This window comes from Janthinobacterium sp. SUN073 (assembly GCF_030397665.1).
GTDB lineage: Bacteria > Pseudomonadota > Gammaproteobacteria > Burkholderiales > Burkholderiaceae_D > Janthinobacterium.
Map to the genome: position 1 here is coordinate 1 of NZ_JAPUBT010000016.1, position 57,196 is coordinate 57,196.

Sequence of the window (57,196 nt, forward strand, 5' to 3'; positions counted from 1 at the left end):
GCACTTACATCAAATGCCCACACTTATCGACTGTTAATTGTTAAAGAACGGTATTCGGTACTGCTTTCGCGCTATCGACAAAGCGTTGTGTTTGTCAGCTGCGAAGAAGGAAGAGTATGAAGCTTTTTCAGAATTTCGTCAACCTTCTTTTTTACTACCCTCACCGTTTCCAGCGATCCCGTTGTTTCGCAAACTGCTGCGTCTCATTGGGGAGGCGAACTATAGCAAAGCCCCGCACGCCCTGCAAGGGCTATTTTGCAGTTGGGCAAATATTGCTGTGTGATATCGTAGCGCCAACAATCCCCTACCTCACCCACCTTGACTCCCATGCCTATCCCACACATCACCCCCACCGCCAATCCCGCACTGGCCAGCACACTCGAACATGCCATCAATAGCAAGACCAAGCCGCTGGGCAGCCTGGGACTACTGGAAACCCTGGCCCATCAGATCGGCCTGATCCAGCAAAGCACGCAACTGGCATTGCAGCAGCCTGCCATCATCGTTTTTGCGGCCGACCATGGCGTCGCCGCCGAAGGCATTTCCGCCTATCCACAAAGCGTGACCTGGCAAATGGTGGAAAATTTCCTGGCCAACGGCGCTGCCATCAATGTCTTTGCCCGTCAGAACGATTGCGCCCTCTATATAGTAGATGCAGGCGTCAACCACGACTTCGGCCCGCGCGACGGCTTGCTCGACCGCAAGCAAGGCCCCGGCACCCGCAACTTCGCCAAAGAGCCCGCCATGAGCAAAGAGCAATGCCTGGCCGCCATGCAGGCGGGCATGGACTTGGTCGCCACGCTCGATGGCAATGTGCTGGGCTTTGGCGAAATGGGCATCGGCAACACCACCGCTGCCGCCGCGCTGATGCACAAGCTGACGCAAACACCGGTCGCCGACTGTGTGGGCGCCGGCACCGGCCTGTCCAAGGAAGGCATATTGCACAAACAGCATGTGATCGAAGCGGCCGTCGCCCATCATGCGGCAGTCAATGATACGCTCGACGTACTGGCTACCTTCGGCGGTTTCGAGATCGCCATGATGGCAGGTGCCATGCTCAAAGCGGCCGAACGACGCATGATTTTGCTGATCGATGGCTTCATCGTCAGCAGCGCCCTGCTGGTGGCGGCCCGATTGCAGCCGGCCATCCTCGATTACTGCGTGTTTTCGCACTGCTCCGATGAAAACGGCCACCGCCAGCTGCTGGCCAGCCTGGACGCGCGTCCCCTGCTGCACCTCGACTTGCGCCTCGGCGAAGGCACGGGTTCGGCGCTGGCTTTGCCGCTGCTGCACGCGGCCGTCAACTTCATGCGCGAGATGGCGACCTTCGCCTCGGCCCAGGTCAGCGAAAAGTCCACGCCAGACTAAGACCATGACCAATCCCGTTTCCGCCGCAGTCCATCAGTGCCGCCTCTTCTTCATTGCGCTGCAGTTCTTCACGCGCCTGCCGATCCCGCGCTGGGTGGGCTTCGAGCCGGCATGGCTGCAACACGCCTCGCGCTACTTTCCGCTGGTCGGCGTGGTGGTGGCGGCCATTTCCGGCGCAGTGTATCTGCTGGCCAGCTGGCTCCTGCCTTCGGCGGTGGCCGTGCTGCTGGCCGTCGCCGCCGGCATTTATCTGACGGGCGCCTTCCATGAAGACGGCTTCGCCGACATGTGCGATGGCTTTGGCGGTGGGCTGACGCGCGAGCGGGTACTGGAAATCATGAAGGATTCGCGCATCGGCGCGTATGGCGCCATCGGCATCATCTGCCTGCTCGCCATCAAATGCGCGGCGCTCGCTTCGCTGCCGCCCGCCACGCTGGTGGCGACATTATTCATCGCCCATCCTTTGTCTCGCCTGGCCGCCGTCTCGCTGATATGGGTCATGGACTATGCGCGCGACGAAGGCAAGGCCAAGCCCATGGCACAAGAAATGACTACCGGAGAGTTCATCATCGCCGCCACCTGCGCCCTGCTGCCCGCCATCGCCTGCGGCGTGCTGGGGATATTTAACTGGGCTGCGCTGGTCTTTGCCATCGTGGTGGCAGCAGCTGTCGCATTCTGGCTGGGCCGCAAATGCCAGCACCGCCTGCAAGGTTACACAGGCGACTGCCTGGGCGCAGTACAGCAACTGGCGGAAGTGGCGATTTACCTGGCCATCCTGTCCAGCTTCCAGCCTCCCATACGCTTGTATTAACATGCGACTGATTTTAGTGCGCCACCCCGCCCCGCAGGTGACCAGCGGCACCTGCTATGGCCGCAGCGACGTGGCGGTGGCGCAGCACGAAATGGCCACGGTGCGCGCCAGCCTGCAAGCAACGCTGCCGGCCGGCGTGCCGCTGTATGCCAGCCCGTTGCGCCGCTGCGCCGGCCTGGCGACAGCCTTGGCGCAAGACTTGCCTTCCAGCTGCTTGCACTTCGACGCGAGGCTGGCCGAGATGGATTTCGGCGCGTGGGAAATGCAGCCCTGGCACGCGATTGCACGCGCGGACATCGATGCCTGGGCCGCCGATCTGGCCTGGTACCGCCCCGGCGGGGGTGAGAATGTGCTGGCGATGGCCGCCCGCGTCGATGCGTTTTTAGGCGATCTGTTGCGCGAACAACACGAAACGGCAGTCATCATCTGCCACGCGGGCACCATCCGCCTGCTGTCGGCACTGCAAGCCCGGCTGCCATTGGAAGAAACCGCCCTGCTGGCGGCCCGTTCCGCCCATAAAATCGCCTACGGCGCGACGGTCGTCGTCGATTTCTGATATCGAATCGTCCAGCCAGGCATTTCAGTCCACGCCTGCTGCACGTATAATGGCGGGGTTTTGGTGCCCGCGCTCATGTCCATGAGCGCAGTTAAACGGGAAACACGATGCCGCTCCCGCGGCGAGCGTGTGCTGCCCCCGCAACGGTAAGCAAGTGTCGCCCCTCCCGACAGGAAGCGGGCGACAAGCTATCTCTGACAACCACTGTGCTTGCAATCATCGAGCATGGGAAGGTGGGATAGCCGTACTTGCCAGCCCGGATACCGGCCAGGACAGGTGGAAGTGTGCGAACGGGGATGTTCGCGATCCGAATGGCCCATGGCCATCTTCGATCGTCATCGTCAGTTCCCACTTCTGTTCAATCTGGCCTACGGGGACGTCGGCTGGTTGCATATTACTTACTGAAAATTATCATGACCCATGCTGTTTCCCGCCACGCGGCCCTCACGTCGCTCGCGCTAGCCATTGCCGCGCCTGCCGCTTTCGCCCAAGCCACGCCAGATACCTTCGACCCGGTGATCGTTACCGCGACCCGCACTCCACAAAAAGCCAGCGAATTGCTGGCCAATACGGCCATCATTACCAGCGAAGACATCGCACGTTCGGGCGCTGGTTCCGTGACCGAGTTGCTGCAAAAGCAGCGCGGCATCGAAGTGACGCGCAATGGCGGCGCAGGCACGGCGGCGTCGGTGTTCATTCGTGGCGCGAACAGTACCCAGAATATCGTTCTGGTGGACGGCGTCCGCATCGGTTCCTCGACCCTGGGTACCGCCAACTGGAGCCCGGTTCCACTGGCCAATATCGACCGTATCGAGATCGTCTACGGCCCATTGAGCACCCTGTACGGTGCCGACGCCATCGGCGGCGTCATCCAGATTTTCACCAAAAAAGGCAGCGGCACGCCAGTGGTTGGCGCATCGGTCGGCTTTGGCAGCGATGCCACGCGTCAATATGACGCCAGCGTTTCGGGTGCAACCGGTGGCTACAATAGCCTCAGCTACTCGCTGAACGTCAGCAAGGAAAAAAGCGACGGCTTTTCGGCCACCAAACCAGGTAATTTCTCTTACAACGCCGACAAAGACGGCTACGACAAGAAAAGCGTCACGGGCCAGCTTGGCTTCCAGTTGGCCAAGGGGCACGACCTGGGCCTGGTGTTCATGAACAGCAAACTTGAAGCCCAGTACGACAGCGGCCCTGGCTACGATACGCGCAGCAATCAGAAACTGGAAAACATCGGCGTATTCATGAACAATGAATTCGTTCCAGGCTGGCACAGCAAGGTCCAAGTTGCCGAAGCACGCGACAAGGCCAACGAGGACACCTCTGCGGGCGCGGCCGGCAAGAGCTCTCTGGAAACCAAGCAATCGACTTTCGACTGGCAAAATGACATCGCCATCGGTATCGACACGCTGCAATTGCTGGCCAGCTACCGCAAGGAAGAAGTCGTCTCCAGCGCCAAGCCAATCTTGAATCGTGCCCGCGACACCAAGTCGCTGGCAGCGTCCTACACCATGAAGCGCGAGCAGCACCTGCTCAGCGCCAGCCTGCGTCGCGACAAGATGTCGGAAACCGGTTCGACCACCACTGGCAGCCTTGGTTACGGCTACCAGATCAACAATGCCTTGCGCGCTACCGCCAGCTATGGCACCAGCTTCCGCCAGCCCACCTACAATGAACTGTATTACCCAGGTTACGGCATTGCCAGCAACCGTCCTGAAAAAGGCCGCAATGCGGAAGTTGGCCTGCGCTACGATGATGGCAAGACGCAACTGAGCGCCGTGTACTATCACAATCGTGTAACCGATTTGCTGATTTATGCGGATACCTGTCCGGTTGAAGTGGCCACGCATCCGTTCGGCTGCGCCTACAACGTCAACAAGGCATTACTGGAAGGCATCACCCTGACCGGCCGCCGCAAGTTTGGCGACTTTGGCCTCAGCGGCAATATCGACCTGCAAGATCCACGCGATCAAACCCTGGACAAATCGCTGGTGCGCCGCGCCAAGCGTCACGCCAACTTTGCAGCCGACTACAGCATCGGTCAACTGAACACAGGCGCCGAATGGCAATTGTCGGGCAAACGCTTTGAAAATCCTGCCAACACGACCAGCCTGGGCGGTTATGGCCTGGTCAACCTGTTCGCGACCTATCAAGTGGCACGTGACTGGTCAGTACTGGCACGCTGGAACAATATCACTGACAAGAAGTATGAACTGGCACGTAACTACAATACCGCCGGCTCCAACTTCTTCGTCGGCCTGCGTTACGGCTCGAAATAACCATGTTGTAATGATGTAAGCTGCGGGCGATGGCATGCCGCCGTCGCCCGCGGATGCAGTTCTGCAGTCCCCGTTTTTAAGGCAGTACATGCACCCATTTTTCCGCAACATGCGCCACCGCGCCACCGTGATCCTCACGGTACTGATCGTGTGCGCAATTGCCAGCCTGATTTTCTCCGGCATGATCGGTTCGATCGCGATTCCGCTCGCCGACCTGCCGTCCGCCCTGTTCCATGTGGTGCAGGGCAAGACCGATACCCTCGCCGCCACCCTGCTCGACCTGCGCCTGGGCCGCGCGCTGACCGCGTTTGTCACGGGCGCAGCGCTGTCGCTGGCCGGCGTCATGATGCAGGCGCTGCTGCGCAATCCCCTGGCCGACCCGTACGTGCTGGGCATTTCCGCCGGCGCCTCCGTTGGCGCGCTGGCCGCGCTGCTGTTCATGTGCGCGCTGTGGGTGGTCGACGCTGCCGCCTTTGCCGGCGCCATCGGCGTGTCCATGCTGCTGTATTTCTTTGCCCGCCGCGACCTGCGCGGCGGCACGGCGGCCGAAGGCGGCGCCTCGCTCTTGCTGCTGACAGGCGTGATCCTGGCCTCGGCCTGCATGGCCATCGTCACGCTGATGCTGTCGATTGCCCCGGAAAGCCGCTTGCGCAGCATGGTGTTCTGGATGATCGGCGACCTGGCCGGCACTCCCGCGCGGCTGATGCCCTGGCTGGTCCTGGCCGGCGCCCTGGTCTTCGCCTTGCGCTGCGCGCGTTCGCTGAACATCATGGCGCTGCACGCGGAAGCGGCCAGCACCCTGGGCGTACGCGTGGGCGCCCTGCGCAAGGGCCTGTTCTTCTGTTCCGGCCTGCTCACGGCCAGCGCCGTCACCAGCGCCGGCAGCGTGGGTTTTGTCGGCCTGATCGTGCCGCATGCACTGCGCTTTGCCTGCGGCCCCGATCATCGCCTCTTGATTCCCGCCGCCGCGCTGGCCGGCGGCACCTTCCTCGTGCTGGCGGACACGTTGGCGCGTACCGTGCTGGCCCCCTTGCAGCTGCCCGTCGGCGTCGTCACGGCCATGATAGGCGCGCCCGTCTTCCTGTACCAGCTCCATCGATTGCGCCGCACATGATACGCACCTACCAACTCGGCCTGAAGGCGGGCACGCGCTGCCTGGTGGAAAACCTCGCCTGGCACATCAGGGATGGCGAATGCTGGAGCGTGATCGGCCGCAATGGCGCGGGCAAGAGCACCTTGCTGCGAGCGCTGGCCGGCTTGCGCGAACCCGATGCGGGCCACGTGACGATACAGGGCCGCGCCCTGGTCGACTGGCCGCTGGAGGCGCTGGCGCGTGAACGGGCCTTCCTGGCGCAAGCGCGCCACGATGCATTCTCGTACCGCGTCATCGAAACCGTGCTGTCGGCGCGCCACCCGTATCACGACAACCATTACTGGGAAGGCAGCGACGACCAGCGTGTCGCCCTGGCGGCGCTGGCATCGATGGAAGTGGAACACCTGGCCGAGCGCGACGTGCGCAGCCTGTCCGGCGGCGAACGCCAGCGCGTGGCGATCGCCGCCATGCTGGCGCAGGATACGCCCTTGCTGCTGCTGGACGAACCGGCCAATGCGCTGGACCTGGCGCACCAGGTCAGCGTCATGGGCCTGCTGTCGAAACTGTGCCGCGAACAAAATAAAACCGTGGTGATGGTAGGCCATGACCTGAATCTGGCGCACAGCGTCTCGACGCATGCGCTGCTGCTGATGGGCGACGGCGGCTGGCTGGCCGGCTCCGTGGCCGAGGTGATGCAGGCATCCATTCTGGGCGACTACCTGGGCCACCCTATCGAGATCATAGCCCACGGCAAACGCAAGATATTCATACCGAAAGAGGATCAGACATGAGCAACAACATCGACGCGGACACCGCCGCTAATACCGCAGCTATAAATCAACGCCACCGCGTGCGCATGGAGCGCAAGAAGGCCATCATCGACGCGGCCATCGCCAAGGCCGACAAGGAAATCGGCATCATCATCGTCAATACGGGCAATGGCAAGGGCAAGAGTTCGAGCGGCTTCGGCATGGCCATCCGCGCCATGGGCCACGGCATGAAGGTGGGCGTGGTGCAGTTCATCAAGGGTGCCATGTCGACGGGCGAAGAAAAATTCCTGCGCCGCTTCCCCGACGAAATCAGCTTTCATGCGATGGGCGAAGGCTATACCTGGGAAACGCAGAACCGCGAACGCGACATCGAAAAAGCCGAACTGGCATGGGAGCAGGCAAAGACCTTCCTGGCCGACCCCAGCTATGGCCTGGTGCTGTTCGACGAACTCAATATCGCCCTCAAATACAACTACCTCGATGTGCATAAAGTCATCGCCGACCTGCTGGAACGCCCGGCCATGCAGCACGTGGTCATCACGGGCCGCGGCGCGCCGGACGAATTGATCGCCATCGCCGACACCGTCACCGAAATGGCCGTCGTCAAACATGCGTATGCGGCCGGCATCGGCGCGCAACTCGGCACCGAGTGGTAACAGCGCCATGACACGCACCCTGGTCTTCGGCGGCGCCCGTTCGGGCAAGAGCGCCTATGCGGAAAAGCTGGCCTGCGAGTCGGGCAAGGAAATCGTCTATATCGCCACAGCACAGGCGGGCGATGAGGAGATGGCCACGCGCGTCAGGCACCACCGTGCGCAACGTCCGGCCGAGTGGGCGACACTGGAAGAGCCGCTGCGCCTGGGCGACGCCATCCTGCGGGAAGCATTGCCCGGGCGCCTGCTGCTGGTCGACTGCCTGACCTTGTGGCTGACGAACCTGATGTTTTCCAGCGGCGAAACGTATCCGGACGTGGGCGACATCGCCCTGCCCGAACTGTTCCACAGCGAGCGCGCGCACCTGCTGTACGCGCTGGCCGAAATCGAAGACACCGGCTGCGACCTTGTGCTGGTGTCGAACGAAGTGGGCATGGGCATCGTGCCGTATGGCGCCATCTCGCGCTGCTTCACCGATGAAGCGGGCCGTCTGAACCAGGCCGTGGCGGCCATCTGCGACAGGGCCGTGTTTGTCGCCGCCGGCCTGCCCCTGCACCTGAAAGGCGCCCCATGCTGAGCGGCTTGTCGCTGCCCATGCTGGCAGGCCTGATGACGGCCAGCGTGCTGCTCGATCTGATCCTGGGCGAGACGCGCCGCTGGCATCCGCTGGTGGGCTTTGGCCGCCTCGCCAGCGCGCTCGAACGCCTGCTGAACCGGGGCCGTGGGCTTTTTCTGCGCGGCGCGCTGGCGTGGTCGCTGGCCGTGCTGCCGATCAGCTATGCCGCCTGGTGGCTGTGCGGCCTGGCGGGTGCCGCCCTGCATGTCTTCCTGCTATATCTATGTCTGGGCCTGCGTAGCTTGCGCGACCACAATCAGCCGATCGCCGAAGCCCTGGCCATGGATGACCTGGACAACGCACGCCTGCTGACAGCGCGCATCGTCAGCCGCGACACGGCCAACGCCGATGCGGCCAGCCTGGCCAAGGCCAGCACGGAATCCTTGCTGGAAAACGGCAACGATGCCGTCTTCGGCACCCTGTTCTGGTTTGCCGTGGCGGGCGGCCCTGGCGCCGTGCTGTTCCGCCTGGCGAATACCCTCGACGCCATGTGGGGCTACCGCAACGAACGTTATGACTGGTTCGGCTGCTGCGCCGCGCGCATCGACGACCTATTGAATTACCTGCCGGCGCGCCTGACGGCCCTGTCGTATGTCGTCATGGGCAAGACCATGGCGGATAAAAAACGCGCCTGGCACTGCTGGCGCAGCCAGGCCCCCAGCTGGGGCAGCCCGAACGCGGGGCCCGTGATGGCCAGCGGCGCAGGTGCCCTCGGCCTGGCCCTGGGTGGAGACGCCATCTACGACGGCGAGCTGGAACGCCGCCCGCCGCTGGGCGCCGGCCGTCCGGCCGAAGCGCGCGACATCGACCGCGCCTGGCGCCTGGTGGCCGAAACGGCCGTGCTGTGGCTGATCTGGGTGGCGCTGCTGGCCGGGCTGTATTACCTGCGGGGGAAATACCTTGCTTGAACATGGCGGCAACCTGCGCGACGCCGCGCGCGAATATGGACGACCACTGGCCGAATGGATCGACCTGTCGACCGGTATCAATCCGCACGGCTATCCCGTGCCCGCCAGCAGCGCCAGCGCCTGGCACCGTCTGCCGGAAAGCAACCCGGCGCTGGCCGCCGCCGCTTGTGCCTACTATCACGCGCCAGCCATGCTGCCGGTGGCCGGCACGCAGGCGGCCATCCAGGCCTTGCCCCGGCTGCGCGCGCCGTCCTGCGTGGTGGTCGCCGCGCCCTCGTACGCGGAGCACGCGCACCACTGGGGCCAGCACGGCCACAGCTTGCGGCATGTACCGTATGCGCAGCTGGCCAATGCGGTGGACAGCTGCGACGTGATGGTTGTCTGCAACCCGAACAACCCCACCGGCGCGCACATCGCGCCCGAGGTGCTGCTGGACTGGGCAAACAGGCTGGCCCAGCGCGGCGGCTGGCTGGTGGTCGATGAAGCGTTTGGCGACACGCAGGCGCAAGCGGGCCTGGGACCGCATGCGGGCCTGGGACCGCATGCGGGCCAGCCGGGACTCATCGTGCTGCGCTCGGTCGGTAAATTCTTTGGCCTGGCGGGACTGCGCCTGGGCTTTGTCGCCGCTCATCCCGAGCTGCTCAGCAAGCTGGCCGACATGCTGGGGCCATGGACCGTCAGCGGCCCGGCGCAGCAAGTGGCCCTGGCCGCGCTGACCGACGCGCGCTGGCAGGATGCGATGCGCCTGCGCCTGCGCGACGAAGGCGAACGCCTGCGCCAGCTGCTTGCCAGCCACGGCATCGCCAGCGGCGGCTGCGCGCTGTTTCAATGGTGGCCGGAAGAAGACGCCGAAGCCTTCTGGCACCACATGGCGCAGCAGGGCATCTGGGTGCGCCTGTTCCGCCACGCCGCCTACGGCATCCGCCTGGGCTTGCCGCCGAACGAAGACGCCTGGCTCCAGCTGGAACAGGCACTCACCACATGGAAGAAGCTATGAACCACTTGAAAACAGCACTGCTGCTGGCGGGACTGATCTCGACCCAGGCACACGCCGCCATCACCGTGCGCGATGACGATGGCAATACCGTCACCCTGGCCAAGCCCGCGCAGCGCATCCTGGCGCTGGCACCGCACGTCACGGAGCTGCTGTTCGCAGCCGGTGGCGGCGAGAAAATCGCCGGTGTCGTCAGCTATAGCGACTATCCGGAAGCTGCCAAAAAAATCCCGCAGGTAGGCGACAACCGCCAGTACGACATGGAACGCATCATCGCCATGAAGCCGGACCTGATCGTCGTGTGGATGCATGGCAGCGCCGAGCGCCAGATCGCCATGCTGCGCCAGCTGAAGGTGCCGATTTATCACAGCGAGCCGCGCAAGCTGGCCGACATCCCGGACAGCATGGAGCGCCTGGGGCAACTGATGGGAACGGAAAAAACCGCCAAGCCGGCCGCCGCGCAGCTACGCGCCAAACTGGCCAGCCTGACGGCCCAGTATGCGCAGCGCCCGCCCGTGCGCGTGTTTTACCAGGTGTGGGACAAGCCCCTGTATACCTTGAGCGGCGCGAGCATCATCAGCGACTCCATGCGCGTATGCGGCGCGCAGAATATCTTTGCCGCGATGAAGGTGGTGGCACCCGTCGTCACGCCGGAAGGCGTGCTGCAGGAAGATCCGGAAGTCATTTTCGGCACCAGCGAAAAAAGCGATCCGCGCAGCGAAGGCGGCCTGGCCATGTGGCGCGCCTTCCCGTCGATGACGGCCGTGCGCAGGAATAATCTGTTCCGCCTGAATGGCGACCTGCTGAACCGCGCCGGCCCGCGCATGATCGAGGGCACCGCCGCCATGTGCGAGCAACTGGAGGTGGCCCGCCAGCGCCGCAGCGCTCCCGCAGCCAAGACGGCGCCATGAGTCACTATCAGCGCATCGCCTGCCTGTCGACGGAAGCCGTGGAAACGCTGTATGCGCTGGGCGCCGAAGACGTCATCGCAGGCATTTCCGGCTTCACCGTGCGCCCTCCCCGTGCACGCGAGGAAAAGACCAAGATCAGCGGCTTTTCGTCGACCAACCTGGAACGCATACTGGCAGTGAAACCGGATCTCGTGATCGGCTTTTGCGACATGCAGGCCGATATCTGCCGCGACCTGGTCAAGGCCGGCATCGAAGTGCACCAGTTCAACCAGCGCACGGTGGACGGCATCCTGCGCATGATCGCCGTACTGGCCGCGCTGGTGCAGCGCGAGGACGCCGGCCGCGAACTGATCGCCAGCCTGCGCGCGGATATCGCCGCCGCCCGGGCCCGCGCCGCCGCCTGGACGCGCAAGCCCGTGATGTACTTTGAAGAGTGGAATGAGCCGCTGATGAGCGGCATCGGCTGGGCGGCGGAATTGATCGGCATCGCCGGCGGCACGGACGCCTTCCCGGAATTGTCCGCGCACCCGGGCGCGAAAGAGCGCATCATCGCCGATCCTGTGGCCGTGGTGCGGCGCGCGCCCGACATCATCCTCGCCAGCTGGTGCGGCAAGAAGTTCCAGCCCGCGCAACTGGCGGCACGCCCGGGCTGGGAGGCGATTCCCGCCGTGCGCAATGACATGCTGTTCGAGATCAAGTCGCCCGACATCCTGTCGCCCGGTCCGGCGGCGATTACCGAAGGGCTGCGCCAGATCAGCGACATCATCGCGCAGTGGCAGGTACAACAGGCATGAAGACTCCCTTCCCCGCCCTGATGGTGCAAGGCACGACGTCCGACGCGGGCAAGAGTACCGTCGTTGCAGCCTTGTGCCGATTGTTGATGCGCCGCGGCGTGACGGTGGCGCCCTTCAAGCCGCAAAACATGGCCTTGAATAGCGCCGTGACGGCGGACGGCGGAGAAATCGGCCGCGCGCAAGCCTTGCAGGCACTGGCCTGCGGCATCGCGCCGCACACGGACATGAATCCGGTACTCTTGAAACCGTCGTCGAACACGGGCGCGCAGGTGATCATCCATGGCAAGGTGCGCGCCGAGATGGATGCGCGCGACTACCAGCAATATAAAACCATCGCCATGGGCGCCGTGCTCGAATCTTTCGCGCGCCTGCGCCAGCAGTACGACGCCGTCATCGTCGAAGGCGCCGGCAGCCCCGCCGAAGTCAACCTGCGTGCGCGCGACATCGCCAACATGGGCTTTGCCGAAGCCGTCGACTGTCCCGTGATTCTGGTGGCCGACATCGACCGTGGCGGCGTCTTCGCGCACATCATCGGCACCCTGGCGTGTTTGTCCGACAGCGAGCGCGCGCGCATCCTCGGCTTTGTCATCAACCGCTTCCGCGGCGACATCTCGCTGCTACAACCGGGCATCGACTGGCTGGAGCAGCAGACTGGCAAGCCCGTGCTGGCCGTGCTGCCCTACCTGCAAGGCTTGTTCCTCGACGCGGAAGACGCCGTCGAAGCGACGCAGACAGAACGCGGCGCCTTCAAGGTGCTGGTGCCGCAACTGCCGCGCATCAGCAACCACACGGATGTCGATGCGCTGCGCACCCATCCCGGCATCGACCTGCAATTCATCCAACAAGGACAGCCGATTCCGCCGGCCGACCTGGTGATCCTGCCCGGCAGCAAGAACACGCGCGGCGACCTGGCCTGGCTGCAGCAGCAGGGCTGGCCCGCCTATCTGGCCAGGCACCTGCGCTACGGCGGCAAGGTCATCGGCATCTGCGGCGGCTTCCAGATGCTGGGACACAGCGTGCGCGATCCGCTGGGCGTGGAAGGCGTGGCGGGAGAGTCAACGGCACTGGGCCTGCTCGACATGGTGACTGAACTGACGGCGGAAAAACGCCTGCAACAGGTGGCAGGGCACTGCGCATTTGCCGGCGCGGACGATGCGCGCGTGGCAGGCTATGAAATCCACATGGGCGTCTCGCAGGGCGCCGCCCTGCGGCAGCCGGCGTTCATGATCGATGGACGGCCCGAGGGGGCCGTATCGGGCGACTCGCAAATCCTGGGCAGCTATTTGCACGGCATGTTCGACACGCCCGCCGCGTGTTCGGCGCTGCTGCGCTGGGCGAGGCTGGACTCCGGCCACACGGTGGACACCGCCGCCCTGCGCGAGGCCAGCCTGGAGCGCATCGCCGACGCGGCGCTGCCGCTGCTGGATGCACTGGAACGATTGCCACGCTGATGGGGATGTCGGGTTACGCCGTACCGGCTAACCCGACCTACTTGCTGGATCAGATCAAACGCTAGCCGTCATTTTTTCAGGCACATGCCCATGTACGAACGGTCGGTCGAAAACTCGACTGCCATGCTCGACGACACGGGCATGAACATCGAATAGTCGGCTGGCACATCGGCCGGGTCCTTGAACACGGCGATGCCATCGAAATCGATGGCTTGCGCGCCCAGGCCCAGCTTGTTGACGGTGATGGTTTCCGCATGCGTCTTGCCGGTGGTGTTATTCGTCAGGGTGGCGGTGTTGCCGGCAACGACGATGTTCGCGCTGATGCCCGACGCCGCGCAGGCGTAACTGCCGGCGATTTCGGTGCCGATCTTCTGTTGTTTGGCCGCCACGATGGTGCCCACGCGCATGACGTTTTCCTGATTGCGGCTGTAGCGGTCGATGAACAGCGCCACCCCCCGGTCCCCCGCGTGCACGTGCACGATGCCGAAGTCCTGGCCACCCTGGCGAGCGACGAGCAAGCCGTTCTTCGCATCCTTGACCAGGGTCAGGCTGGCGTTTTCCGCTTCCAGCTGCGGCGATACCGCGGAGCACACGCCTTGCGCGTTGAACACGCCGCCATTGCACAGTTGGGCCGCTCCGTCGGCTGCGATCTTGAGACTGCCTTTCGGATTGAAGCGGTCAGCGCCGTTCGATGCATTGCGCATGGCACCCAGGAAAATATAGTTGCCGGCCAGCTTGGCCACGTCACCCACCGCATAGCCGCTGCCGCTGACGGTCGAGACCATGTTACCCAATTTGATATTGCCCGACAGCAGACGCGTGCGCGCATCGACGGTAACGCTGAAATCCGTTGCCGTGTAGGTAGTGAGATTACCGGTGGTGGTGGCGCTGAACGTGCCGCTGCGGTCGCTCAAGCCGAACTGCGTCGACAAGACACGGATGACATAGGTTTTCTTGACGCTGTCAAACGTGATGCGCCAGGTGTCGCCGATATCGGCGGCCACGTCATACACGCTTTCGTCAGCACTGGCACCGCCAATGACATTCAGGCCAGCCTCTTTCGCCACGGCTTCCGATGCCACCGTCACGCTGTCGGCGGGGACGACGGGAGGCGTGACCACGACGGGTGGCGTGACCGGTGCTTCCGGCGTACCGCCATCGCTGCCGCCACCGCATGCGGACAGGGCAGCGCCCAGGACAAGGAACGTAAATGCATTTTTCATGTGGTGTGACTTTCGGAAAAAGAGGAGGCCGGAGCTGCCAGAAACACATGCTAGCCTTGCCCGCAATCTATTGCCATGGAACAAATGTTCCATGGACGCCGCCCCCCGCACACTGCCAGAATGACGGGCGCGGGCGGCACGCAGGCGCCATTTATGTGACAATTCATCGTACTGTCGGCTCCGTTTCTCCTCCTCAGGCTCGCATTCATGACCAGTTCCCCGATTAAAAGCTACCTTCCCTGGGTGGTCGCCACTGCCCTGTTCATGGAGCAACTCGACTCCACCATCGTCAACACCGCCATCCCCGCCATGGCCGCCAGCCTGCATGTGACGCCGCTGAGCCTGAAGGCCGTCGTCACCAGCTACATCCTGAGCCTGGCCGTGTGCATTCCCATCAGCGGCTGGATGGCCGACCGCTTCGGTACGCGGCGCGTATTTTCCGCCGCCGTTGCCATCTTCACCCTCGCCTCCGTCCTGTGCGGCCTGTCCGTGAATGCCCCCATGCTGGTGGCCGCACGCCTGCTGCAAGGGGTGGGCGCGGCCATGATGATGCCGGTGGGCCGGCTCACCATCATCCGCACCTTTCCCAAGTCGCAATTGCTGGCGGCCATGAATTTCGTCATCATCCCCGCCCTGATCGGCCCCCTGCTGGGCCCCACGGTGGGCGGGCTGATCGTGCACTGGCTGTCGTGGCGCGAGATTTTCTTCGTCAACGTGCCCGTCGGCCTGGCAGCGCTGTACCTGGCGCACCGCTATATGCCCGATTACTACGGCGACAAGCCCCGTCCGCTGGACCTGATCGGCCTGGTGCTGTTTGGCACGGGCATCGCGCTGCTGTCGTGGCTGCTGGAAATTTTCGGCGAACATCGCATCGATGCCACCTCGTTTGCCGTGCTGCTATTCATTTCCATCAGCCTGCTGGCCGCGTATGCCTGGCATTCGAGCGAAGTACTGCACCCGCTGCTGCGCCTGACCCTGTTCAAGATCCGCACCTTCCGCGTCTCTGTGGTGGGCGGCTTCGTCACGCGCCTGGGCGTGGGCGGCCTGCCCTTCCTGTTGCCGCTCTTGTACCAGCTGGGCCTGGGCTTGCCCGCCTGGCAGTCCGGCTTGCTGATGATGCCGTCGGCGGCGGCTGCCATGGGCATGAAATTCATTTCCGCGCGCGTGCTGGCCCGCTTCGGCTACCGCCAGGTGTTGATCGTCAATACCGTGCTGATCGGCATCACCATCGCCATGTTTTCGCAGGTGGGCGCGGGCACGCCCCTGTACGTGATCGTCGGCATCAGCCTGTGCATGGGCTTTTTCAATTCGCTGCAATTTTCCAGCATGAACACCATCGCGTATGCCGATGTCGACAAGAGCGACTCCAGCATGGCCAGCACCATCGCCAGCTCGATGCAGCAACTGTCGATGAGCTTTGGCCTGGCCTTCGGTTCGCTGATCACGGGCTGGTACCTGGGCGACATGCCGCAGTCGGACCGCGCCATGCTCAGCACCGCCCTGCACCACACCTTCCTGACCCTGGCGGCCCTGACGGTACTGTCCTCGCTGACCTTCTGGACCTTGCGCCGCGACGATGGTGAAAGCATCAGCAAGGGCACCGACAGCGACGAGGAAGAGGCGGCCGACGTGAAGGCCCAGGCCCTTGTGCAGACGGAAGTACAAAGCACAAAAGGCTGAGCCACCTCAAGCTTGCCACCGGCGCCGCTGGTGCTTTTGACCGGCGCTGCTACCGTGACGGCAGGAGGTGCACATGGCGGCCGAGCGGCGCTTTGCATGGAAGGGCACGGACCGTCATGGCCAGGCGATCGATGGCATCTTGCGCGCCGCCGACGCCAGCGCGGCCACGCTCGCGCTACGACGCCAGGGCATCCTGGCCACCCGGGTGCAGGCTGTGCGCGCCGCGCCCGGCAAGGCCATCACGCGCAAGGATATCGCGCTGTTCACGCGCCAGCTGTCGACCATGATGGCGGCCGGCGTGCCGCTGCTGCACGCCTTCGATATCGCCGGCAAAGGCCACGCCAAACCCGCCGTCACCGAGCTGATGCGCGACTTGCGCCACGCCATCGAAGCGGGCAGCAGCCTGCAGCAGGCCTTCCGCCAGTTTCCGCTGCTGTTCGACGAGCTGTACTGCAAGCTGCTGGCGGCCGGCGAACAGGCGGGCATCGTGCAGGACTTGCTGGCGCGCCTGGCCACGCACCAGGAAAAGGCCATCGCCCTGCGGCGGCAAGTGCGCGGCGCGCTGATGTATCCGCTGGTCATCGTGCTCGTCGCCATCGCTGTCACGGCCATCATCATGAGCGTGGTCGTGCCCGCCTTCCGCCAGGTATTCGACAGCTTCGGCGCGCCATTGCCGCTGCCCACCCTGGTCGTCATGGACTTATCGGCTTTTGTTGTCCGCTACTGGCTGGCTCTGTTGGCGGTGCTCGTGCTCGCTTGCCTGCTGCTGCACCTGGCCTGGCGCCGCTGGCCCGCCTTGCGGCGCAACACGCAGCTGCGGGCATTGCACCTGCCCGTGTTCGGCCCACTGTTGCGCAAGGCGGCGATTGCGCGCTGGACGCGTACCCTGGCCGCCATGTTTGCCGCCGGCGTGCCGCTGCTCGACTCGCTCGGCCTGGTGGGCGCCGCCTCCGGCCACGCGCAGTACCAGGAAGCGACGACGCGCATCGAACGCGAAATCCGCGCCGGCGGCAGCCTGGCCCTGGCCATGGAGCACAGCGGCGTGTTTCCCCCGCTGCTGACGCAACTGGCCCTGATCGGCGAGGAATCGGGCGCACTCGACGCCATGCTGTCGCGCGCGGCCGACATCATCGAGGCGGACATCGACAGCACGGTGGCCACCCTTTCCACGCTGCTGGAACCGGCACTGATGGTGGTGCTGGGCGTGCTGGTCGGTTCCCTCGTGATCGCCTTGTATCTGCCGATTTTCAAGCTGGGCGCCGTGATTTGACCGCGCGCCTGTAGGTCGCCACCGACACCCGGCATGCACCCATGCATACACCCATGCGTGTAATACATCTACCTTCTTATCGAATAATAGTCATTGACTATTCAATAGATGTACAATATATTCAATTAATAGATAGTAGGCATCGTATATTCATATCGCAATGCAGGGCATGAGGTAATCCCAGGGGTGGCTCTGCCTGCTCGCCGTCGCAATTCTTACATGGTTGGGCCAGACTTGATTGTTTCGCCCCGCCCCGACATTCCACTCTTTTTCAAATTTCGATCATGCGTACTTCCAAAGCCCAACAAGCCAAAAACCATCGGCTGATCATTCAGACCGCAGTGGACCTGATGACCCAGCATGGGTTTGAGGGCACCACCATGAAGCAGATCGCGCGTGCCGCCGACGTGGGTGATGCCACCATCTACAAATACTTCCCCACCAAGGAGAAACTGGTAACCGCCTACTTTCAGCAAGCAATTGCAGACGCAGTGGCGCAGGCCGACAAGACGGAGGGACAGAACGAATTTTCGCTGCAGGAGCGCCTGCAACTGGTGATCGAGAGTCTGCTGGAAGGTTTGCTGGCCGACCGCGAATTTGTGGGTCTGGCGCGCGGCATGGTGCAGCGCGCGCCCACGCTGCTGTTGGGCGAGCAACTCCCCGGCAAGCCTTTGCTCCAGCAAACCTTCCTCCAGATGCTGGAGCAGGCCGAGACGACCGGTGAAATCGTGCCTTGCGGCTTCAAGCCCAGCCTGGCCGGACTGTTGGCCGACTATGTGTACGGCGTCATTGCGTACTGGCTGCGCGACACCTCCGACCAATTTTCCAACACCACACAAATGGTCGATTTAAGTTTGGGTGTGCTGGTGTTAGCCTTGCGCAGCGGCCTGGTGGACAAACTGCTGGAGCTGGGCGGGTTCATGGTGCGCAGCCAGCTGGCGCGCCTGATGCAAGACGGCAATGGCTTGCTGGATCTGCTGCAATTGGCCCGCCGCGGCTTGGGTGGCGTACGCTCATGAGGCCCACGACCAAGACGAACAAAGTTGCGCAATTGCCGCGTACCGGGCGTCTTTCGCGTGGCGCGATTGTCGGCATGGCAGTGGCGCGGGCCGGCTTGACCCACCTGGGCCATAAGGCCAAGTCGATGACGCGCGACGATGCGAAAACGGAACAGGCCCGCGTGGCACATGAGGCGGAACTCGGGCGCATCCTGTTTGCCGCGTTGAACCAGCTCAAGGGCACGGCACTCAAAGCCTCGCAGCTGCTCAGCATGGAACTAGGCTTTCTACCCGAGGGCATGCGCCAGGAACTGGCCCGTGCCCACTACCAGGTCACGCCGCTGAACCGCGCGTTGGTGATCAAAGTGATGCGCCAGGAGTTTGGCCAGGATCCGCAAGCCCTGTTCCAGCAATTCGATCCGATCGCCTTTGCCGCCGCCAGTCTGGGTCAGGTCCACGCCGCCATCATGACCGATGGTCTGGCAGTGGCCGTCAAACTACAATACCCCGGAATGGCGGACTCCATTGGCAGCGACATGCGTATGCTGCGCAGCCTGCTGCAAGCCTTGGGGGAACGCTCGGAGATGATGCCCAAAGCCGATATCATCGCGCGCATGATGGATGACATCGAACGGAAACTGGCCGAGGAGCTGGACTATTTGCACGAGGCACAGACCATGCAATGGTTTGCACAGCATCTCACGCTGCCGGGCCTGGTGATCCCCCAGCCGGTAATGGGCCGCACCACACGCCGCGTGCTGACCATGCAACGCCTGCCGGGACTGCATCTGAAAGAATGGTTGCTGACCGAACCCGATCAAGCCGCACGTGACCAGGCTGGTCAGTTGCTGTTTGACGCCTTCTTTCATTGCACCTTTGTGCTGCACCGCTTGCAAGCCGACCCGCATCCGGGCAACTATCTGTTCATGCCGGACGGCCGACTGGGCCTGCTGGACTTTGGCTGCACCCACGCGCTGGACGCTGACTTTTGCCAAGCGCTCAGCGCGCTTTGGTCGGCACAGTTGCGCGACCCGGCGGACCACAGTGCCATGCATCAGGCCTATCGGGACTTGGGCCTGATTGGGCCGAATCTGAATGAGCAGGACTTTTGCCAGCAACTGCTGCCGGCAATGGCCGAGCGGCATGCCTGGCAGAAGTTGCCGTTTACCGTGGCGGTGTATGACTTTGCGCAACACCCGCCATACCCACGTCCATCAGCCGAGCATCAGCGCCAGGCACTTCGGCACCTGCAGTCCTTGCCGGAGGAACTGCCCTACGTAGACCGGGCCTATTTAGGTCTGCTCCAGCTTCTCAAAACCCTCGGTGCACGTGTGCGCACCGCCAACCCCTGGATTCGTTAAATGCATACCACGTTTCTGCTTCCGGCATGCGCAGTCTTCATCATGCCTGGCAGCAGCCGCGCCGCCCTTGCGCAGTATCCGACCAGCACAGTTCAATCACCCGGTGCTGCACTTGATCCGAAGCCTGAAACCACCAAGCCTGTCGGCAACTCTCTCGAAAAGAAAAAACATGTCCAAGTCTGCGTATAGCGCCAAAGTATTCGCCATCTACTTGTTCGTCATTGGGCCCATGTTAGTCGTCGCGCCAAACTTCTTGCTGTCGATCTTACAAATGCCTCCAACCTCCGAGGTCTGGATTCATTTGCTTGGCGTTGTCGTATCCATGCTTGGCGTCTATGCGTGGGTCGCGGCCAGGCACGAAAACAAGCCGTTTCTGGTGGCGTCGGTATACACGCGCTTCTTCGTGTTCGCGGCCTTCACGACCTTCGCTGCCATAGGCCTTGCCAGCCCAATGATCGTTTTTTTCGGCGTCGCAGATCTTCTTGGAGGAATGTGGACCTACTTCGCACTGAAAGCCGACGCGCAGTCGGCAAGAACTGTCCTAAGTAACCCCCAATAAATTATTGTGATTTCTGACTTCCATAACCGGCGCTCTGCAAGGTGGCCGACGAGGCTTGCCCGCTGCTAGCAGTGCTCGCACTGCGTCGCAGCGGGCGCCTTGCATGGCATCCGGTTCTGTTCGTCATAAATTCACAATAATTTCCTGAGGATTACTTAGCGGGCCAGCACTGAGTCCCGTCCAATCAGGAAAAGAAGTGCTTCACAAACAGATATTTGACGGACTTATTCACAACTGCGGACGCAAAAAGTGTGGTGCTCGTCCGCGGTCTCATTTTGAATCGACGCAAACGGCGGAGCGCAACATGAAGAAAATAGTCATCGTGATTTTTGATCATTTCACCGATTTGGATTTGTTCCTGATGTGGGACATCCTCGGGAGGAATAAGACGGACTGGCAAGTGAAGATATTGGGAACAAAGGAAGCACATCAATCCGCAAACGGTCTGCTTATCCAGACCCACGGGTGCATCAGCGAAGCGAATGACGCAGACGTTGTATTGTTTTCCAGCGGTAAAGTTGGCGTGAAAGGCGCCATCGCCAACCAGGATTTCATGCGTGCATTTTCCCTGAATCCAGATACGCAGCTCATTGGATCGATCTGTGCCGGCTCGTTCATTCTTGCCAAGTTGGGTCTGCTGGCATTGGGGCCAGCCACGACTCATCCCGATGCCAAAGAGGAACTGCAAGCGCTGGGAATTGAGGTTCTCGATTTGCCCTTGGTATGCAAAGGAAATGTTGCGACCGCAGGTGGCTGTTTGTCTGCCGTGTATCTGATCGGTTGGGCCGTTGAGGCCTTGTTCGGCCGGGACAAACGTAAAGAAACACTCAGAGAACTTATTCCGGCCGGCCAAAGCGCAATCTATGAACGACTCATTGATACGAGTATCCGAGACGCCATTGCCCCGAAAGCAGGCGTTGGCGCAATATTAAGTAACCCCCAATAAATTATTGTGATTTCTGACTTCCATAACCGGCGCTCTGCTGTGTTGCCCGCTGCTAGCAGTGCTCGCACTGCGTCGCAGCGGGCGCCTTGCATAGCATTCGGTTCTGTTCGTCATAAATTCACAATAATTTCCTGAGGATTACTTAGATGGAGCATGCCGGCCCATGTGACCACGATGCAAGCATTCCGGCCGCCAGAGCACGTTTGCAAACTTGGAATGCGCGCCAATCAATACAACCGCAGTCCGACCGTCACTCACTTTACAGAGAGAGTTTTATTCATGACAAACGAAGCAAACAAAGTCTTCTTCATTGCCGCACCGGCAGCAGCCATGTCGGCGTCAGGATTGACGCGCATTGATTTCTCCGACGGCTATTCCGGTCAGGGGGATCGAACCTACGTGGACGCCGAACAAGCGGGGCGCGCCGTGTTCGCTGAACCGCATCGCATGCTCACCTGGCTCATTATTCTGCGCAACGGAATCGTCGCACCATTGGGACTAAAGAAAAGTATCAGCTTTAGCGATCGCGGGCTGGGGAAGATCGGCATGTTTCCGATTATTTCCAGTACGGGCACTGAAGTCGTCGTCGGTGGTGACGACAAGCATCTGGATTTTCGGATCTGGATAAGCATTCAACCGAGTCTGAAGGGATCGGAAGTGACGGTTTCAACCTTGGTTAAAATAAACAATCTCTTTGGAAGAGTTTATTTGTTTATCATCATGCCGTTTCATAAGCTGCTGACTCGCTCGCTGTTGGAGCGCGCGGTCAACCGGCGCGACAAGGTGCACCGCAAGCCAGAAAGGTGACCTCATTGTTGCCGCTAGCCGAATATTGACCATCTAAAGGCAGCGCAGGCGTTTCCAGCACCCTGCGCAAAACATCCCCATGTGCTGGCAGATGTTTTACACTGCGGCAGTGCCAGGCAATGTTTGCGCGGCAACATCATCACCTCAGACCAATCCACCATGCTGCAAGATACCCTGCTGTTCGCTGCGCCCGGCAATCTGCCCGTCGCCCTCGTCGCCGCCCTGTTCGGCCTGATCGTCGGCAGTTTCCTCAACGTGGTGATCCACCGCGTGCCGAAAATGATGCAGCGCGAATCCGATAATTATGTGGCGGAAGAAAGCGGCCAACCCTTGCCGCATACGGACCGCTACAACCTGATGCTGCCACATTCGCACTGCACCGCTTGCGGCCACCGCATCACGGCCATGGAAAACATCCCCGTCATCAGCTACCTGCTGCTGCGCGGCAAGTGCAGCGCCTGCAAGGCCCCCATCTCCGTGCGCTATCCGCTGGTGGAACTGCTGACGGGCGCGCTGTCGGCCCTGTTGATCTGGCACTTCGGCAGCGGCTGGACGGGCCTGGCCACGCTCGTGTTTGCCTGGCTGCTGATCGCCATGACCTTCATCGATGCCGACACGCAAATGCTGCCCGACGACCTGACCTTTCCCCTGCTGTGGGCGGGACTGCTGGTCAACATCAATGGCACTTTCGTGCCCCTGCAAGACGCAGTCATCGGCGCGGCCGCCGGCTACCTGGCCCTGTGGGCCGTGTACTGGGCCTTCAAGCTGGCGACAGGCAAGGAGGGAATGGGCTATGGTGACTTCAAATTGCTGGCGGCGCTCGGCGCCTGGCTGGGCTGGACCATGTTGCCGACCATCATATTGTTGTCGTCGCTGGTCGGCGCCGTGGTCGGCATCGGCCTGATCGTCTTCGCCAGGCGGGGACGCGACAAACCGATTCCGTTCGGCCCCTACCTGGCGGCGGCGGGCCTGATCGCGCTGCTGTACGGCGCACCCCTGTCGCGCCTCACACAAAACCTGACCGGCTGACCGGTACAGCACTGCGCCACTATGGATAAATACATGCAACGACAAAACGTCCCTTATTTCAGCGTGGGCCTTACCGGCGGCATCGGTTGCGGCAAGAGCACCGTGGCCGACCTGTTCGCCGCGCACGGCGCCACCATCGTCGACACCGACCAGATCGCCCACAGCCTGACGGCACCGAACGGCGCCGCCATGCCGGCCCTGGTGGCGGAATTTGGCCCCGACTACGCCGATGCGCGCGGCGCCCTCGACCGCACCAAAATGCGCAACTTGGTGTTTGCCGACGCCGCCGCCAAGGCCAGGCTGGAAGCCATCCTGCACCCGCGCATCCGCCAGGCCACCCTGGCGGCGGCCGCAGCAGCGACGGGTAGCTATGTGATATTCGCCGTGCCCCTGCTCGTCGAGTCCGGCGGATGGGTGGAAAGAGTCAACCGCGTGCTGGTCATCGATTGCCAGGAAAGCCTGCAAGTGTCGCGCGTGATGGCACGCAATGGATTATCGGAAGAACAAGTGAAAGCCATCATGGCCACGCAAGCCACGCGCGCCATGCGCCTGGCGGCGGCGGACGATGTGATCGACAATAATGGCGATTTGGCCGCCCTGGCGCCGCAGATTGCCCAGTTGCACGATTTATATCTGGCATTTTCAAAAAGAATGGCCGGAATCGGGCCGCAACGTTTGTAATTTGTCGACGCTTGGTTCAAAATCACGGGATTGTTTGCAGGTCCTTACTTAAGGGAATTATTTTGATTGTCTACGAATACCCTTTCAACGAACGCATACGTACCTTGTTGCGGCTGGAAGACCTGTACGACAAATTCAAGTTCTTCATCCAGCAAGAGCATGCAATGCAGCACCATGTTGCCTTGGCAACTATTTTCGACATGCTCGAAGTGGCCGGCCGCGCCGACCTGAAGTCCGACCTGCTGCAGGAACTCGAGCGCCAGCGCCAGAGCCTGCTGGGCTACCGCAGCAATCCGAATGTGGAGCCGGAAACCCTGGACGCCATCCTCGGTGAACTCGACAGTGTCAGCGGCGCCCTGGTGGCGGCGCAAGGCAAGACAGGGCAGAATATCCGCGACAATGAATGGCTGATGAGTATTCGCGGCCGCACCATCATCCCCGGTGGCGCCTGCGAATTCGACTTGCCCTCCTACTTTGCCTGGCAAAAACGCAGCTCCGAGCAGCGTCTGACCGATATCCACGCCTGGTTCGCACCGCTGGCGCCCCTGTTCGATGCGCTGGCCCTGGTCTTGCGCCTGCTGCGCGATTCCGGCGGCCCCGTTAAACTGATCGCCAATGGCGGCAGCTACCAGCAAATGCTGCAAGGCAAGGTGTACCAGATGCTGCGCCTGAGCCTGGATGAAAACATCGGCGCCATCCCGGAAATTTCCGCCAACAAATACATGCTGTGGGTACGCTTCACCACCCAGGGTGGCGACTTGAAACCCAAGCCGCTGGAAGAAGATGTTCCGTTCGAGCTCACGCTCTGTAATTTTTAACTGTTACTTATTTGCCCCATCATGACCGTCGTTAATTGCCCAACCTGTGCCGCCAAAGTCGAATGGACTGAAGCCAACAAATTCCGCCCCTTCTGCTCGGAACGCTGCAAGCAGATCGACCTGGGTGCCTGGGCCGAAGAGAAATACACGATCCCCGCCGCCGATCCGTTCGAAGATCCTCTCGCGGACGAAGACAACAAGCCGCAGTAAGCCGCAGTTAGCCTCAACTGAACGGATTTTCCAGGCGCAGTCCTTGCGTCACGAAACTGTCGAGCCTGCCGCTGACCACCGTCAAGCCATAGGCGATGCCCATCGCCGCGATCTGTCCATCGATGCCGTGCGCATGGCCGCGGCCATGCAGGCGCGCACACACGAGCGCGCAATCGAGGTCGAATTCCAGCAGCCGCGGCGCATACTCTGCCAGCACGGCTTCCAGCCAGCCTTCCAGCGCCAGTGCTTCCAGCGCCGCTTCGCGCCGCCAGCTGCGCTGTATGCCCGCACGCAGTTGCGCGATCACCTGCACCGGCACATAGCGCATTTCCGGCGCCACCCGCTCGAAAAAATCGAGCACGCCCGCCGGCGCAGCGCTGCCCTTGCGCGCAGCAACGATCACATCCGTATCGAGCAGATAGGCGGCCATGGCACGTCAGGAGCGGCGCTGGAAATCCGCGTCCAGCCCCACCTCGGGCATGCTGCGCAAAATATCGTCGAGCGGACGCTTCGGCAGCGGCCGCAAGGCGCTGCGCAGGATGTCGCGGTGCTCCTCTTCGATGCTGCGCCCATGCGCGCGGGCACGCTTGTGCAGCGCGGCGATCAGCAATTCATCGGTATCGGTAAAGGTCAGTGTCAGCGGCATGCGAGACTCCCCGGTGCTTGATGCAAGCACTGTAGCGCAAAGCGCGCGCGATACAAGGAAAGTCACAGGAAAGCTTGCGCCAGCGCGCAGCAAGGAGCTGCCCGCTGGCACGATTGAACATCAGGCCAACGCCAGGGATTCCCGGCGCACCTCATCGAGCCATTCCAACAGGGGAATGGTGGCAGGCAGCAAAGGTTCCACGCCGACCGTGCCCTGCCAGGCGAACGCTTGCCCTTCCAGGCTTTGCGGCTCGCCCCGCCATTCGCGGCTGATATAGAAATGCAGGCGCACATGGGCGTGCGGATACACATATTCGACGCCGCACCAGGCCTCGGCACTGTCGATATATAAACCCAGTTCCTCGACAAATTCGCGTTTCAAGGCGTCAAAAATGGCTTCGCCCGGCTCGACCTTGCCGCCCGGGAATTCCCAATAGCCGTCATACGGCTTGCCGGCCGGGCGCTGGCCCAGCAGCACGTCGCCATTCGGCTTCATCAGGATGCCAACGGCGACGTCCACCGGTTTCACTTTCACATCGCTCATTGCGGCAACTTTCCCGCAGGTAGTTTCCCAGCATAATCGCGCGCGAATTGCCAAGCGACACGGCCCGAACGCGAACCGCGCTGCAAGGCCCAGCGCAGGGCGTCGCCGCGCGCTGCCGCGATCTGCTCCGGCGTGCAGCCGAACGAGGCGAGCCAATGGGCCGCGATATCGAGGTAATCATCCTGCTTGAACGGGTAGAACGACAGCCACAGGCCGAAGCGCTCGGACAGCGAAATTTTTTCTTCCACCGTCTCGCCCGGATGCAGATCGCCGTCGTCGTCCGTCTTGTAGCTGGTATTGTCCGACATGCGTTCCGGCATCAGATGACGGCGGTTCGAGGTGGCATAGATCAGCACATTGTCCGATTGCGCGGCGATGCTGCCATCGAGCGCCACCTTCAGCGCCTTGTAGCCGCTCTCGCCCTCTTCGAACGACAGGTCGTCGCAAAAGATGATGAAGCGTTCGGAACGCGCCGCCACCAGGTCGACGATGTCGGGCAGGTCAGCCAGATCCGCCTTGTCGACTTCGATCAGGCGCAGGCCCTGGCCGGCAAACTGGTTCAGGCAGGCCTTGATCAGCGAGGACTTGCCCGTGCCGCGCGCACCCGTCAGCAGCACGTTGTTGGCCGGGCGTCCGCTGACGAACTGGCGCGTGTTCTGTTCAATTTGCGCTTTTTGCGTACCGATATTGTGCAAGTCGTCCAAGGCGATGTTCGACACGTGGGCCACCGCCTGCAAATGGCTGGCGGCGCCCTGGCGCCGGCGCCAGCGGAAGGCAAAACTGGTCCAGTCCGGCGCGGGCGTCGCCTGCGGCAGAATCGCCTCCACGCGCGCCAGCAAGCTTTCCGCGCGCAGCAGGAATTGATCGAGACCGGTCATGAGCGGTAGTCGGCGTTGATCGACACGTAGTCATGCGACAGGTCGCAGGTCCACAGGGTGGCCGTGGCATCGCCGCGCGCCAGCTTCACGCGGATGGTGATTTCGCTTTGCTGCATCACGCGCTGGCCATCCTGTTCCTGGTAGTCGGGATTGCGGCCGCCATTCTTGGCCACCCACACGTCGTCCAGGTACAGATTCAATTGACCCACGTCCAGGTCGTCCACGCCCGCGTAGCCGATGGCGGCCAGGATGCGGCCCAGGTTCGGATCGGAGGCGAAGAAGGCCGTTTTCACCAGCGGCGAATGGGCGATGGAATAGGCGATCTTGCGGCACTCTTCCACGTTGCGGCCGTCTTCCACGGTTACCGTCATGAACTTGGTCGCGCCTTCGCCGTCGCGCACGATCGCTTGTGCCAGGAAGGTCGACAGTTCGGTCACGGCAGCGGCCAGTGCCGCATAGTGCGGCGAGTCGATGGAATCGATGACCAGGCTGCCCGCGCCCGTGGCCACCAGCATGAACGAGTCATTGGTGGACGTGTCGCCGTCGATGGTGATGCAGTTGAACGATTTGTCGGCCGCCTGCTTCACCAGCTGGTCCAGCACCGGTTGCGCCACGGTGGCGTCAAACGCGAGGAAACCGAGCATGGTGGCCATGTTCGGCTTGATCATGCCGGCGCCCTTGCTGATGCCCGTCAGGGTCACCGCGTGGCCACCGATGGTGACCGTGCGCGAGCCGGCTTTCGGCTGCGTGTCGGTGGTCATGATGGCTTCGGCGGCCGAGAACCAGTTATCCGATGTCAATGCCGATACGGCTTGCGGCAAGCCGGCCACCAGGCGCTGCACGGGCAGCGGTTCGAGGATCACGCCGGTGGAAAACGGCAGGATTTGCTGCGGCGTGCAGCCCAGCAGCTCGGCCAGTGCGGCGCAGCTGGCCTGCGCGTCGGCCAGGCCCGATTCGCCCGTGCCCGCATTCGCGTTGCCCGTATTGACCAGCAGCGCGCGGATAGGCGCGGCGCCGGCCGTCACGGCGGCCAGGTTGGCTTTCGCAATTTGCACGGGCGCGGCGCAGAAGCGGTTCAGGGTGAACACGCCAGCCACGGTGGCCGTCGGCGCCAGTTTCAATACCAGCAAATCCTTGCGGTTGGGTTTCTTGATGCCGGCTTCGGCAACACCGATTTCAATGCCGGCGACGGCTTTCAAGTCGGCGGCGACGGGCTTGGGAGAATTGACGGCCATGGTGATTTCTTCTGCGAGGGAAAAGGGAAGCGCTATTGTAGCGCCTTCGCGGCGCCGTTGAACATACGGCAAATGAATAGTCGCAACGGTCCCGGCGGCGCCGCAGCGGGTCGGCAGCGTGGCCAGGTTTGCGATTTATCAGAACCATGCCACCTGGCGGCGCTAAGGTAGGGGGATGGACGATGGTGAATCATGCGATCGCACCGGCCAGAGAGGATGTCATGGCGCATGCTCAGTCAAACCGAATGCAGCACAGCGATGCGGGTCTGTCATGTCTGTTGCGTCTGTTATGCCTGCTGGCCTGGTTGACGGCCTGTACGGTGCAGGATGGCGTGGCGCACCGTATGGACGGTGACTCTGCCGCACTGGCATCCGAAGTACCGCCTGCGGCAGAAGCTCCACCGCCTGCCAAGGTAGCGCGGCCATCGACGATCAGGCCGTCGGGCAGCGCATGGTCGGGCATGGATGGCCTGCTGGGTAACCTCGGCAATCTGGTCGGCAGCACCGGCAGCGGCGGCACGCTGGCGTCCGGCAACGAGACTGCGCCAGCCGGTGCCATGCACGTCACCGTGTATTACGCCACCGACAGGCAATACCAGGCCAGCAGCCACAATTATGGCTGGCAGCCCAACCGCGCGGCGCCCTACCTCAGCTATGGCAGCGTCGTGGTGAGCATCCCTGAAAAAAGAGCGCCGGGCGAACTGCCGTTGCCGCCCTGGTACGCCATCCTTTCCAGCGATAATGCGCAAAAATATGTGCTGATCAAGGGAGCCACGCGCCTGTCGCGCGCGGATTTTCTCGCCGCCGTCAAGGCCAGGATACAGGCTGCCCCGGAACGGCACGCCGCCTTCATCTACATCCATGGCTACAGCAACTCGTTTGACGACGCGGCCCGGCGCACGGCGCAGATGGCGGTCGACCTCGATATCGGCGCCCTGCCCGTGTTCTACAGTTGGCCGTCGAAAGGCACCCTGGCCGGCTATGAATTCGACGAAAATTCCGCCGAATGGACGCAGGCGCACCTGCAGGCCTTCCTGGACGACTTCGCGGAACATTCTTCCGCCACGGATATCTACCTCATCGCCCACAGCATGGGCAACCGCCCGATGACCGTGGCCCTGGCCAACCTGCTGGAAAAACGCCCCGACCTGCTGCCCCTGTTCAAGCAGGTGGTGCTGGCGGCACCGGACATCAATGCCGATGTCTTCCGCGACCAGATCGCCCCCCGTTTTGCCAGCCTCAAGCTCCCCACCACGCTGTACGCGTCCGCGAACGACAAGGCCATCCGCGCTTCCTACACCTTTGCCGACTGGGACAGGATAGGCGACATCCGCGGCCCCGTCGTCGGCATCCCCGGCATGGAACTCGTCGATGCCTCGACCGTCATCATGAACTTCATGGGACACGATTACTTCGCCAGCAACCGCGTCTTGCTGACCGATATCGCCACCATGATCAAGACGGGGCAACGGGCAAGGAACCGTGGCGGCTTGAAAGGCATTCCGTCGCAGGCGCCGCAATACTGGGCCTTTCCATGAACACGCAGCTCATGCCATCGCGGACATAAAAAAACGGAGACCGCGGTCTCCGTTCTTGTTCAAGCTGTCAAACCGGCTTTACGCCAATTTTCCATGACAGGCTTTGTACTTCTTGCCGCTGCCGCAAGGGCATGGGTCGTTGCGGCCCACTTTGACACCCATGCTCACGCTCATGTCGTCGACGTTGTCCGTGTTGCCGCCTGCCGCAGGTGCCAGCAGTTCTTCCGGCGCCGCGTTCGGGTCGAATTCGGCGTGCTGGTAGTGCACGTTTTCCACGTGCGACTGCTGCATCGCCTGTTCGGCCGCATCGACTTCTTCGCGCGACTGGATACGCACCGTCATCACGTGTTTCGTGACGTCGTTCTTGATCATGTCGAGCATCTGGCCAAACAGTTCAAACGCTTCGCGCTTGTATTCCTGTTTCGGGTTCTTCTGCGCATAACCGCGCAGGTGAATACCCTGGCGCAGGTGATCGAGCGCCGCCAGGTGTTCGCGCCAGTGGCTGTCCACGCTTTGCAGCATGGCATTGCGCTCGAAGCCGCCAAACGATTCCTTGCCGACGATATCGATCTTCGACTGGTACACGGCATCGGCCGCGACCAGCACTTTTTCCAGGATCTCTTCGTCCGTCAGGGTCGAATCGGCTTCCAGCATTTGCTGCAACGGCAAGTCGAGCTGCCATTCGCTGGACAGGGTATTTTCCAGGCCCTTGATATCCCACTGCTCTTCCACCGATTCGTGCGGCACGTACTCGTGCACCAGGTCGGTGAACACGCCATGGCGCAGCGAGCCGATCATCTCGGAAATATCGGTCGTTTCCAGCAACTCGTTACGCTGCTGGTAGATGACCTTGCGCTGGTCGTTGGCGACGTCATCGTATTCCAGCAATTGCTTGCGGATGTCGAAGTTGCGCGCTTCGACCTTGCGCTGGGCCGATTCGATCGAACGCGAGACGATGCCTGCCTCGATCGGTTCGCCTTCCGGCATTTTCAGACGGTCCATCACGGCGCGCACGCGGTCGCCGGCGAAGATGCGCAGCAGCGCGTCGTCGAGCGACAGGTAGAAGCGCGACGAGCCCGGATCGCCCTGGCGACCGGCACGGCCACGCAGCTGATTGTCGACGCGACGCGATTCGTGGCGTTCGGTGCCGATGATGTGCAAACCGCCCGCATTGACCACATGGTCATGCAGCGATTGCCACTCATCGCGCAAGGTCTGCGACTGGGCGGCCTTGTCGGCATCGCTCAGTTCAGGATTGGCTTCGATGAACTTGATCTGGTTCTCGACGTTGCCGCCCAAGACGATGTCCGTACCGCGACCGGCCATGTTGGTGGCGATGGTGATGGCTTTCGGACGGCCTGCCTGGGCGATGATTTCCGCTTCGCGGGCATGCTGTTTCGCGTTCAGCACGTTGTGCGGCAAACCGGCCTTGGTCAGGATGCCCGACAGCAATTCCGAGTTCTCGATCGAGGTTGTACCGACCAGCACTGGCTGGCCGCGCTCATAGCAGTCGCGGATGTCGTTCAACATCGCGTTGTATTTTTCCGCCGACGATTTGTAGACCTGATCCTGGCGGTCCTTGCGCTGCAACGGACGGTTTTGCGGGATCACGACCGTTTCCAGGCCGTAGATTTCCTGGAATTCGTATGCTTCGGTATCGGCCGTACCGGTCATGCCGGCCAGCTTGGCGTACATGCGGAAGTAGTTCTGGAAGGTGATCGAGGCCAGGGTCTGGTTCTCGTTCTGGATCTTGACGCCTTCTTTCGCTTCGACGGCCTGGTGCAAGCCATCGGACCAGCGACGGCCCGTCATCAGACGGCCCGTGAATTCGTCGACGATGACGACTTCACTGTTCTGCACCACGTAGTGCTGATCCTTGAAGTACAGCGCATGCGCGCGCAGGGCCGCATACAGGTGATGCACGAGGGTGATGTTGGCCGAATCGTACAGCGAAGCGCCTTCCGGCAGCAGGCCCATTTCCATCAGGATGCGCTCGGCCTTTTCGTGGCCCGCTTCCGTCAGCAGCACCTGGTGCGCCTTTTCATCCTTGGTGTAGTCGCCCGGCACGTCAACCTTGCCCTTGCCGTCCGGCGTTTCTTCGCCGATCTGCAAAGTCAGCAGCGCAGGCACTTCATTGATCTTGTAGTACAGGTCCGTGTGGTTCTCGGCCTGGCCCGAAATGATCAACGGCGTACGCGCTTCATCGATCAGGATCGAGTCGACTTCATCGACGATGCCGAAGTTCAGGCTGCGCTGCACGCGCTCGCGCGCTTCGTAGACCATGTTGTCGCGCAAGAAGTCGAAACCGAATTCATTGTTCGTGCCATACGTGATGTCGGAGTTGTACGCCTGCTGCTTGGCGCTGTGCTCCATCTGCGACATGTTCACGCCAGTCGACAGGCCCAGCCACGCATACAGGCGGCCCATGGTCTCGGCATCGCGCTGCGCCAGGTAATCATTGACGGTCACGATATGCACGCCCTTGCCCGACAAGGCATTCAGGTAGGCTGGCAAGGTTGCCATCAGGGTCTTGCCCTCGCCCGTGCCCATCTCCGCGATCTTGCCAAAATGCAAGACCATGCCGCCGATCATCTGCACATCGAAGTGGCGCATGCGCAGGACGCGCTTGCTGGCCTCACGGCAGACGGCAAATGCTTCCGGCAACAAGGCATCGAGCGATTCGCCAGCGGCGATGCGTTCCTTGAAGGCAGGCGTCTTCGCTTGCAGCTCGGCATCCGACAGCTTTTCGATGGCCGGCTCGAGCGCATTGATCTCGCGTACCGTTTTTTGGTATTGCTTGAGCAGCCGCTGGTTGCGGCTACCGAAAATCTGGGTCAGTAATGACATGCTTGAATTCTTGAAAAAACGCCGTTAAAAAAAGCTCGGTAGGTGACAACGAGGTAACAATCGCGTGACCGCACGGAGTTCGACTATGGCAAAAGACGATGATTTTATCATGCGTTCCCGCCAAGGTTGGGCTAATGCACCATATAACAATAGCTTAATGACAAACAAATGGCAGAAATTGCGGACATTTTCCATACTGTAAGGCAATACGGCCGGCCAGCCTGCGCCGCACTCGTCATGCGCGGGCGAGTGTGCTATGTTTCGGCCATGCGAACTCCCACTTATTCGAAGGCAGAACGCCGCGGCTACGGCTTTGCCCGTTCAGGCCCGGCCGCGACGGGCGCGACCGACTTTCTGCGCGGCAATGCGACGATGGCGTCCCTGATGCCCACCGTCACGCGCCTGGCCGCCCTGCAAAAAGATTGCGCCAAGGCCTTGCCGGCGATGTTCGAGCATTGCGACATCCTGCAATTCGAGGGTGGCCAACTGGTGCTGGCCACGCCGAACGCGGCGCTGGCGGCCAAGCTCAAGCAGCAATTGCCGAAATTGCAAGGGGAACTGGAAAGAAAGGGCTGGCAGATTTCAGGCATCAAGCTGAAAGTGCAGGTCATCAAGAGCATCGCGCCCATCGTGCATACACGGGCGCTGGTCTTGCCGGAAAAAGCCATGACTGCCCTGGAAGAGCTGAGCACGGCCCTGCCCGCGTCGAAGCAGAACGAGCAATTGATCGCGGCGCTGCGCAATATGGTCCGCCACCACCGCGAACCTAAAGATTAGCAATGCCAGGCGGCAGCACGTAGGTCAGATTAGGCCCTTCGGGCCGTAATCCGACAACATTGTTGGCGCCTGCGGGGTTGTCGGATTACGGCCTGCGGCCTAATCCGACCTACGTCAACGACCACTCGCGCTCCATTTGACGCAGGTAAGACTGCGGCGCCGCCTCGTTGGTATCGAACGAGACGATTTCATACGCTTCCGGCTGTTCCAGCAGCGCCAGCAGCAGCTGGTTGTTCAGTGCGTGGCCGGACTTGTGCGCCGTGTAATACGCCAGCAAGGGGTGGCCCACCAGGTACAGGTCGCCGATGGCGTCGAGGATCTTGTGGCGCACGAACTCGTCTTCATAGCGCAAGCCATCGGCGTTGAGGATGCGGTATTCATCCATGACGATGGCGTTTTCCAGCGAACCGCCACGCGCCAGGCCCATGCCGCGCAAGCTTTCCACGTCCTGCATGAAACCAAAGGTGCGCGCGCGCGCCACGTCATGCACATACGACACGTCGCCGAAGTCGACGGAGGCGCGCTGCATCGTGCCATCGACGGCCGGATGATTAAATTCGATGAAGAAATCGAGCTTGAAGCCGTCGTACGGCGACAAGCGCGCCCATTTCTCCGCGTCACCCTTGCCGTGACGTACTTCCACGGGTTTGATGACCTTGATGAATTTCTTCGGCGCCTGCTGCTCTTCCACGCCAGCCTGCTGCAGCAGATAGACGAAGGACGAGGCGGAACCATCCATGATGGGAATTTCTTCCGCATTCACGTCAATGACCATATTGTCGACGCCCAGGCCGGCCGCCGCCGACATCAGATGTTCCACGGTAGAAACCCTGGCGCCATCCTTGATCAGCACGGAAGCCATGCGCGTATCGCCCACGGCCATGGCGCTGGCGGGAAACTCGACGATGGGATCGAGGTCGATGCGGCGAAACACGATGCCCGTGTCGATCGCGGCGGGACGCAAGGTCAGTTCCACCTTGGTGCCAGAGTGCAAACCGACACCGATGGTGCGGACCTGTTGTTTGATAGTGCGTTGTTTTAACATCTGTCGATTATATCTATTTGCTGAATGTTCGTTACGGCGCGGCATGGGCCAAGCCAGAAAAACCACATCCGGCCGTCATGGATGTTCGCTTTCCGCATGCACGGCTTCACGGCGCACCAGATAAATGCCGCTGCCGATGATGATGGCCGCGCCGATCAGGGTGTATTCATCGGGCAAGGCGCGCCACAGCAGCCAGTCCAGGGCCATGCCCCAGGCCAGGGCCGAGTATTCGAACGGCGCCACGCTGGACGCCTTGCCATGGCGAAATGCCTCCGTGATGGCCAACTGGCCCAGGAAGCCGCTCAGCGACAAACCCGCCAGCAGCCACCAGTCTTCGCGGCGAATGCTCACCCACTCATGCGCCGACAGGGCCACGCCGCCTGCGGCCATCATCACCATCAGCCAGAAGACCATGCTTTCGCTGGCGTCCGTGCGGCTCAGGATGCGGCCCGTGACGGCGGATATCGCATAGCAGGCGGCCGAACCCAGCACGGCCAGGCCGGCCAGCGAAAAGAATCCCGAGCCATCGGGGCGCAGCGCCACCAGCACGCCCAGCAAGCCCACTGCGATGGCGCACCAGCGCGCCAAGTCGACTCGTTCCTTCAGGATAAACACCGACAGGATCGTGATCAGCAAGGGCGCGACGAAAAACAGCGAATACGCCTCGGCCAGCGACATGCGCTTCAAGCCATACGCGAACAGGGTAATCATCATCACACCGAGCGCGCCGCGCAGCAAGTGCAGTGGCCAGCGCACTTGCAGCACATTCTTGAAAGCGCCGCGGTACAGCAGGTACAGGCACACGAGCGGCAAGGACGACAGCGCGCGCAAGGCCGTCACCTGCATGGCCGGATAATGGGCGGACAGCAGCTTCATGGCCGTGTCCATCAGGGAAAACATGGCGACAGCGATCAGCATCACATAGATGCTGCGCAGGTTTTGGTTGCGGGATAGCAGGACAGACTCCGGGCAAAAGAACGGGACCGTCATCATGGCGACGGCCGGAGCCAGGACCGGTTGGCAAGGCCACACCGTCAGCCCGATTATAGCAAGCGCGACCGTTTACCTTATGACACCGGCAACAGCATCACCAGTTTCAAGTCGTGCTGGCGTGCCAGGTGCAAGGTCACCTGATTGAACTCCAGCAGCCCCAGCTGCGCATGCTGGAAGCGGCGCAATCCCCCATCGCGGCCCTGCACCTGCTGCGCGCTCCACCACTGGCGAAATTCAAGGCTGGCGCCGGCCAGTTCCGCGATCAGGCCGGCCAGCGGCGCCTGGTCCGCGTGACGGCCGATATCGGCACGGAATTCCGCCACCAGCCGCTGCGCTCGTTCGGGCCAGCCGACGACGAGATCGCGCGCGCCCGCATCTTGGAACATGAAGCGCAGCTGGTTCGGCGCAGCCGCGTCGTCGTGCAGCCAGCCGGCAAACAAGGTGGACGCCGCCCCGTTCCACGCCACGGCGTTCCATGCGCGGTCGAGGATGTACGCGGGCGCGTCGATGGCGGACACGATGGCGGCCAGTTCGGCGCTGGCAAGTCCCCCGCCCTCGCCGGTGCCGTGGCTGGGGTCATGCTTGTCGGCCACCTCGAACAGATAGGCGCGCTCGGCCACGCTCAGCTGCAGCACCTGCGCCAGGCGGGCCAGCATCCTGGCCGACGCCGACACGGGCCGCCCCTGCTCCAGCCACGTCAGCCAGGTGGGACTGACGTCGCACAGCTGCGCCAGCTCTTCGCGCCGCAAGCCAGGCGTGCGGCGGCGCCCACCTCCAGGCAAGCCGGCCATGGCGGGGGTGACGGCTTCGCGCCGGGCGCGGATGAATTCAGCGAGCTTATTCGACATCAGATACCTGCATGGTAGTAGATATACCAGTATAAGTTATGGTCTTGTTACAGGATAATTTTACCCCTATTCTGCAGGAACTCACCCATCAACAGGAGAAAACCATGCAGCAGCACGATGTCGTTACCGAACAGTTTGGCAAGACGGCGAATGCCTACCTGAGCAGCGCGGTACACGCGCAAGGCGCCGACCTGGTGCTGATGCAGGAATGCGCGCGCCGCCATGGCAAGCCGGCCGTCCTGGACCTGGGCTGCGGCGCCGGCCACGCCAGCTTCGCCGTCGCTCCCGTGGCGCAATCGGTCGTCGCGTACGACCTGGCGCAACCCATGCTCGACGTGGTCAACTGCGCCAGGGTGCAGCGCGGCTTGCACAACATCCGCACGCAACAGGGCGATGTGGCCCGTTTGCCGTTTGCCGACGCCAGCTTCGACATGGTCGTCACGCGCTTTTCCGCGCACCACTGGAACGACGTGGCCGCGGCCCTGGCGGAAGCCTGGCGCGTGTTGCGCCCAAATGGCACTTTATTGGTGGTCGACATCGTCGCGCCCAAGACGGCCCTGTACGACAGCACCCTGCAGGCGGTGGAAATGCTGCGCGACGCGTCGCACGTGCGCGACTACCGCAGCTGCGAATGGGGCGCCAAGTTTGATAACGCGGGCTTTACGCACAGCTTGCGCAGCGTGTGGAAGCTGACGATGCAGTTCGACGAGTGGGTGGCGCGCATGCGCACGCCAGGCGAGAGAGTGGCGGCCATCCGCAACCTGTTCGATGGCGCACCCGAAGAAGCGCGCCGGTATTTTGCGCTGCAGGACGATTATTCGTTCAGCATCGACGCGGCCATGTTCGAGGCGACAAAACCGCAGGTGCAATAAAAATGGGGTCGGACCCTTTGGGTCCGACCCCAGATTTTGATTTGGGTTGGCAGCAGGCTTTAGCTGGGCATTAACCCTACATCAATTGCTGGGGTCAGACCCCAAGGGTCTGACCCCGACCATCAAGCCAGTTGGCCCAGCAGCGTCTCGGCATTCGACACTTCAAACTTGCCGCCCTGCTCGACGTTCAATTGCGTCACGACGCCATTGTCGACCAGCATCGAGTAGCGCTGCGAGCGCGTGCCCATGCCGTGCTTGGAGAAATCGGCGTCCAGGCCCAGGGCCTTGCTGAAGGCGGCATTGCCGTCAGCCATCATGCGAATCACGCCGGTGGCTTTCTGGTCGCGGCCCCAGGCGCCCATCACGAACGCGTCGTTGACGGAGATGCACCAGATTTCATCGACGCCTTTGGCTTTCAGGTCGGCAGCGTGCTGCACGTAGCCTGGCACGTGCTGTGCGGAGCAGGTCGGGGTGTAGGCGCCTGGCAGGCCGAAGATGGCGATCTTCTTGCCCTTGACCAGGTCTTGCACGTTGAACGTGTTCGGGCCCAGTGCGCAACCTTCGGTTTCGCTTTCGATGAATTCGGCCAGGGTGCCTTCTGGCAGGGTGTCGCCGATCTTGATGGTCATGTTGACTCCTTGTGTACTGTCGGTTGAGGATGCTGCCGGCATGATGCCGACACTGCGCGATAGTATGCCTGACTTGCCGTATTTGTGCAGAAAGTGGCCGCAAAGGCAAAGGCAAAAGTCAAAAAACGGCAAAAAAAACGGCGACCCTCAGGCCGCCGTCATCCTTGCTTGCATCAAACCACCTTAATCAGCCTGTTTGCGCAGGAAGGCAGGAATGTCATACGTTTCCATGCCATTCTTTTCCATCGCGCGCACTTGCTCGGAAGCCGATTCGCGGCGCCATACCGCCGGCGCCTTCATGCCGTCGAAACCGGCTGCCGGCGTGGCCACGCCAACCGTCGTCGTCGCCGCTTGCGCGCTACCCATGGCAGCCGAAGGGGTCAGCGGGCTGTTGTGGGTACCGGTGCGCAGCACTTGCTGCGGTACCAGCTGGATGTTTTTCTTGGCGCGGCCCAGGCCCGTGGCCACCACGGTGACGCGGATGTCGTCGCCCATGGCGTCGTCGTAGGCGATACCTTGCGCGATCGACGCGTCCGGCGCGGCAAACGCGCGCACGGCAGCCATGACTTCCTTGATCTCTTTACCTTTCAAGCCACGGCTGGCCGTGACGTTGACCAGCACGCCGCGCGCGCCGGACAGGTCGATGCCATCGAGCAGCGGCGAAGCGACAGCCTGTTCGGCGGCGATGCGCGCGCGGTCGACGCCGGAAGCGGTCGCCGTGCCCATCATGGCCTTGCCCTGCTCGCCCATGATGGTTTTCACGTCGTTGAAGTCGACGTTGATATGGCCCGGCACGTTGATGATCTCGGCAATACCGGCCACCGCGTTGTTGAGCACATCATCGGCGTGCTGCATCCATTCCAGCATGCTTTCGTCCTCGTAGATCTCTTCCAGTTTTTCATTGAGGATGATGATCAGCGAATCGACGTGCAGCGACAGCTGCTCCAGGCCTTCGTCGGCGATGTCCATGCACTTCTGGCCTTCGTACGAGAATGGCTTCGATACCACGGCGACCGTCAGCGCGCCCAGTTCCTTGGCCACTTCGGCCACGATAGGCGCTGCGCCCGTGCCCGTGCCGCCGCCCATGCCGGCGGCGATGAAAACCATGTGCGCGCCGCGCAGCGCGTCGGCGATGCGCGCGCGCGATTCCTCGGCCAGCTGGCGGCCGACGGCAGGCTTCATGCCGGCGCCCAGGCCGGTATCGCCGATCTGGATGATGTTGTGCGCCTTCGATGTCGACAGGGCCTGTGCGTCGGTGTTGGCGGCAATGAACTCCACACCCGACATGCCTTTGTTGATCATGTGTTGGACTGCATTGCCACCCGCACCGCCGACGCCGACGACCTTGATGACGGTACCTATAGCTGTGTTATCGACCATATCGAACTCCATGATGTGCTCCTATCAGATGCGGTTTCCAAGCGCCAGGCCTCATATTGGTAGGAGAACTGGAGATTGAAAACTGCGGTTAAATATAAAATAAAGTTATGTGTGTGTACCTGCGATGCTGCCAAAAAACCTGTGCTGCCGGGCGAAAATCATGCCCTTAAAAATTCCCTAAAAACCATTCCTTCATGCGCTGCCAGACTGCCTTCACCGAGCCGTCCTGACGCGTCACGATGTGGCCGCGCAGGTATTGCTTCTTCGCTTCCAGCAGCAGACCCAATACCGTGGCATAGCGCGGACTGCGCACCACGTCGGCCAGCTGGCCCCGATACTCGGGCGTGCCCAGGCGCGCCGGTTTCAGGAAAATGTCTTCCGCCATTTCCACCATGCCGGGCATGATGGAAGTGCCGCCCGTGAGCACGATGCCCGACGACAGCACGCCTTCATAACCGGATTCGCGCACCACCTGGTGCACCATCGCGAACAGCTCCTCGACGCGCGGCTCGATCACTGCCGCCAGCGCCTGGCGCGACAGGTTGCGCGGGCCGCGGTCGCCCAGGCCAGGCACTTCCAGCGATTCGCCGGGGTCGGCCAGGACCTGCTTGGCCACGCCATAGCGGATCTTGATTTCTTCCGCTTCCGCGGTCGGGGTACGCAAGGCCATGGCGATGTCGTTGGTGATCTGGTCGCCGGCGATGGGAATGACTGCCGTATGGCGGATCGCGCCATCGGAGAATACCGCCACATCGGTCGTGCCGCCGCCGATGTCGATCAGCACCACGCCCAGTTCCTTCTCGTCGGGCGTGAGCACCGCATCGGCCGAAGCCATCGGCTGCAGGATCAGGTCCGACACTTCCAGGCCGCAGCGGCGCACGCACTTGACGATGTTCTGCACTGCCGACACGGCGCCGGTGACGATATGCACCTTCACCTCCAGGCGGATGCCGCTCATCCCGATAGGCTCGCGCACATCTTCCTGGCTGTCGACGATGAACTCTTGCGGCACCGTGTGCAGCAATTGCTGATCGGTCGGAATGTTAACCGCTTTTGCCGTCTCGATGACGCGCGCCACGTCGGTCGCCGTCACTTCCTTGTCCTTGATGGCCACCATGCCGCTGGAATTGAAGCTGCGGATATGGCTGCCCGCAATGCCCGCGTACACATTGCGGATCTTGCAGTCAGCCATCAGCTCGGCCTCTTCCAGCGCGCGCTGGATGGATTCCACCGTGGCCTCGATATTGACCACCACGCCCTTTTTCAGGCCCTTCGATTCGTGCTGGCCCAGCCCGATCACTTCGTGGCGTCCGTCGGACATCACTTCGGCTACCACCGCCACCACTTTCGAGGTGCCGATGTCGAGGCCGACGATCAGGTTTTTCGCGTCTTTTGTCATTTCTGTCGCCTAGTTTTTTGGGCTATTGTTAAATTGATTATTCGGTTAAGTCGGTTTTTTAATCGGACTGCCATTCTTCTTCCTGATCGCTGGCGCCGGCCGGCCATCCTTGCCTTCGGCCGGTATCACCAGGCCGGCGGAACTGAGCGCCAGGCCATTCTGGTAGCGCATATCGATCGTGTCGATATTCTCCAGCCGGCTCGCCAGCTGCGGGTAGATGCCCACCAGCCGGTCGACCCGCGCCTTCAGGGTCGTATGATTCTGCTCGCGCCCCAGCGCCACGCTCATGCCGTTATCCAGTTTCACCGTCCACGCATAGCGGCTCGACAGCGACAGCGATTCAGGCACCATCTTCAAAGGTGAAAACCACTTTGCCAGCTGCACATAGGTGGCCAGCACTTCCTTCTCGCTGCCATCAGGGCCGGCGAAGGCAGGCAATTCATGGTCGTCTTCGGCTTCGGCCACATTGGCCGTAAAGACGTCGCCCTTGACCGACAGCAAACGCCCGTCCTCGCCCCAGGTGCCCAGCGCTTCGTGTTCTTCCAGCGCCACGATCAGCTGGTTCGGCCACTCGCGCCGCACACTGGCACGGCGCACCCAGGGCACCGATTCGAACACGCCCCGCACGCTTTCCAGGTTGGTCGTGAAGAAATTGCCCTTGATGCGGCCCAGAGTGCCGCTACGCAGGGTCAGGTAATTCACGTGACGCAGGCCCTTGTCGTCCGCGCTTTCCACCTTGATCGTGCGCAGGTCGAACATGGGACGCTGCGACACCCACCAGACGCCGGCCGCCACGCACACGACCAGAACGGCGGCCAGCAAGCCGTTGGCGGTCGTATTGAGGCTTTTAGCGTCATGCCACATATCAGCGCTGTCCCTTGTGCATTTTCAGTCGCGCGCCAGCGACGATTTCCAGGCACAGGTCTTCATAGCTGATGCCCACCGCGCGCGCCGCCATCGGCACGAGCGAGTGACCCGTCATACCAGGCGAGGTATTGACTTCCAGCAGGAACAGCTTGCTGTCGGCCGCGCGCATCAGCACGTCCACACGTCCCCAGCCTTCGCAGCCGAGGGCGCGGTAGGCTGCCACGGCGATGCGCTCCATTTCCGCCACGATCGCCTGGTCCAGCTGCGGCGGGCAGAAATACTGCGTATCGTCCGTGAAGTACTTGTTCTGATAATCGTAATTGCCTTGCGGGGCGACGATCTCAATCGGCGGCAGCGCGCGTGCCGTGGCACCCTGGCCCAGGATCGCCACGGTGAATTCGCGGCCCTTGATGAATTCCTCGGCCAGCACCGAATCATCGAGGCCGGCGGCAATATCGTAGGCCGCCTGGAAAGCCGATGCTTCGTTGACGGTGGTGATGCCGATGCTCGATCCTTCGTGCGGCGGCTTGACGATCAGTGGCAAGCCCAGTTCCGCGGCGACCTTGGCCAAGTCGGAGCTATCATTGAGCACCGCGTACTGCGGCGTCGGCAGCTGGTGCATCAGCCAGATCATCTTGGTGTAGACCTTGTCCATGCCCACCGCGCACGCCATCACGCCGCTGCCCGTGTAGGGGATGCCCAGTTGTTCCAGCGCGCCCTGCAGGCTGCCGTCTTCGCCGAAGCGGCCGTGCAGCGCGATGAAGACGCGGTCAAATTGCTCAGCGGCCAATTCGGCCAGGCTGCGTTCACCCGTGTCGAACGCGTGCGCGTCCACGCCACGGCTTTTCAGTGCCGCCAGCACGCCCGTGCCGGACATCAGCGACACTTCGCGCTCGGCAGAGCTGCCGCCGAACAGGACGCCGACCTTGCCCAATTGTTTAACGTCGATAGCTGAAGCTTGGTTCACGTCAGGCCTTTACAGTGTTGGATGGATACGTTGTCAGTTGTTGCGGGATGCCGCTGATCGAGCCCGCTCCCATGGTCAGTACGACGTCGCCGTCGCGCGCCACGCTCATGATGGTGTCTGCCATGTCTGTCATGGACTCGACGAAGATCGGTTCGATCTTGCCGCGCGCGCGCAGCGCATGCGCCAATGCGCGGCCGTCGGCGGCGACGATAGGCGCTTCGCCTGCCGCATACACTTCGGACAGCAGCAGCACGTCGGGCGCGCCGAGCACCTTGACGAAATCCTCGAACAGGTCGCGCGTGCGGCTGTAGCGGTGCGGCTGGAAAGCCAGCACCAGGCGACGGCCAGGATAGGCGGCGCGCGCAGCGGCCAGGGTCACTTCCGTTTCCACCGGATGGTGGCCGAAATCGTCGACCAGCGCGAAGCTGCCGCCATTCGGCAGCGCCACGTCGCCATAGCGCGTGAAGCGGCGGCCCACGCCGGAAAACTCGGCCAGGCCCTGCTGGGTGGCGCTGTCGGCGATGCCGATTTCGCGCGCGATGGCGATCGCCGAGCAGGCATTTTGCACGTTGTGCATGCCAGGCTGGTTCAGCACCACGTCGAGATCAGGATAGCCTTCCTGCAGCACCGTGAAATGCATTTCCAGGCCCACGGCGCGCGCGTTGATGGCGCGCACTTCGGCGTCCTGCGCGAAGCCATAGGTGGTGACCGGCTTGGTCACGAAGGGGATGATGGCGCGCACGTGCGGATCGTCGATGCACAGCATGGCGCGGCCATAGAAAGGCAGACGGTGGGTGAACTGCACGAACGCCTGCTTGAGCTTTTCGAAATCGTGCTCGTAGGTGTCCATGTGATCGGCGTCGATGTTCGTGATCACTTCGATCATCGGCGTCAGGTTCAGGAACGAGGCGTCCGACTCATCGGCTTCGGCCACCAGATAGTCGCCCGAACCGAGCTTGGCGTTCGCGCCGGCGCTGGTCAAACGGCCGCCGATCACGAAAGTAGGATCGAGACCTCCCTGCGCCAGCACGGACGCGACCAGGCTGGTGGTCGTCGTCTTGCCGTGCGTGCCGGCGATGGCGATGCCGCGTTTCAGACGCATCAATTCACCGAGCATCACGGCGCGCGGCACCAGCGGGATCTTGCGCGCGCGCGCGGCCACCACTTCCGGATTGTCTTGCGGGACGGCGCCCGACGTCACGACCGCATCGGCGTCGCCGATGTTCTCGGCCGCGTGGCCGAGCATGACCGTCGCGCCCAGGCTCGCCAGGCGCTGCGTCGCCGCATTGCTGCCCAGGTCGGAGCCCGACACCTTGTAGCCCAGGTTGACCAGCACTTCGGCGATGCCGCTCATGCCGCTGCCGCCAATGCCGACAAAGTGGATATTGTTTACTTTATGCTTCACAGAGCTAACCTCATGCCAGTTTTTCCAATACGTGTGCGATCGCCTCATTGGCGTCGCGCTTGCCTGCTGCCAGTGCCGCCTGCGCCATCTGCTGGCAGCTGTCGCGCGTCAAAGACGCCAGCAAGGCGCTCAGCGACGCCGCACTCATTTCCGTCTGCGGCAGATGAATCGCCGCGCCTTGTTTGGCCATCCATTGCGCGTTGTCGCGCTGGTGACTGGTGGTCGACGCCACCAGCGGCACGAGCACACTGGCCACGCCGGCCGCCGTCAATTCCGACAGGGTGATGGCGCCAGCGCGGCAAATTACCAGGTCGGCCTCGGTATACGCCTTGGCCATGTCGTCGATGAAGTCGACCACATTGGCTTGCACGCCCGCCTGCGCATACGCGGCATGCAGGGCGTCGATATTCTTCTTGCCCGACTGGTGCGTCACCAGCGGACGTTCGCCCTCCGGCATCAGCGCCAGCGCGGCAGGCAGATTGTCGTTCAGCGCTTTCGCGCCCAGGCTGCCGCCCACCACCAGGATGCGCAGCGGCCCGCTGCGGCCCGCAAAGCGGGACGCTGGCGGCGCCATGGCGAGGATCTCGGCGCGCACGGGATTGCCCGTGACGACGGCCTTGCCCGCGGCGCTGCCGAAATCGGCGGGAAAACCGAAGCACACCTTTTGTGCCAGCGGCACCAGCGTCTTGTTCGACAGCAGCAGCGCCGCGTCGGCATTGACCAGCACCAGCGGTACGCCCTTCAGGCGCGCCATCAGGCCGCCCGGCACGGTCACGTAGCCGCCCATGCCCATCACCACGTCCGGCTTGCGGCTGGCGATGAAACGGCGGATGGCAAAAAAGCTCGCCAGCATCCTGAAGCCGCCTTTGACCGTGTGCGCCAGACCCTTGCCGCGCATGCCGGAAAATTCGATGGCGTCCATGGGAATGCCGCTCTTCGGCACCAGTTCCTGCTCCATGCCATGGGTCGTGCCCAGCCAGCTCACTTCCCAGCCGCGCGCGCGCATGGTCTGCGCAATCGCCAGGCCAGGAAAAATATGGCCGCCGGTGCCGGCCGCCATGATCATCAGTCTTTTCGTCGTTTTCAAGTTCGTCACGTTGTTCATAGCCGGCCTCCGCGCATCAGAATCCGGTTTTCGTAGTCGATGCGCAGCAAAATCGCCAGGCCGATACAGTTAATCAGTACGCCCGTGCCGCCATAGCTCATCAAAGGCAAAGTCAGGCCCTTCGTCGGCAGCAGGCCCAGGTTCACGCCCATGTTGATGAAGGTCTGCACGCCGATCCAGATGGCGATGCCTTTCGCGGTCAGGCCGGCAAAGGTCTGGTCGATGGCGATCGCCTGGCGGCCGATATCGAACGCGCGCTTGATAATCCAGTAGAACATGCCGATCACGATCAGCACGCCCACCAGGCCCAGTTCCTCGCCGATCACGGCCAGCAAGAAGTCCGTATGCGCTTCGGGCAGGTAGTGCAGCTTTTCCACGCTGCCGCCCAGTCCCACGCCAAACAGCTCGCCGCGCCCGAAGGCGATCAAGGAGTGCGTCAGCTGATACGCCTTGTTCAGCGCATTGTCTTCCTGCCACGGATCGAGATACGCAAAAAACCGCTCGCGGCGGAATTTCGACAAGGCGATGATGGTGACGAAAATCGCCGTCAGCATGGCGCCGATGCCGCCGAACCAGATGGCGTTGACGCCGCCCAGGAACAGGATGCCCATGGCGATGCAGACGATCACGCCGAAGGCGCCCAGATCGGGCTCCATCAGCAGCAACAGGCCGACGAAGCTGACGGCCAGCGCCATCGGCATGAAGCCCTTGGTCAGCTTGTGCATGTATTCCTGCTTGCGCACGGTGTAATCGGCAGCGTACAGCACCATCACCACCTTCATCAGCTCGGACGGCTGCGGCCGCAGGCCCGGCAGATTCAGCCAGCGGCGACCGCCGTTGACCGACACGCCCAGGCCCGGTATCAAGACCATCACCAGCAGCACCAGGGTGCCGATGAACAGCCACGGCGCCATCTTTTGCCAGGTGGCCACGGGAATGCGGAACACCAGCGCGCCGACGATGATCGATATACCGATGAACAGCGCCTGGCGCACGACGAAATAGTTGTTGGTGTAGGCGGCGAACTTGCGCGCGTCCGACAGCGAGATCGACGCCGAATACACCATCACCATGCCCAGCAACATGAGCAGCAGGACCACCCACACCAGCGGCTTGTCATAGTCCATCATCTTCGATTGCCGCGCGCGGCTATCCAGCGGCTTGGCAGCCGAGCCGGAACCAAAGCTGAAGGGCAGTTGGAAAGCCATCAGATATCCTGTCCGTTTTCCAGCGCGATGTCGCGCACGGCGTCGACAAATACCTGCGCGCGGTGCGCATAGTTCTTGAACATGTCCAGGCTGGCGCAGGCGGGCGACAGCAGCACGGCATCGCCGGCCAGCGCCAGGCTGCTGGCGCGCTTGACGGCCTCCGGCAAGGTGGCGCAGTCGATGATGTCCACGCCAGCCGGCTCCAGAGCAGCGCGCAGCGCTGGCGCATCGCGGCCGATCAGCACCACGGCACGCACGTAGCGCGACACGGGTTCAGCCAGCGGCGAAAAATCCTGCCCCTTGCCGTCACCGCCGGCGATCAGCACCAGACGCTGTTCCGCACCGCCAAACGCCTTGCCCAGGCCGAACAACGCAGCCACGGTCGCGCCCACGTTGGTGCCCTTGCTGTCGTCGTAGTATTCGACTTCACCCACGGCCGTGATCAGCTCCACGCGGTGCGGCTCGCCCTGGTATTCGCGCAAGCCATGCAGCAGCGGTGCGAACGGCAGGCCGATGGCACGGCACAGGGCCAGTGCCGCCAGCGCATTCGAGGCATTGTGCTGGCCGCGGATTTTCAGCGCATCGGCCGGCATCAGTTTCTTGGCCGTCGTCGGCACCGGTTCCGGCGCCGGATCGTTCTTCTTGCGTTTTTTCTCGATGACTTCTTCACTGGGCACGGCTTGCGCCAGCCAGAAGATGCCCCGTTCATTCACCAGGCCAAAGCTGTCCACGTCAAGCGGCTCGCCCGTGCCGAAGGTGATCGTCGCGGCCAGCGGATCGGCCATGTGCATAACTAACGCATCGTCGCGGTTCAGGATGCGCACGGTCTGGTCGCCGAAGATGCGTGCCTTGTCGCTCGCATAAGAGGCCATGTCGCCATGCCAGTCCAGGTGATCCTGCGACAGATTCAAGACCGTGGCCGCATCGGCCTGCAGGCTGAACGTCGTGTGCAGCTGGAAGCTGGACAACTCCAAAATCCACGCCTGCGGCAAGGTGCTGGCGACGGGTTCCGCCGCCTCAGCGTCCGCATCGACCGGCAGCGGCGCGGGCTCGGCATCGAGTACCTCGCGCAGCACGTCCAGCGCCGCCGGGCTGATATTGCCGGCCACGCGCGTGGCCAGGCCGGCGCGTTCGCACAGCAAGCCAACCAGGCTGGTGACCGTCGTCTTGCCGTTGGTGCCCGTGATGGCGATGACTTTCGGCGCATAGCCGCGCTCCGCCTTGAGTGCGGCCAGTGCCTGCGCGAACAGTTCGATCTCGCCCCACACGGGGATATTTTTTTCAACAGCGGCAGGTGCAATCTGCGCCAGTTCGCGGCCCGGCGCCAGGCCGGGGCTGACGGCGACAAAATCGACGCCATCGAGCAGCTCGGCCGTGAAGGCACCGGCGATGAACTGCGCCTGCGGCACGGCAGCCTGCAGCGCGGCCAGGCGCTCAGGCGCCTCACGCGTGTCAGCCACGCGGACTAGAGCACCGCTGCGGGCCAGCCACAGGGCCATGGCCAGGCCCGACTCCCCGAGGCCCAGTACCAGTGCGGTTTTAGCGTCGTACATCATCAGCGCAGCTTCAAGGTGGTCAGGCCGAGCAGCACCAGCATCATGGTGATGATCCAGAAACGCACGACAACCTGCGTCTCTTTCCAGCCTTTTTGTTCAAAATGGTGATGCAGTGGCGCCATCAGGAAAACGCGGCGGCCAGCGCCATAGCGCTTCTTGGTGTACTTGAACCAGACGACCTGGATAATCACGGACAGCGTTTCGACGACGAAGATGCCGCCCATGATGAACAGGACGATTTCCTGGCGCACGATGACGGCGACGGTGCCCAGTGCGCCCCCCAGGGCCAGCGCGCCCACGTCGCCCATGAACACTTTCGCGGGGTGCGTGTTATACCAGAGGAAGGCCAGGCCGGAACCGGCCAGCGCGCCGCAGAAGATCACCAGTTCGCCGGCGCCTGGAATGTGCGGAATGAACAGGTAGCGCGCATACGTGGCGTTACCCGTCAGGTAGGCGAACAGGCCCAGGGCCGTGCCCACCATCACGGTCGGCATGATGGCCAGCCCATCCAGGCCGTCCGTAAAGTTGACGGCGTTGCTGGTGCCGACGATGACGCAGTAGGTCAGCGCGATGAAGCCCCAGACACCCAGCGGATAGCTGATGGTTTTAAAGAAGGGCACGATCAGATCGGCTTTCGGCGGCAAGTCCATGGCGAAGCCGGACTGCACCCAGGCGTAGATCAGATTCCACACGTGGCCCGCATCGGGTTCCGACACGGAGACGGAAAACGCCAGGTAAAACGCGGCGACGATGCCGATCAGCGACTGCCAGAAGTATTTTTCGCGCGAGCGCATGCCTTCCGGGTCCTGGTGCACCACCTTGCGGTAGTCATCGGCCCAGCCGACGGCGCCAAAGCCCAAGGTGACGATCAAGACCGGCCAGATGAAGCGGTTCGACAGGTCGGCCCACAGCAGGGTGGAAATGCCGATGGCGATCAGGATCAGCACACCGCCCATGGTGGGCGTGCCGTGTTTTTTCAGGTGCGTCTGCGGACCGTCCGTGCGCACGGCCTGGCCGACCTTCATGCGCGTGAGCATGCGGATCACGGCGGGACCGGCGCACAGGCCGATCAGAATCGCCGTCAGGGTGGCAAAGACGGCGCGGAAAGTGATGAAGTTAAAGACCCGCAATGGGCCAATGTCGTCCTGGAAATAATGAGCGAGCCAGAGCAGCATGATTAGTGAGCTTCCTTGTTATTGTTGTTTGAACCAATCAAATGCTGCACGGCCCGTTCCATTTTCATGAAGCGGGAGCCCTTGATTAATACTGTTGCATCCGAACGGCCGGACAAATGCGCATCGAGCGCCGCCAGCAAGCCGTCGAACTGTTCGAAATACTCCACGACCGTGCCCGATTCCTGGCTGGCGGCAGCCTGCGCCGCATTCACCAGATGGCGCGCCAGGCCGCCCGTCGCCAGCACGTGTTCGATGCCTTTGATGGCGGCGTAGGCGCCGATCTCTTCGTGGAACTGCTGCCCCTGCGTGCCGACTTCGCCCATCTCGCCCAGCACCAGGATGCGTGGTGCCGCGGCCTGCGCCAGCACATCGATGGCCGCGCGCGCCGAATCCGGATTGGCGTTATACGTGTCGTCGATGATGGTGGCGCCGTTGGCGGCACGTTTTTTCTGCAGACGACCGTTCACGGGCGCAAACGCCTCCAGGCCCTGCTTGATATGTTCGATGGCGATGCCCGAGCCAACGGCGCATGCCACGGCCGCCAGCGCATTGCGCACATTATGGTCGCCCGCAGCCTGCAAGCCGACGAAGAACTGGCGCAAGCTGCCATCCTGCGCGCGCACGCTGACGAACATGTCGCTGCCAAAATCCTCGGCCGCGCGGTGCGTGCAGCTCACGTCAGCGTCCTTCGACAGCCCGAAGGTGATGACGGCGCGCGCGCCGGCCAGCTCGCGCCACACGGGCGTGAATTCATCGCCGTGCGGGAAGACGGCCACGCCGTCGTCGGCCAATGCCGCCAGCGCCGCGCCGTTCTCGCGCGCCACCGCCTCCACTGTATGCATGAATTCCTGGTGCTCGCGCTGCGCGTTGTTGACCATTGCGAGGGTCGGCGCGGCGATTGCCGCCAGGCGGGCGATTTCGCCCGGATGGTTCATGCCCATCTCGATCACGGCCGCCTGGTGCTGCTCGCTCAGGCGGAACAGGGTCAATGGCACGCCGATTTCATTATTCAGGTTGCCACGCGTGGCCAGGCGCGCTTCTTCGCCAAAGGCCGCCGCCAGGATGGACGAAATCATCTCCTTGACGGTGGTCTTGCCATTGCTGCCGGTGACGCCGATGACGGGCAAATTGAAACGGCGGCGCCAGTGATGGGCAATGCGGCCCAGCGCCACCAGGGTATCGGCGACCACGATGGCCGGGACCTTGCCGCTGTCCCAGCCTGCGGGCAGGCGCTCGACCACCACGGCGGCGACGCCGCGCGCGGCCACCTGGTCGAGGAAGTCGTGTGCGTCGAAACTCTCGCCGCGCAAGGCGACGAACAGCGAGCCGGCTTGGGCGCTGCGGCTGTCGGTGGACACGCCGTCAAACGCCGCGTCGCCCGTCAGCTGCGCGCCGTCCAACGCCTGCAACAGTTCTATCAGGGTGCCGCGCATCAGTTCGTCCTCATCATGGTCAGGCGCGCGGACAGGGCCAGCTGCGCATGGTCGGCGTCGGAGAACGGCAGTTTCTTGCCCTTGATTTCCTGGTACGGCTCATGGCCCTTGCCCGCCAACAGGATCACGTCCGGCTTGGCCGCGTGCTTGATGGCCGACAGGATGGCCGCGGCGCGGTCTTCGATGGCCTGCGGCTGCGGGCCGTCTGCGCGCATGCCGGCGACGATCTGCGCGATGATGGCGTGCGGGTCTTCGCTGCGCGGATTGTCGCTGGTGACCAGCACGTGATCGGCCAGCTGCGCGATGGCGCCCATCTGCGGACGCTTGCCCGGATCACGGTCGCCGCCGCAGCCGAACACGCACCACAGCTGGCCGCCACGTTCCTGCGCCACCTGGCGCAAGGCGGCCAGGGTTTTTGCCAAAGCGTCCGGCGTATGCGCGTAATCGATGACGACCATCGGCGCTTCCTGGCCACCCACCTGTTGCATGCGGCCGGGAGCCGGCTGCAGCGATTCGATGCCATCGATGGCGGCGCGCAGGCCGGTGCCATGCGCCAGCAAGGCGCCCAGCACGGCCAGCGCGTTGCTGATATTGAAGTGCCCCACCAGCTGCGTCTTGACCAGCGCCACGCCCAGCGCGCATTCCAGGTGGAAGTCGGTGCCGGCATTGCGGCTGCGGAACTGGCTGGCGCGCAGCATCAGCACACCCGGCAAGTCAGGCTGGCTGGCCGCATCCTGCAAGGTATAGCCGATGACGGGATATTCGCCCGTCAGCTTGCCATCCACGTGGCGCGCCACGCGCAGCCCCATGGGGTCATCGAGGTTGATGACGGCCGTTTTCAGGCCGGGCCAGTCGAACAGTTTGACTTTGGCCGCCTCGTAGGTGGCCATGTCGCCATGGTAGTCGAGGTGGTCGCGCGTCAGATTGGTGAACATGGCGACATCGAAATGCATGCCGGCCGCGCGCTCCTGGTCCAGGCCGATCGACGACACTTCGATGGCAACAGCCTTGGCGCCAGCGTCGCGCATGGCGGCGAGTTTACGCGCCAGCAGCACGGCGTCGGGCGTGGTGTAGCCGGTGACGTCGAATTCGATGGCGCCGCGCGGCTTGCACAGGCCCACGCCCAAGGTACCGATGACGGACGATGTTTCACCCAGGCGCGCCAGTGCCTGTGCCAGCCACAGGGCGCACGAGGTTTTGCCATTCGTGCCCGTCACGCCGGCGCTGAACATGGCACTGTCGGGCATGTCGTAGAAAGCATGCGCCACGGGGCCGGCCAGGCGTTTCAGATCGCTGACCAGCAGATGCGGCACGCTCCATGCGGCGTTCCATTCGACGGCGTCATGCACGATGGCGGCGGCGCCCTGCCCTATGGCGGCGGCGATGAAATCGGTGGCGCCCGCATAGGCGAAAAATACGTCGCCGCGCTGCACGCGTCGCGAATCGGACGTCAGCTGCCCGGACGGGGCAGCCGCTTTGATCCACAAACTGATGTCTTGTATGGTCATGAGTGACTTCACATGGCCTCCGGACCGGCATTGGCCGGGACCACGATTTCGGTAACGGAGGAATCGGGCGGTACGTTCATCGCGCGCAGCGCGTTGGTTGCAATCGCCGCGAAAGCGGGAGCGGCAACCTGGCCACCATAGTGGGCAGGGCCGGTCGGTTCATCGATCATCACGGCAATGATGAAGCGCGGCGCCGACATCGGCACCATGCCCACGAAAGAGCCGATATATTTGCGCGGCATCGCATAGCGGCCGTTTTCAACTTTATAGGCAGTGCCCGTCTTGCCGCCCACGCGGTAGCCGGCGACCTGGGCGCGCTTGGCCGAGCCGTGCGCGCCGGAGACCACCAGTTCCAGCATGGCGCGCATGTCGGCGGCCGTCTTCGGCTTGATCACCTGCTGGCCCACGGGCAGCTCATTGACCTTCTGGAATGACAGGGGGATCGTATCGCCATCGCGGGCGAACATCATGTAGGAGCGCGCCAGCTGGATCAGCGAGACGGAAATGCCGTTACCGTAGCTCATGGTGGCCTGCTCCACCGGGCGCCACGATTTATACGGACGCACGCGGCCGGCCACGGCGCCGGGGAAGCCCCATTTCGGCTGCTGGCCGAAGCCCACCTTGGTAAACATTTCCCACATTTCCTGCGACGGCATGCCCAGCGCGATTTTCGAGGTGCCGATGTTCGACGACATCTCGATGATTTCGGAGACACTGATCACGCCGTGCGGTTTGGTGTCGGTAATGGTGCGGTCGGCGATGGTGTAACGGCCCGGACCCGTGTCGATCAGGGTGCCCGGCTTGACTCTGCCCGTATCGAGCGCCAGCGAGACGGTGATCGGTTTCAGGGTCGAACCGGGTTCAAAGGTGTCGGTCATGACGCGGTTGCGCAGCTGCTGGCCCGTGAGCTTGCGGCGGTCGTTCGGGTCGTAGCTGGGGTAGTTGGCCAGGGCCAGCACTTCGCCCGTGTGCACGTCGAGCACCACGGCGCCGCCGGCCTTGGCATTGAATTTTTCCACCGCTTCCTTCAGTTGCGTGAAGGCGATGTACTGGATCTTGCTGTCGACGGACAGGGTCAGGTCCTTGCCGTCATGCGGTTCGTGGATGAAGCCGATGTCTTCGACGATGTGGCCCAGGCGGTCCTTGATCACGCGGCGGCTGCCGGTGGTGCCGACCAGGGTTTTCTGCTGCGCCAGTTCCATGCTTTCCTGGCCCACGTCTTCCACGTTGGTAAAGCCCACCACGTGGGTCATCACTTCGCCCTGTGGATAAAAGCGCTTGTATTCCTTGCGCTCGTCGATGCCGTCGATGCCCAGCTTGGAGATCTTGTCGGCCACGTCCATCTCGACCTGGCGTTTCAGGTAAACGAAGCTGCGGTCCGAATCGAGCTTCTTGCGCAATTCGTTGACGTTCATTTCCAGCAGACCGGCCAGCGCATTGATTTTCTCGGGCGACGCCTGCAGCACATCGTCGGGAATGGCCCAGATGGCTTTCACGGGGACGGACGACGCCAACACCTGGCCATTGCGGTCGGTGATCTTGCCGCGCGTGGCCGGCAGTTCCAGCGTGCGCTCGTAGCGCGCCTTGCCCTGCTTTTGCAAAAACTGCGTCGACACGCCCTGCAGCCACAGGGCGCGCGCGCCCAGGCCGGCGAAAGCGAAGAACAGCAGGAACAGCACGACGCGCGAACGCCAGACGGGCAGACGCACTGCCAGTACGGGGTTCTTCGAGAATGGCACGCCTTTCGATGCCGCCACCCGGCCGTTGCTGTTACCGCCCAACTTCATTATTCGCCCTCCGTCAGGTATTGCGTACGCGCCGCCGTCAGCGGCGTCATGCTCAGGTCGCGCCGTGCGATCGATTCGATGCGTTCATGCTTGCCCAAAGTGGACTGGTCCAGCTGCAGTTGTGCCCAGTCGATGTCGAGCTGGCGCGACAGCGCTTGCGCGCGCTCCAGGTCGATCAACAGGTGGCGCGACTGGTACTGCGCGTTCACCAGCGACAGGCCGCAGCACACCAGCAGGGCCGACAGCACGACACACAGCTTGCCAGTCATCGGGCGCCGCCACTGACTGGAATGGGCAAACGCTGCGCCACGCGCATCACGGCCGAACGCGAACGGGGATTACCCTCGATCTCGGCATCGGACGGCTTCATCTTCAATATCAGCTTCATTTCCGGCTGCGGCAAGTCGACCGCGCGGATCGGCAGGCGGCGGTCAGGCTGCTCCACGTTCGCCTTCGAGGCGAAGAAGCGCTTGACCATGCGGTCTTCCAGCGAATGAAAACTGATCACGGCCATGCGCGCGCCGGGCGCCAGGCAGGCATACGCCTGATTCAGACCGATCTCGAGATCCTCGAGCTCTTTGTTAATGAAAATGCGGATTGCCTGAAAGGTGCGGGTAGCGGGGTCCTTACCCTTCTCGCGGGTCTTGACGGCGCCTGCCACGATGCTGGCAAGCTGTCGTGTGCTTGAAATTGGCTGGACTGCCCGGCCAGCAACAATCGCCTTTGCAATCTGAAAAGCAAACCGTTCTTCCCCATAATCGCGTATCACTTTCTCTAAATTCTGCTCGGTTTCCACCGCCAGCCATTCGGCCGCGGAGATGCCGCGCGTCGTATCCATGCGCATGTCCAGCGGTCCGTCGTTGCGGAAGCTGAAACCGCGCGCCGCATCGTCGACCTGCGGCGACGAGATGCCCAGGTCGAGCAAGATGCCGTCCACCTGCTGCACGCCACGCGCGGCCAGGCTGGCCGTCATGGTGGCAAAGCTGTCATGGACAATTTCAAAGCGGGGGTCGCCGATCTGTTCGGCCGTGGCGATGGCTTGCAGATCCTTGTCGAAGCCGATCAGGCGCGCGTCAAGCGCCAGGCGCGACAAAATCAATCGGCTATGGCCGCCGCGGCCAAACGTGCCATCGACGTAAATACCGTGCGCACGGTCGCCCGACAGGTCGAGCGCATCGACCGCTTCATCGAGCAGCACCGTGCGATGCTGAAATTCCGGCACCGTGAGTTGTGTCATTACGGAGCCTTAGAAAGAAAAATTGGAAAGTACATCGGGGGTGCCGGCATCGATCGCCTGCTGTTCTTTGTCGGCCAACTTGGCGGCATCCCATATTTCAAAGTGGCTGCCCATGCCGATCATCATGACTTCGCGCGACAGCCCCACGGCGTTGCGCAATTCAGGCGAGATCAGCACTCGGCCGGCCGAGTCCAGCTCGACGTCGACGGCGTTGCCGAGGAAGATGCGCTGCCAGGCGCGCGCCGACATGGGCCAGGCGGCGATTTGCTGGCGGTGGCTTTCCCACACGGGACGGGGGAAAAACAGCAGGCAGCCATCGGGGTGCTTGGTCAGGGTCAGACGGCCTTCGCATTGAATCGCCAGCGCGTCACGGTGCTTGGCAGGGATAGACATCCTGCCTTTGGCATCGAGATTGATTGCGGACGCGCCTTGAAACACGGAAGACCTTTTTTGAGCTTGGGTTGCGACGCTTGCGCATCATGATGAAAAGGGGAAATTTCCCACAAAAACACACTTTTTCACACAGTTGCCCACTTTAGAGTAAGCAAAGATAGTGGTCAAGCGGTTTCCGATTGGCAAAACAGGAATTTTATTAATGAAATTAAGGACTTAGCGCATATCGTTGAAGCAGTCTCAAATAAAAATATATCGATAAATTAGATACTTATGAAAGATAGTGAATGTGCTACCTCATCTGCACACATGTGTTTTCCTACCGTAAACATCGAAAAAGACGAAATGCAAAAATTGAATTTTTTACAGTTAGTTGACACATGACAATACTTTCGCCCTCCAGGCACAACAACAAGCAGCCACAGCATAAGACTTGGTTTAAGGCAAAAAAATTTCGCTCTTGGCGCGTATCGGCCCTGTTTTCCGGGGTTGGCCTGATACGGATCAACTATTTTTGCAATGCAGCAATTAATTAAGACGAAGAAACTTTAACCAATTGTTCACTTTAATTGTATATACAACTTTATCCTGAATGCTATTCTTTTGAAAACAAAAAAAGCCCCTTTGCGGGGGCTTTTTGGAGGCGCGCAGCAAGCAAACCGCTGCGGCCGATACACTCCCCGGCAGACCAGGGAGCTGGAATTCAAGTGAAGCAGGCCGGTAGGCCGGATTTTGTTACGGCGCCTTCCCTTGCAGGTTGGCGCTATGACAGTCATTCCTCTAGGCGCCAGATTACTCGGACGCTCAAGCTTTCTACCCGCACGCTCCGCGAGCAGCATCATCGCGTGCCTATTTGAAATTGCACCAGGTGGAGGTTACCGCGTTTCACCGTAACTTAATACGCTCGTCTCTGTGGCCCTATTCCTCGCCTTATACTCCCCCGGCATACAAGTACGCCAGGTCGGCTTTCAGCGGACGGCCGTTAACCGTCACCCCGCTCTATGGAGTCCGGACCTTCCTCCCGCCAGCGCATTGCTGCGCCGGCCAGCGACTGTCTGGCCTGCTTCACCCGCCATTGTACCGCGCCGCAGCATGTTTCTGCAAAAAGGCCTGTGCAGGAACGACACCGCTCGCCGGGCCCCTCGTCGGGCCCCGGCCCGGGGGATTGTGTAATTCGGTGTCGCCATTTCAAAAGCCGGGCCAAATCGGCTCACATAGAATGGGCAAGCTGCTTGCATGCGAGCGCATGCGCACCGCTTGCCCCACTTCTTTGCCACCCCACTAGACTATAAAGAGCCGAACATGACGCAACAATCCCGTACCGGCGGCCAGATCCTGGTCGATGCCCTGCAGATCCATGGTGTCGACACCGCTTTTGGCGTGCCTGGCGAAAGCTACCTGGACGTGCTCGACGCCCTGCACGATTCGGGCATCCGCTTCATCATCAACCGCCAGGAAGGCGGCGCAGCCTTCATGGCCGAAGCCTACGGCAAGCTGACGGGCAAGCCGGGCATCTGCTTCGTCACGCGCGGACCGGGCGCCACCAACGCTTCGATCGGCGTCCACACGGCGTACCAGGATTCCACGCCGATGATCCTGTTCGTCGGCCAGGTGGGCAATGATTTCGTCGACCGCGAAGCGTTCCAGGAAATCGACTACCGCCGCATGTACGGCCAGATGGCCAAGTGGGTGGCGCAGATCGACCGCGCCGAGCGCATCCCCGAATACCTGGCGCGCGCCTTCCAGGTCGCCACCAGCGGGCGCCCCGGCCCTGTCGTGCTGGCCCTGCCGGAAGACATGCTCATTTCCATGGCGACTGTCGCCGACACGCGCGCCTACCAGAGCGTGCAGGCATCGCCATCAGCACAGCAACTGCTGCAATTGCGCGCCATGCTGGCCGATGCGCAGCGTCCGCTGGTCTTGCTGGGCGGCACTACCTGGACGCCGCAGGCGTGCGCCGACCTGCAACAGTTCGCGGAAAGCAACCACTTGCCCGTCGCCTGCGCCTTCCGCTTCCAGGACTTGCTCGACAATGCCCACCCGAACTACATCGGCGACGTCGGCATCGGCATCAACCCGAAACTGGCCGCGCGCGTGAAAAATGCCGACCTGGTCATCGCCATCGGCCCGCGCCTCGGT

54 protein-coding genes, 1 other RNA gene and 1 riboswitch (1 of these 56 cut by a window edge) are annotated in these 57,196 nt (G+C 62.3%); of the genes, 28 read left to right on the plus strand and 27 right to left on the minus strand.

Annotated elements, in window-relative coordinates:
* Window positions 1-327 precede the first annotated feature (327 nt).
* The 13 genes from cobT to O0882_RS27415 all read left to right on the plus strand — a co-directional run bounded on the left by cobT (window position 328) and on the right by O0882_RS27415 (window position 13,204).
* Window positions 328-1,368 (plus strand): nicotinate-nucleotide--dimethylbenzimidazole phosphoribosyltransferase, encoded by a 1,041-nt coding sequence (gene cobT / locus O0882_RS27355; RefSeq protein WP_289953116.1) that lies wholly within the window; start codon window positions 328-330, stop codon window positions 1,366-1,368.
* Window positions 1,369-1,372: 4 nt separating this feature from the next.
* Entirely contained in the window at window positions 1,373-2,179 is an 807-nt protein-coding gene (locus O0882_RS27360) for an adenosylcobinamide-GDP ribazoletransferase (RefSeq protein WP_289953118.1), read from the plus strand.
* Window position 2,180: 1 nt separating this feature from the next.
* Window positions 2,181-2,735, plus strand: coding sequence for a histidine phosphatase family protein (locus O0882_RS27365; RefSeq protein ID WP_289953120.1), 555 nt, complete (start codon window positions 2,181-2,183; stop codon window positions 2,733-2,735).
* Window positions 2,736-2,779: 44 nt separating this feature from the next.
* Window positions 2,780-3,022, plus strand: a riboswitch (cobalamin riboswitch).
* Between the two features lie 126 nt (window positions 3,023-3,148).
* Window positions 3,149-5,014, plus strand: a complete 1,866-nt coding sequence (locus O0882_RS27370) for a TonB-dependent receptor (RefSeq protein ID WP_289953123.1) — start codon at window positions 3,149-3,151, stop codon at window positions 5,012-5,014.
* 88 nt (window positions 5,015-5,102) lie between these two features.
* Window positions 5,103-6,128, plus strand: coding sequence for an iron ABC transporter permease (locus tag O0882_RS27375; protein WP_289953125.1), 1,026 nt, complete (start codon window positions 5,103-5,105; stop codon window positions 6,126-6,128).
* Window positions 6,125-6,898 carry an ABC transporter ATP-binding protein gene (locus tag O0882_RS27380; protein ID WP_289953128.1) on the plus strand — a complete coding sequence of 258 codons (774 nt, stop codon included), beginning with the start codon at window positions 6,125-6,127 and terminating at the stop codon, window positions 6,896-6,898. The genes O0882_RS27375 and O0882_RS27380 overlap by 4 nt, the downstream gene beginning before the upstream one ends.
* Window positions 6,895-7,533 (plus strand): cob(I)yrinic acid a,c-diamide adenosyltransferase, encoded by a 639-nt coding sequence (gene cobO / locus O0882_RS27385; RefSeq protein ID WP_289953129.1) that lies wholly within the window; start codon window positions 6,895-6,897, stop codon window positions 7,531-7,533. The genes O0882_RS27380 and cobO overlap by 4 nt, the downstream gene beginning before the upstream one ends.
* Window positions 7,534-7,540: 7 nt before the next feature.
* Complete coding sequence (gene cobU / locus O0882_RS27390) at window positions 7,541-8,107, plus strand: bifunctional adenosylcobinamide kinase/adenosylcobinamide-phosphate guanylyltransferase (protein ID WP_289953131.1); 567 nt, start codon at window positions 7,541-7,543, stop codon at window positions 8,105-8,107.
* The gene (gene cbiB / locus O0882_RS27395) at window positions 8,101-9,054 is read left to right on the plus strand and encodes an adenosylcobinamide-phosphate synthase CbiB (protein ID WP_289953133.1); all 954 of its coding nucleotides are present in this window, start codon (window positions 8,101-8,103) and stop codon (window positions 9,052-9,054) included. Before cobU ends, cbiB begins: the two co-directional genes overlap by 7 nt.
* Window positions 9,047-10,051, plus strand: a complete 1,005-nt coding sequence (gene cobD / locus O0882_RS27400; protein WP_289953135.1) for a threonine-phosphate decarboxylase CobD — start codon at window positions 9,047-9,049, stop codon at window positions 10,049-10,051. The genes cbiB and cobD overlap by 8 nt, the downstream gene beginning before the upstream one ends.
* Window positions 10,048-10,959 (plus strand): cobalamin-binding protein, encoded by a 912-nt coding sequence (locus tag O0882_RS27405; protein ID WP_289953138.1) that lies wholly within the window; start codon window positions 10,048-10,050, stop codon window positions 10,957-10,959. The genes cobD and O0882_RS27405 overlap by 4 nt, the downstream gene beginning before the upstream one ends.
* The gene (locus O0882_RS27410) at window positions 10,956-11,753 is read left to right on the plus strand and encodes an ABC transporter substrate-binding protein (protein ID WP_289953139.1); all 798 of its coding nucleotides are present in this window, start codon (window positions 10,956-10,958) and stop codon (window positions 11,751-11,753) included. The genes O0882_RS27405 and O0882_RS27410 overlap by 4 nt, the downstream gene beginning before the upstream one ends.
* On the plus strand, window positions 11,750-13,204 hold the full coding sequence (locus tag O0882_RS27415; protein WP_289953141.1) for a cobyric acid synthase: 1,455 nt from the start codon (window positions 11,750-11,752) through the stop codon (window positions 13,202-13,204). The genes O0882_RS27410 and O0882_RS27415 overlap by 4 nt, the downstream gene beginning before the upstream one ends.
* A 68-nt stretch (window positions 13,205-13,272) precedes the next feature.
* On the opposite strand, the gene O0882_RS27420 is transcribed toward O0882_RS27415, so the two are convergent.
* A complete protein-coding gene (locus tag O0882_RS27420; RefSeq protein ID WP_289953142.1) occupies window positions 13,273-14,427 on the minus strand; it encodes a hypothetical protein in 1,155 nt (384 codons plus the stop codon).
* A gap of 207 nt (window positions 14,428-14,634) precedes the next feature.
* Here O0882_RS27420 and O0882_RS27425 point away from each other — a divergent pair, with 207 nt between their 5' ends.
* The 11 genes from O0882_RS27425 (at window position 14,635) to yacG (ending at window position 24,786) form a co-directional block, all read left to right on the plus strand.
* Window positions 14,635-16,107, plus strand: a complete 1,473-nt coding sequence (locus O0882_RS27425; protein WP_289953144.1) for a DHA2 family efflux MFS transporter permease subunit — start codon at window positions 14,635-14,637, stop codon at window positions 16,105-16,107.
* A 73-nt stretch (window positions 16,108-16,180) separates the two neighbouring features.
* Window positions 16,181-17,377, plus strand: coding sequence for a type II secretion system F family protein (locus O0882_RS27430; RefSeq protein WP_289953147.1), 1,197 nt, complete (start codon window positions 16,181-16,183; stop codon window positions 17,375-17,377).
* Window positions 17,378-17,661: 284 nt separating this feature from the next.
* Window positions 17,662-18,396 (plus strand): TetR family transcriptional regulator, encoded by a 735-nt coding sequence (locus tag O0882_RS27435; RefSeq protein WP_289953149.1) that lies wholly within the window; start codon window positions 17,662-17,664, stop codon window positions 18,394-18,396.
* Entirely contained in the window at window positions 18,393-19,736 is a 1,344-nt protein-coding gene (locus tag O0882_RS27440; protein WP_289953152.1) for an AarF/ABC1/UbiB kinase family protein, read from the plus strand. Before O0882_RS27435 ends, O0882_RS27440 begins: the two co-directional genes overlap by 4 nt.
* A gap of 169 nt (window positions 19,737-19,905) precedes the next feature.
* The gene (locus O0882_RS27445) at window positions 19,906-20,295 is read left to right on the plus strand and encodes a hypothetical protein (protein ID WP_289953155.1); all 390 of its coding nucleotides are present in this window, start codon (window positions 19,906-19,908) and stop codon (window positions 20,293-20,295) included.
* Window positions 20,296-20,599: 304 nt separating this feature from the next.
* Window positions 20,600-21,241: a DJ-1/PfpI family protein gene (locus O0882_RS27450; protein ID WP_289953156.1), complete on the plus strand. Its 642-nt coding sequence runs from the start codon at window positions 20,600-20,602 to the stop codon at window positions 21,239-21,241.
* Between the two features lie 216 nt (window positions 21,242-21,457).
* Window positions 21,458-22,048 (plus strand): DUF2867 domain-containing protein, encoded by a 591-nt coding sequence (locus O0882_RS27455; RefSeq protein WP_289953158.1) that lies wholly within the window; start codon window positions 21,458-21,460, stop codon window positions 22,046-22,048.
* Between the two features lie 159 nt (window positions 22,049-22,207).
* The gene (locus O0882_RS27460; protein WP_289953160.1) at window positions 22,208-23,077 is read left to right on the plus strand and encodes an A24 family peptidase; all 870 of its coding nucleotides are present in this window, start codon (window positions 22,208-22,210) and stop codon (window positions 23,075-23,077) included.
* A 33-nt stretch (window positions 23,078-23,110) separates the two neighbouring features.
* Window positions 23,111-23,758 (plus strand): dephospho-CoA kinase, encoded by a 648-nt coding sequence (coaE, locus tag O0882_RS27465; RefSeq protein ID WP_289953161.1) that lies wholly within the window; start codon window positions 23,111-23,113, stop codon window positions 23,756-23,758.
* A 62-nt stretch (window positions 23,759-23,820) separates the two neighbouring features.
* The gene (zapD, locus tag O0882_RS27470; RefSeq protein ID WP_071079369.1) at window positions 23,821-24,576 is read left to right on the plus strand and encodes a cell division protein ZapD; all 756 of its coding nucleotides are present in this window, start codon (window positions 23,821-23,823) and stop codon (window positions 24,574-24,576) included.
* 18 nt (window positions 24,577-24,594) lie between these two features.
* On the plus strand, window positions 24,595-24,786 hold the full coding sequence (yacG, locus tag O0882_RS27475) for a DNA gyrase inhibitor YacG (RefSeq protein ID WP_034748814.1): 192 nt from the start codon (window positions 24,595-24,597) through the stop codon (window positions 24,784-24,786).
* 13 nt (window positions 24,787-24,799) lie between these two features.
* Here yacG and O0882_RS27480 read toward each other — a convergent pair whose 3' ends face one another.
* From O0882_RS27480 to argJ, 5 genes are all read right to left on the minus strand, one after another.
* Window positions 24,800-25,216 (minus strand): PIN domain-containing protein, encoded by a 417-nt coding sequence (locus tag O0882_RS27480; RefSeq protein ID WP_289953166.1) that lies wholly within the window; start codon window positions 25,214-25,216, stop codon window positions 24,800-24,802.
* 6 nt (window positions 25,217-25,222) lie between these two features.
* Entirely contained in the window at window positions 25,223-25,432 is a 210-nt protein-coding gene (locus O0882_RS27485) for a DNA-binding protein (RefSeq protein WP_289953169.1), read from the minus strand.
* Between the two features lie 120 nt (window positions 25,433-25,552).
* Window positions 25,553-25,975 carry an NUDIX domain-containing protein gene (locus O0882_RS27490; RefSeq protein WP_289953172.1) on the minus strand — a complete coding sequence of 141 codons (423 nt, stop codon included), beginning with the start codon at window positions 25,973-25,975 and terminating at the stop codon, window positions 25,553-25,555.
* Complete coding sequence (locus O0882_RS27495) at window positions 25,972-26,853, minus strand: ATP-binding protein (protein WP_289953174.1); 882 nt, start codon at window positions 26,851-26,853, stop codon at window positions 25,972-25,974. The genes O0882_RS27490 and O0882_RS27495 overlap by 4 nt, the downstream gene beginning before the upstream one ends.
* Entirely contained in the window at window positions 26,850-28,088 is a 1,239-nt protein-coding gene (gene argJ / locus O0882_RS27500; protein WP_289953177.1) for a bifunctional glutamate N-acetyltransferase/amino-acid acetyltransferase ArgJ, read from the minus strand. Before argJ ends, O0882_RS27495 begins: the two co-directional genes overlap by 4 nt.
* Before the next feature lie 344 nt (window positions 28,089-28,432).
* Here argJ and O0882_RS27505 point away from each other — a divergent pair, with 344 nt between their 5' ends.
* On the plus strand, window positions 28,433-29,626 hold the full coding sequence (locus O0882_RS27505; RefSeq protein ID WP_289953180.1) for an alpha/beta hydrolase: 1,194 nt from the start codon (window positions 28,433-28,435) through the stop codon (window positions 29,624-29,626).
* A gap of 78 nt (window positions 29,627-29,704) precedes the next feature.
* Here O0882_RS27505 and secA read toward each other — a convergent pair whose 3' ends face one another.
* Entirely contained in the window at window positions 29,705-32,473 is a 2,769-nt protein-coding gene (secA, locus tag O0882_RS27510) for a preprotein translocase subunit SecA (protein ID WP_289953181.1), read from the minus strand.
* A 267-nt stretch (window positions 32,474-32,740) separates the two neighbouring features.
* Between secA and O0882_RS27515 the strand changes: the two genes are divergently transcribed.
* A complete protein-coding gene (locus O0882_RS27515) occupies window positions 32,741-33,250 on the plus strand; it encodes a DciA family protein (protein ID WP_289953184.1) in 510 nt (169 codons plus the stop codon).
* A gap of 109 nt (window positions 33,251-33,359) precedes the next feature.
* Here the strand turns inward: O0882_RS27515 and lpxC are convergent, their stop codons facing one another.
* From lpxC to O0882_RS27530, 3 genes are all read right to left on the minus strand, one after another.
* Window positions 33,360-34,295, minus strand: a complete 936-nt coding sequence (lpxC, locus tag O0882_RS27520) for a UDP-3-O-acyl-N-acetylglucosamine deacetylase (protein WP_096233908.1) — start codon at window positions 34,293-34,295, stop codon at window positions 33,360-33,362.
* Between the two features lie 75 nt (window positions 34,296-34,370).
* Window positions 34,371-35,213 (minus strand): DMT family transporter, encoded by an 843-nt coding sequence (locus O0882_RS27525; protein WP_289953249.1) that lies wholly within the window; start codon window positions 35,211-35,213, stop codon window positions 34,371-34,373.
* 149 nt (window positions 35,214-35,362) lie between these two features.
* Window positions 35,363-36,136, minus strand: coding sequence for a helix-turn-helix transcriptional regulator (locus tag O0882_RS27530; protein ID WP_289953189.1), 774 nt, complete (start codon window positions 36,134-36,136; stop codon window positions 35,363-35,365).
* 104 nt (window positions 36,137-36,240) lie between these two features.
* Here O0882_RS27530 and O0882_RS27535 point away from each other — a divergent pair, with 104 nt between their 5' ends.
* Entirely contained in the window at window positions 36,241-37,008 is a 768-nt protein-coding gene (locus tag O0882_RS27535) for a class I SAM-dependent methyltransferase (protein ID WP_289953191.1), read from the plus strand.
* A 122-nt stretch (window positions 37,009-37,130) separates the two neighbouring features.
* Here the strand turns inward: O0882_RS27535 and O0882_RS27540 are convergent, their stop codons facing one another.
* The 17 genes from O0882_RS27540 to rnpB form a co-directional block, all read right to left on the minus strand.
* Window positions 37,131-37,637: a peroxiredoxin gene (locus tag O0882_RS27540; protein ID WP_289953193.1), complete on the minus strand. Its 507-nt coding sequence runs from the start codon at window positions 37,635-37,637 to the stop codon at window positions 37,131-37,133.
* Window positions 37,638-37,820: 183 nt separating this feature from the next.
* Complete coding sequence (gene ftsZ / locus O0882_RS27545; protein ID WP_219135103.1) at window positions 37,821-39,029, minus strand: cell division protein FtsZ; 1,209 nt, start codon at window positions 39,027-39,029, stop codon at window positions 37,821-37,823.
* Between the two features lie 154 nt (window positions 39,030-39,183).
* On the minus strand, window positions 39,184-40,416 hold the full coding sequence (ftsA, locus tag O0882_RS27550; RefSeq protein WP_010394955.1) for a cell division protein FtsA: 1,233 nt from the start codon (window positions 40,414-40,416) through the stop codon (window positions 39,184-39,186).
* A gap of 45 nt (window positions 40,417-40,461) precedes the next feature.
* On the minus strand, window positions 40,462-41,280 hold the full coding sequence (locus O0882_RS27555) for a cell division protein FtsQ/DivIB (protein ID WP_116743239.1): 819 nt from the start codon (window positions 41,278-41,280) through the stop codon (window positions 40,462-40,464).
* Window position 41,281: 1 nt separating this feature from the next.
* The gene (locus O0882_RS27560; protein WP_289953196.1) at window positions 41,282-42,250 is read right to left on the minus strand and encodes a D-alanine--D-alanine ligase; all 969 of its coding nucleotides are present in this window, start codon (window positions 42,248-42,250) and stop codon (window positions 41,282-41,284) included.
* Between the two features lies 1 nt (window position 42,251).
* Complete coding sequence (murC, locus tag O0882_RS27565) at window positions 42,252-43,655, minus strand: UDP-N-acetylmuramate--L-alanine ligase (RefSeq protein ID WP_289953198.1); 1,404 nt, start codon at window positions 43,653-43,655, stop codon at window positions 42,252-42,254.
* A 10-nt stretch (window positions 43,656-43,665) separates the two neighbouring features.
* On the minus strand, window positions 43,666-44,760 hold the full coding sequence (gene murG / locus O0882_RS27570; protein WP_289953201.1) for an undecaprenyldiphospho-muramoylpentapeptide beta-N-acetylglucosaminyltransferase: 1,095 nt from the start codon (window positions 44,758-44,760) through the stop codon (window positions 43,666-43,668).
* Window positions 44,757-45,968, minus strand: a complete 1,212-nt coding sequence (gene ftsW, locus O0882_RS27575) for a putative lipid II flippase FtsW (RefSeq protein ID WP_096233901.1) — start codon at window positions 45,966-45,968, stop codon at window positions 44,757-44,759. The genes murG and ftsW overlap by 4 nt, the downstream gene beginning before the upstream one ends.
* The gene (gene murD, locus O0882_RS27580; protein WP_289953207.1) at window positions 45,968-47,524 is read right to left on the minus strand and encodes a UDP-N-acetylmuramoyl-L-alanine--D-glutamate ligase; all 1,557 of its coding nucleotides are present in this window, start codon (window positions 47,522-47,524) and stop codon (window positions 45,968-45,970) included. The genes ftsW and murD overlap by 1 nt, the downstream gene beginning before the upstream one ends.
* Window positions 47,524-48,699, minus strand: coding sequence for a phospho-N-acetylmuramoyl-pentapeptide-transferase (gene mraY, locus O0882_RS27585; protein ID WP_071079386.1), 1,176 nt, complete (start codon window positions 48,697-48,699; stop codon window positions 47,524-47,526). The genes murD and mraY overlap by 1 nt, the downstream gene beginning before the upstream one ends.
* A gap of 2 nt (window positions 48,700-48,701) precedes the next feature.
* Window positions 48,702-50,132 (minus strand): UDP-N-acetylmuramoyl-tripeptide--D-alanyl-D-alanine ligase, encoded by a 1,431-nt coding sequence (gene murF / locus O0882_RS27590; protein ID WP_289953209.1) that lies wholly within the window; start codon window positions 50,130-50,132, stop codon window positions 48,702-48,704.
* On the minus strand, window positions 50,132-51,640 hold the full coding sequence (locus tag O0882_RS27595) for a UDP-N-acetylmuramoyl-L-alanyl-D-glutamate--2,6-diaminopimelate ligase (protein ID WP_289953211.1): 1,509 nt from the start codon (window positions 51,638-51,640) through the stop codon (window positions 50,132-50,134). The genes murF and O0882_RS27595 overlap by 1 nt, the downstream gene beginning before the upstream one ends.
* 8 nt (window positions 51,641-51,648) lie before the next feature.
* The gene (locus O0882_RS27600; protein ID WP_096233896.1) at window positions 51,649-53,427 is read right to left on the minus strand and encodes a penicillin-binding protein 2; all 1,779 of its coding nucleotides are present in this window, start codon (window positions 53,425-53,427) and stop codon (window positions 51,649-51,651) included.
* Window positions 53,427-53,696 (minus strand): cell division protein FtsL, encoded by a 270-nt coding sequence (ftsL, locus tag O0882_RS27605; RefSeq protein WP_034748894.1) that lies wholly within the window; start codon window positions 53,694-53,696, stop codon window positions 53,427-53,429. The genes O0882_RS27600 and ftsL overlap by 1 nt, the downstream gene beginning before the upstream one ends.
* Window positions 53,693-54,664: a 16S rRNA (cytosine(1402)-N(4))-methyltransferase RsmH gene (rsmH, locus tag O0882_RS27610; RefSeq protein WP_289953213.1), complete on the minus strand. Its 972-nt coding sequence runs from the start codon at window positions 54,662-54,664 to the stop codon at window positions 53,693-53,695. Before rsmH ends, ftsL begins: the two co-directional genes overlap by 4 nt.
* A 9-nt stretch (window positions 54,665-54,673) precedes the next feature.
* Window positions 54,674-55,102: a division/cell wall cluster transcriptional repressor MraZ gene (mraZ, locus tag O0882_RS27615; protein WP_071079390.1), complete on the minus strand. Its 429-nt coding sequence runs from the start codon at window positions 55,100-55,102 to the stop codon at window positions 54,674-54,676.
* 660 nt (window positions 55,103-55,762) lie between these two features.
* Window positions 55,763-56,124: RNase P RNA component class A (gene rnpB, locus O0882_RS27620), an RNA gene on the minus strand.
* Window positions 56,125-56,359: 235 nt separating this feature from the next.
* On the opposite strand from rnpB, the gene O0882_RS27625 reads away from it, so the two are divergent.
* Window positions 56,360-57,196: the 5' end (the start) of a thiamine pyrophosphate-binding protein gene (locus O0882_RS27625; protein WP_289953217.1), read on the plus strand. It continues 867 nt past the right edge of the window; only the first 837 of its 1,704 coding nucleotides appear in the window; its start codon is at window positions 56,360-56,362; its stop codon lies beyond the right edge, outside the window.

Bases quoted from the DNA above. Each gene is read 5' to 3' on its own strand.
- cobT (WP_289953116.1), top strand. From the start codon at position 328: ATGCCTATCCCACACATCACCCCCACCGCCAATCCCGCACTGGCCAGC.
- O0882_RS27360 (WP_289953118.1), top strand. From the start codon at position 1,373: ATGACCAATCCCGTTTCCGCCGCAGTCCATCAGTGCCGCCTCTTCTTC.
- O0882_RS27365 (WP_289953120.1), top strand. From the start codon at position 2,181: ATGCGACTGATTTTAGTGCGCCACCCCGCCCCGCAGGTGACCAGCGGC.
- O0882_RS27370 (WP_289953123.1), top strand. From the start codon at position 3,149: ATGACCCATGCTGTTTCCCGCCACGCGGCCCTCACGTCGCTCGCGCTA.
- O0882_RS27375 (WP_289953125.1), top strand. From the start codon at position 5,103: ATGCACCCATTTTTCCGCAACATGCGCCACCGCGCCACCGTGATCCTC.
- O0882_RS27380 (WP_289953128.1), top strand. From the start codon at position 6,125: ATGATACGCACCTACCAACTCGGCCTGAAGGCGGGCACGCGCTGCCTG.
- cobO (WP_289953129.1), top strand. From the start codon at position 6,895: ATGAGCAACAACATCGACGCGGACACCGCCGCTAATACCGCAGCTATA.
- cobU (WP_289953131.1), top strand. From the start codon at position 7,541: ATGACACGCACCCTGGTCTTCGGCGGCGCCCGTTCGGGCAAGAGCGCC.
- cbiB (WP_289953133.1), top strand. From the start codon at position 8,101: ATGCTGAGCGGCTTGTCGCTGCCCATGCTGGCAGGCCTGATGACGGCC.
- O0882_RS27405 (WP_289953138.1), top strand. From the start codon at position 10,048: ATGAACCACTTGAAAACAGCACTGCTGCTGGCGGGACTGATCTCGACC.
- O0882_RS27410 (WP_289953139.1), top strand. From the start codon at position 10,956: ATGAGTCACTATCAGCGCATCGCCTGCCTGTCGACGGAAGCCGTGGAA.
- O0882_RS27415 (WP_289953141.1), top strand. From the start codon at position 11,750: ATGAAGACTCCCTTCCCCGCCCTGATGGTGCAAGGCACGACGTCCGAC.
- O0882_RS27420 (WP_289953142.1), bottom strand. From the start codon at position 14,427: ATGAAAAATGCATTTACGTTCCTTGTCCTGGGCGCTGCCCTGTCCGCA.
- O0882_RS27425 (WP_289953144.1), top strand. From the start codon at position 14,635: ATGACCAGTTCCCCGATTAAAAGCTACCTTCCCTGGGTGGTCGCCACT.
- O0882_RS27430 (WP_289953147.1), top strand. From the start codon at position 16,181: ATGGCGGCCGAGCGGCGCTTTGCATGGAAGGGCACGGACCGTCATGGC.
- O0882_RS27435 (WP_289953149.1), top strand. From the start codon at position 17,662: ATGCGTACTTCCAAAGCCCAACAAGCCAAAAACCATCGGCTGATCATT.
- O0882_RS27440 (WP_289953152.1), top strand. From the start codon at position 18,393: ATGAGGCCCACGACCAAGACGAACAAAGTTGCGCAATTGCCGCGTACC.
- O0882_RS27445 (WP_289953155.1), top strand. From the start codon at position 19,906: ATGTCCAAGTCTGCGTATAGCGCCAAAGTATTCGCCATCTACTTGTTC.
- O0882_RS27450 (WP_289953156.1), top strand. From the start codon at position 20,600: ATGAAGAAAATAGTCATCGTGATTTTTGATCATTTCACCGATTTGGAT.
- O0882_RS27455 (WP_289953158.1), top strand. From the start codon at position 21,458: ATGCGCGCCAATCAATACAACCGCAGTCCGACCGTCACTCACTTTACA.
- O0882_RS27460 (WP_289953160.1), top strand. From the start codon at position 22,208: ATGCTGCAAGATACCCTGCTGTTCGCTGCGCCCGGCAATCTGCCCGTC.
- coaE (WP_289953161.1), top strand. From the start codon at position 23,111: ATGCAACGACAAAACGTCCCTTATTTCAGCGTGGGCCTTACCGGCGGC.
- O0882_RS27480 (WP_289953166.1), bottom strand. From the start codon at position 25,216: ATGGCCGCCTATCTGCTCGATACGGATGTGATCGTTGCTGCGCGCAAG.
- O0882_RS27485 (WP_289953169.1), bottom strand. From the start codon at position 25,432: ATGCCGCTGACACTGACCTTTACCGATACCGATGAATTGCTGATCGCC.
- O0882_RS27490 (WP_289953172.1), bottom strand. From the start codon at position 25,975: ATGAGCGATGTGAAAGTGAAACCGGTGGACGTCGCCGTTGGCATCCTG.
- O0882_RS27495 (WP_289953174.1), bottom strand. From the start codon at position 26,853: ATGACCGGTCTCGATCAATTCCTGCTGCGCGCGGAAAGCTTGCTGGCG.
- argJ (WP_289953177.1), bottom strand. From the start codon at position 28,088: ATGGCCGTCAATTCTCCCAAGCCCGTCGCCGCCGACTTGAAAGCCGTC.
- O0882_RS27505 (WP_289953180.1), top strand. From the start codon at position 28,433: ATGGACGGTGACTCTGCCGCACTGGCATCCGAAGTACCGCCTGCGGCA.
- secA (WP_289953181.1), bottom strand. From the start codon at position 32,473: ATGTCATTACTGACCCAGATTTTCGGTAGCCGCAACCAGCGGCTGCTC.
- O0882_RS27515 (WP_289953184.1), top strand. From the start codon at position 32,741: ATGCGAACTCCCACTTATTCGAAGGCAGAACGCCGCGGCTACGGCTTT.
- lpxC (WP_096233908.1), bottom strand. From the start codon at position 34,295: ATGTTAAAACAACGCACTATCAAACAACAGGTCCGCACCATCGGTGTC.
- O0882_RS27525 (WP_289953249.1), bottom strand. From the start codon at position 35,213: ATGCTGATCGCTGTCGCCATGTTTTCCCTGATGGACACGGCCATGAAG.
- O0882_RS27530 (WP_289953189.1), bottom strand. From the start codon at position 36,136: ATGTCGAATAAGCTCGCTGAATTCATCCGCGCCCGGCGCGAAGCCGTC.
- O0882_RS27535 (WP_289953191.1), top strand. From the start codon at position 36,241: ATGCAGCAGCACGATGTCGTTACCGAACAGTTTGGCAAGACGGCGAAT.
- O0882_RS27540 (WP_289953193.1), bottom strand. From the start codon at position 37,637: ATGACCATCAAGATCGGCGACACCCTGCCAGAAGGCACCCTGGCCGAA.
- ftsZ (WP_219135103.1), bottom strand. From the start codon at position 39,029: ATGGAGTTCGATATGGTCGATAACACAGCTATAGGTACCGTCATCAAG.
- ftsA (WP_010394955.1), bottom strand. From the start codon at position 40,416: ATGACAAAAGACGCGAAAAACCTGATCGTCGGCCTCGACATCGGCACC.
- O0882_RS27555 (WP_116743239.1), bottom strand. From the start codon at position 41,280: ATGTGGCATGACGCTAAAAGCCTCAATACGACCGCCAACGGCTTGCTG.
- murG (WP_289953201.1), bottom strand. From the start codon at position 44,760: ATGAACAACGTGACGAACTTGAAAACGACGAAAAGACTGATGATCATG.
- ftsW (WP_096233901.1), bottom strand. From the start codon at position 45,968: ATGGCTTTCCAACTGCCCTTCAGCTTTGGTTCCGGCTCGGCTGCCAAG.
- murD (WP_289953207.1), bottom strand. From the start codon at position 47,524: ATGATGTACGACGCTAAAACCGCACTGGTACTGGGCCTCGGGGAGTCG.
- mraY (WP_071079386.1), bottom strand. From the start codon at position 48,699: ATGCTGCTCTGGCTCGCTCATTATTTCCAGGACGACATTGGCCCATTG.
- murF (WP_289953209.1), bottom strand. From the start codon at position 50,132: ATGCGCGGCACCCTGATAGAACTGTTGCAGGCGTTGGACGGCGCGCAG.
- O0882_RS27595 (WP_289953211.1), bottom strand. From the start codon at position 51,640: ATGACCATACAAGACATCAGTTTGTGGATCAAAGCGGCTGCCCCGTCC.
- O0882_RS27600 (WP_096233896.1), bottom strand. From the start codon at position 53,427: ATGAAGTTGGGCGGTAACAGCAACGGCCGGGTGGCGGCATCGAAAGGC.
- ftsL (WP_034748894.1), bottom strand. From the start codon at position 53,696: ATGACTGGCAAGCTGTGTGTCGTGCTGTCGGCCCTGCTGGTGTGCTGC.
- rsmH (WP_289953213.1), bottom strand. From the start codon at position 54,664: ATGACACAACTCACGGTGCCGGAATTTCAGCATCGCACGGTGCTGCTC.